Consider the following 55,145-nt stretch of genomic DNA (forward strand, 5'->3'; position numbering starts at 1 on the left):
CCCCGCCCCCGCGCGCCGACGGGCCGGGCGAGACCGGGGCCGCGGACGCGCAGGCCCGCCGCCGGGCGGGGGGCGGGCCGTGAGGGGGACCGCCGTGTGGACCGTGCGGGGGGCGGCCGGGCTGCTCACCGTCGTCGGCCTGGGCCACACCCTGTGGAACGGCATCGTCGAGCCCGGCACCGCCCTGGCCTTCGGCACCTTGATCACCCTCGGCGAATTCGCCCGCCGGGACCAGCGCACGGGCCACCCCGCCGAGGCAGCCGACCGACAGCCCGCCCCGCTCGGCTCCGCCGGAGCCCTCGCCTACGCCCTGCTCGGCCAGAACGCCGGGCAGCCCACCCACCACGGCGTCCTCCAGATCGTCGCGGTCGTCGTCGCGGCCGCCCTCGCCGGGATCGTCCCGCACGTCGCGCGCGGCCGGGGCCCCGCCGTCGACCACGTGGCCCGCCGGGTCCTGACCGTCGCCTTCGCCGCCGTCTGTTTCCAGCCGCTCTACAACTCCGGCCGGCTGGAGGACCTGGTCGGCCAGGGCCCGTACCTCGTCCTCTTCCTGCTCTGCCTCCTCGGCCTCACGGCCCTGTGCGACGCCGTGCTCGCCGCGGCCCTGGCCGGGGCGAGCACGGGCTGGCCGTACGGTCCGCTGCTGCGCGACGAGCTGCGCGCCCAGCTGGGCATCGGCTCGGCGATCTGCGCCACCGGCGTCGTGATGGCCCTGGGCGCGGCCGTCGCCGGGCTGTGGGCCCTGCCCGTCTTCTGCGTGCCCCTGCTGCTGACCCAGATGTCCTTCCACCGGATCACCGCGATCCGCACCACCTACCGCCAGACCATCACCTCGCTGGCCCGCGCCACCGAGATCGCCGGATACACGCCGCCCGGGCACTCCCGCCGGGTCGCCGCCCTGAGCTGCGCCGTCGGCAGGGAGCTGGGCCTGTCGGAGCGGGAGCTCACGGTGCTGGAGTACGCCGCCCTGATGCACGACATCGGGCAGCTCTCCCTCGTCGACCCGGTTCCGGCCGGCGCCACCGCCGAGCTGCCCGCCGCCGAGGCCCGCCGGATCGCCGAGCTGGGCGGGGAGGTGGCCCGCCAGACCGGGGTGGCCGCCGAGGTCGCCGTGGTGGTGGAGCGGCAGGCGGACCCGTACCGGGAGCAGCCCGTCGCCGCGCGCATCGTCCGCGCGGTCAACGCGTACGACGACCTGGCCGGCGTGAGCCGTCACCCGGGCGGCTCACTGGCCGCCCTTGAACGGCTCCGCCTGGGCACCGGGCACGATTACCAGCCGGAGGTCGTCGAGTGCTTGGCGAGGGTTCTGGCCAGGGGCGGACATGACAGAGTGGTGCCCGTCCCACCGGGGTAACCCATGGGTAATGAGCGGCCGTCAGAGTGGGCATGGTTGGATGCCAGTAAGAGGGACCGTAGGAGTGTCCGCAAGGCTGCACCGTTATCCCCCAGCGACCGCTGGGAGGTGCCCCCAGGCAGGCGGGAATCGTGAGGATCTTCGGGAAGGTACGGCATCGGCCCTCCGCCTCGTGGCGGCAGGCCACCGACCGCGCGTTCACGCTGATCGGCGACGGGCGGTACGACGACGCGGGCGCGCTCCTGACCAGAGCCGCGGACCTGGAGCCCTGGCTGTCCGAGTCCTGGTTCAACCTGGCCCTGCTGCACAAGTTCCGGCACGACTGGGAGCAGGCGCGGGCCGCCGGGCTGCGCGCCGTGGCCCTGCTGGACCGTGAGACCGGCGCCCCGGACTGGTGGAACGTCGGCATCGCCGCGACCGCGCTCCAGGACTGGCCGCTGGCCCGGCGGGCCTGGCAGGCGTACGGGCTGAAGGTGCCCGGAGACCCGCACGGCGCGGGCGGCAACGGCGAGCCCGTGGGCATGGAGCTCGGCAGCGCGGCCGTACGGTTGTCGCCCGAGGGCGAGGCCGAGGTGGTCTGGGGGCGCCGGCTGGACCCGGCCCGGCTGGAGGTCCTCTCCATCCCGCTGCCCTCCTCGGGGCGGCGCTGGGGCGAGGTCGTCCTGCACGACGGGGTCCCGCACGGCGAGCGGATCACCGCGGCCGGACCCTCGTACCCCGTCTTCGACGAGATCGAGCTGTGGGCGCCCTCGCCGGTGCCGACCTGGGTGGTGCTGCTGGAGGCGGCCACCGAGGCGGACCGCGACGCGCTGGAGCAGCTGGCCTCGGACGCGGGCTTCGCCGCCGAGGACTGGTCCTCGTCGGTGCGGCTGCTGTGCCGGACCTGCTCGGAGAGCGAGATGCCGAGCGACGAGGGCGACGGCGAGCACCTGGACCCGCACGACCACAGTGAGCCGGGGCATCCCGGACCGCTGGGGCACCGCACGGCCGGCTCGTTGTGGGTGCCGGAGCGGGAGTGCGGCCTCGCGGCGCCGGCCGGCCTGGTGCGCGGGCTGCTCGACGGATGGGTCGCGGACAGCCCGGACAGCCGGGAGTGGCGGGATCTCGAAGAAGTCTGCTGAGCCGGGCCGTAGGCTGTACGGGCACATCGGTGGCCATAGGCGACCACCGGTGACTTGGACTTACGGAAGGCGTACGGCGGACATGTCGCAGCAGGAGAACGAGGTAGTCGACGTTGTCGGGGGCCCGAACGACGGGTACGTCGTGGACACGGAGGACTGTGCGGAGCGCGAGCTCGCCCACCGTGAGCGCGGCACCGCCCGCCCGATCACCGTCGTCGGCAACCCGGTCCTGCACCGCGAGTGCAAGGACGTCACCGAGTTCGGCGACGAGCTGGCGCAGCTGATCGACGACATGTTCGCCAGCCAGAAGGCCGCCGAGGGCGTGGGCCTGGCCGCGAACCAGATCGGCGTGGACGCCAAGGTGTTCGTCTACGACTGCCCGGACGACGACGGCGTGCGGCACACCGGTGTCGTGGTCAACCCGAAGCTGGTGGAGCTGCCGGCGGCCGCGCGGGTGCTGGACGACTCCAACGAGGGCTGCCTGTCGGTCCCGACGGCGTACGCCTCCCTGGCCCGCCCTGACTACGCCGAGGTCGAGGGCCAGGACGCGCAGGGCAACCCGATCAAGGTGCGCGGCACAGGTTACTTCGCGCGCTGCCTCCAGCACGAGACCGACCACCTGTACGGGTACCTGTACATCGACCGGCTCTCGAAGCGGGACCGCAAGGACGCCCTGCGGCAGATGGAAGAGGGCACCCCGCGCTACGAGACGGTCCCGAACGACTGATCTGCGCCGCCGGGATACGCGGCCGGGACACACCACTACACCATGCGGAAGGGCCCCGCTCCGGGATCGGAGCGGGGCCCTTCCGCATGGCGCCGCTTCGGACTACTTGGGCGCCGAGCCCCAGCCGCTGTCGGCGGGAGCCGAGCCCCAGCCGCTGTCGGCGGGAGCGGAGCCCCAGCCGGAGTCGGCGGGCGCCGAGCCCCAGCCGCTGTCGGCCGGAGCGGAGCCCCAGCCGGAGTCCGCCGAGGCGGTGGCGGTCGCGCCACCGAGAAGCAGAACGGCGAACGCGGCGGCGGTGGCGATGCGGGAGATACGGGACATGAAAGGCCCCCCTGGGCTGTCGTGAGGTGTGTCCGACCGGGCGCTGTGCGGGGCGGTCAGGCCAGGCGTCATCACGGTACGACACCACTCGACTACAGAGGGGGGTGGTTTGGGTCAAGTGTTCTACGGTTCTCGGCCAGTGCGTGCCGCTCAGGCCACGGCCTGTGGCCCGCGGAAGGTGCGCCTGAAGGAATTCGGCGTGGTGCCGAGCGTGCGGAGGAAATGGTGGCGCAGCGCCGCCGCGTTCCCGAAGCCGCTGCGGCCCGCGATCGCGTCGACCGTGTCGTCGGTGGACTCCAGCAGCTCCTGGGCGAGCAGCACCCGCTGGCGCAGCACCCACTGGTAGGGGGTGGTGCCGGTCTCCTGGAGGAAGCGCCGGGCGAAGGTCCGCGGGGACATGTGCGCGCGCTCCGCGAGCTGCTCGACGGTGATCTCCTCGTCCAGGTGCCGGGCCATCCACCCGATCACCTCGCCCACCGTGTCGCACGCCGTACGGGGCAGCGGGCGCTGGATGTACTGGGCCTGCCCGCCGTCGCGGTGCGGCGGTACGACCATGCGCCGCGCGATGGTGTTGGCCACCTCGGCGCCGTGCTCCTGGCGGACCACGTGCAGGCAGGCGTCGATACCGGAGGCGGTGCCGGCCGAAGTGGTCACCCGGCCCTCGTTCACGTAGAGCACGTCGGGGTCGACCAGGGCGCGCGGGTAGCGGCGCGCCAGGGCGGGGGCGTGCATCCAGTGGGTGGTGCAGCGCCGCCCGTCCAGCAGCCCGGCCGCGCCGAGCACGAACGCCCCGCTGCACACGCTGAGCACGCGCGCGCCCCGGTCCACGGCCCGGTGCAGGGCCTCCAGCAGGGGTTCGGGGTAGTCCCGGGTCGCCGCGGCCCGGTCGGCCGGGACGCAGATCAGGTCCGCGCTCTCCAGCCGCTCCAGCCCGTGCGGGACGACGATGTCGAAATGCCCGTCCCCCGTCATGGAGCGCCGGTCCTCCGCCGCGCACAGGGCGAAGTCGTAGACCGGCAGCCCCATTTCACTGCGGTCGACCCCGAACACCTCGCAGAAGATGCCCAGCTCGAAGGGGGCGACACCATTGACGAGGGCTACGGCCACGTTCTTCAGCATGACGCCAGTGTGGCAGTAATTCGCTCTTTCGTGACAGTCCTGCCACTGTCTGATTCTCGCCGATCCGACGAGGCTGGAGGCATGAACACGTTCCTGGACTACGCCGTCGTCTTCGTCATCGCCGCCCTCCTGCTGGGCCCTTCGCTCTGGGGAGCCGCCCGCGACCGCCGCGTCGACCGTCAGCTGCGCGCGGCCCAGCAGCGCGAGCAGGTCGTCCGCAAGGGGCATCGGCGTGAAGAGGCCCGCACTCGTACGCCCCGTGTTGCCGTGCGGCACGCGCCCGGTCACTGAGCCGGCCCCCGCCCCCAGCAGCCGGGCGGGGGCGGCGGCCGGACGGCCGGACGGGGCCTAGAAGTCCTCGTCCAGGTCGACGGTGCCCTCGACCGCGACCTGGTAGGCCGACGGGCGGCGCTCGAAGAAGTTCGTCAGCTCCTGGACGCCCTGGAGCTCCATGAAGGAGAACGGGTTCGACGAGCCGTACACCGGCGGGAAGCCGAGGCGGACCAGGCGCTGGTCCGCGACGCACTCCAGGTACTCGCGCATGGACTCGGTGTTCATGCCCGGCAGGCCGTCACCGCACAGGTCGTGGCCGAACTGCAGCTCCGCCTCCACGGCCTCCTTCAGCATGTCGGTGACCTGCTGCTGGAGGGCGTCGTCGAAGAGCTCGGGCTCCTCCTTGCGGACCGTGTCCACGACCTCGAAGGCGAAGTTCATGTGCATGGTCTCGTCGCGGAACACCCAGTTGGTGCCGGTCGCCAGGCCGTGCAGCAGACCGCGCGAGCGGAACCAGTACACGTAGGCGAAGGCGCCGTAGAAGAACAGGCCCTCGATGCACGCCGCGAAGCAGATCAGGTTCAGCAGGAAGCGGCGGCGGTCGGCCTGCGTCTCCAACCGGTCGATCTTCTCTACCGAGTCCATCCACTTGAAGCAGAACTGCGCCTTCTCGCGGATCGACGGGATCTCCTCGACCGCGTCGAAGGCGGCCGCGCGGTCGTCCGGGTCGGGCAGGTAGGTGTCGAGCAGCGTCAGGTAGAACTGGACGTGCACGGCCTCCTCGAACAGCTGGCGCGACAGGTACAGGCGCGCCTCCGGGGAGTTGATGTGCTTGTAGAGCGTGAGCACCAGGTTGTTCGAGACGATCGAGTCGCCCGTCGCGAAGAACGCGACCAGGCGGCCGATCATGTGCTGCTCGGCCGGCGTCAGCTTCGCGAGGTCGGCGACGTCCGAGTGGAGGTCGACCTCCTCCACCGTCCACGTGTTCTTGATCGCGTCCCGGTAGCGCTCGTAGAAGTCCGGGTAGCGCATGGGGCGGAGCGTGAGCTCGAAGCCCGGGTCCAGGAGGTTCTTGGTGTCGTTGGAGCTCATTACTGGCAGGCCTCGCAGGACTCGGGGTTCTCAAGGGAGCAGGCCAGCGCGTCGGCGTCGACGGCCTGCGGGAGCGCCACCGGGGTGGCGGCCTGCGCGGCGCGGGCGATCTTCGTCGCCGGGCGCGAGCGCAGGTAGTACGTGGTCTTCAGGCCCTGCTTCCAGGCGTACGCGTACATCGAGCTGAGCTTGCCGATGGTGGGCGTCTCCAGGAACAGGTTCAGCGACTGGGACTGGTCGAGGAACGGGGTGCGGGCCGCCGCCATGTCGATCAGGCCGCGCTGCGGGATCTCCCACGCCGTGCGGTACAGCTCGCGGACCTCGGCCGGGATCCAGCCGAAGCCCTGGACCGAGCCGCTGGACTCGCGCAGCGCCTCGCGGGTCTGCGCGTCCCACACGCCGAGCTGCTTCAGCTCCTCCACCAGGTAGCCGTTGACCTGGAGGAACTCACCGCTCAGCGTCTCGCGCTTGAAGAGGTTGGAGACCTGCGGCTCGATGCACTCGTACACGCCCGCGATCGAGGCGATCGTCGCCGTCGGGGCGATCGCGAGGAGGAGGGAATTGCGCATGCCGGTCTTCGCGACACGGGCGCGCAGCGCGTCCCAGCGCTCCGGCCAGTTCAGCTCGACGTCGTAGTGGTCCGGGTGCAGGACACCGCGCGCGGTGCGGGTCTGCTCCCAGGCCGGCAGCGGGCCGCTGCGCTCGGCGAGGTCGCAGGAGGCCTCGTAGGCGGCCAGCATGATGCGCTCGGAGAGCTTGGTGGACAGGGCCTTCGCCTCGGGGGAGTCGAAGGGCAGCTTCAGCTTGAAGAAGACGTCCTGGAGGCCCATGGCGCCCAGGCCCACCGGGCGCCAGCGGGCGTTGGAACGGCCCGCCTGCTCGGTCGGGTAGAAGTTGATGTCCACCACGCGGTCGAGGAAGGTGACGGCGGTGCGGACGGTCTCGTCCAGCCGCTCCCAGTCGATCTCGCCGTCGACGACGAAGGCACCCATGTTGACCGAGCCGAGGTTGCAGACGGCCGTCTCGCCGTCGTTGGTGACCTCGATGATCTCGGTGCACAGGTTCGAGGAGTGCACGACCGTGCCCGGCTCGGCGGTCTGGTTCGCCGTGCGGTTGGAGGCGTCCTTGAAGGTCATCCAGCCCTGGCCGGTCTGCGCGAGGGTGCGCATCATCCGGCCGTACAGGTCGCGGGCGGGCATGGTCTTGCGGGCCAGGCCCGACTCCTCGGCCTTGCGGTAGGCGGCGTCGAACGCGTCGCCCCACAGGTCGACCAGCTCGGGCACGTCGGCCGGGGAGAACAGCGACCAGTCGGCGTCGGCGTTCACGCGGCGCATGAACTCGTCCGGCACCCAGTGCGCGAGGTTCAGGTTGTGCGTACGGCGCTGGTCCTCACCGGTGTTGTCGCGCAGTTCCAGGAACTCCTCGATGTCCGCGTGCCAGGTCTCCAGGTAGACGGCGGCGGCGCCCTTGCGGCGGCCGCCCTGGTTCACGGCGGCGACGGAGGCGTCCAGCGTCTTCAGGAACGGCACGATGCCGTTCGAGTGGCCGTTCGTACCGCGGATCAGCGAACCGCGGGCGCGGATGCGGGAGTACGACAGGCCGATGCCGCCCGCGTGCTTGGAGAGCCGGGCCACTTGGTGGTAGCGGTCGTAGATCGAGTCGAGCTCGTCCAGCGGGGAGTCCAGCAGGTAGCAGGAGGACATCTGCGGGTGCCGGGTGCCGGAGTTGAAGAGCGTGGGGGAGGACGGCAGGTAGTCGAGGCGGCTCATCAGCCGGTACAGCGAGGCCACTTCCTCGACGGCCTGGACGGACTCGTCCGCGGCGAGGCCGCAGGCCACGCGCAGCATGAAGTACTGCGGGGTCTCGATGACCTGGCGGGTGATCGGGTGGCGCAGCAGGTAGCGGCTGTGCAGGGTGCGCAGGCCGAAGAAGCCGAAGCGGTCGTCCGCGCCCTCGGCGAGGGAGTGCTGCACCAGCGAGTCCAGACGGCTCGCGTGGGTCCGTACGAACTCTGCGGTGCGGTCGGCGATGAGGCCCTCGCGGTGGCCGACCTCGACCGAGGCGGAGAAGGAGGTGGAGCCCTGGCCGGCGGCCTCGTCACGCACGGCCAGCGTCAGCAGCCGGGCGGCGAGCCTGGAGTACGCCGGGTCCTCGGAGATCAGGCCGGCGGCGGCCTCGGTGGCCAGCCCGCGCAGCTCGGCCGCGTCGGCGGCGGAACTGCGGCCGCGCAGCGCGGCGGCGGCGACCCGACCGGGGTCGGTGTTGGGGAGGTCGGCCGTCAGCTCGGTGAGGGTACGCAGCAGCGTGGCCCCCGGGCCCTCGGTGTGGTCGCCAGAAGTGGACTCGGCGCGCGGTGCGGAAGGCGCGATGGTCACGGCGGGAGCTCTCCCTCGCTCGGCCCGGCATCGGCGGGCAGGGCGCGGGGAGGCGCATGCGGGCGTGGCAGGAACGCGTACACCGCATGGCGTCCACCGGCCCAACCGCGAGGCCCGGACGTATCGGCACCCGGTTCGGTCGAGCCGGGCGCGCTGTCGGCAGGTCTTCGGACTTGCGCTTGCACCAATCGGTGTACTTCATACCGTTGCGGGACAGTTCCGGATTCGCACCGGATTCCCCTGCGGCGACAGCAGCCATGAGCATACATGTGGGGGGAGGTTGATGCGCGACCCCCCACATGTTGTGTCGGCCTGCTACGCCTCCGGCGCTTCCAGCTCCAACGCGTAGGTCAGCAGGGGCACCGTGGGGACGGGGGACCAGTCCCGTTCGGGGGTCCGTACGAAGCCCAGCCGCTCGTAGATCCGGTGCGCGGCGGGGCTCTGCGCCTGGGTGGAGAGCACCAGGCGGGTCACGCCCTCGACGGCCCGCGCCCGTTCTACGCAGGCACGCACCAGGGCCTCGCCTGCACCCCGGCCGCGCCCGGCGCGGGCCACGGTCAGCATCCGGAACTCGGCTTCCCCGGGCCCGGCGATGTCGGCCATGCGGCTGCCGGGCGGGGCGAAGGTCACCCCGCCGAGCAACACCCCGCCGAGCGCGGCCACGAGGACCTCGGCGTCGGCGGCCCGGCCGGCGACGTCGCGCAGCGATCGTTCGTAGGAGTCGTCCTCGTTGTTGTCCAGGAGTCCGTCGTCGAGATAGGCCTGCGCGGTGATGTCGCCCAGCTCCGCGTAGTCGTCCGGTACGGCCGTTCTGATCACGATGTCCATGCGGCCGAGTGTGCAGGACGGGTGTCAGGGTCCGGCGCTATCGTCGGAGGAAGACCGTCGATGAAGGCGAGCGAGGCATGACCGTGATGACCGACCGGCCCCAAATGCTGACCGAAGAGTTTGAGACCGTGGCGCGGATAGCCGCCAGAGAGGTCGAGGGGCTGCGGTTTGAGTTCATCAACGGGAGGCTGGGGGTCAAAGCGGTGCCGGACGGGGACCACGGGACGATCATCGAGTGGTTGACGCGGATCTGCATGCAGTCCCGGCCGGAGCTGTGGCTCTACGCCGAGCAGGGGATCAAGATCCAGCAGTACCGCAGCGGCCGTGCGCGGCCCGACGGCGTCCTGGCGCCGAGCGGCGCTCTCGCCGGCCAAGGGGAGTGGGTCGAGCCCGAGCCTGCCCTCATGGTCGTGGAGGTAACGTCCTACGACACCGACACGGACGCGCGCGACCGACACGAGAAGCCCCGCGGCTACGCCGAGACCGGCATTCCGGTGTACTTGCTGATCGACCGGGACACCTGCGAGGTCACCGTCTACAGCGAGCCGGACGGCAGCCGTTACGAGAGCGTCCGCACCGTCCCCTTCGGCAAGGGCGTCGAACTCCCTGACCCCGTGGGGATCACTCTCCAGACCGAGGCCCTCAAGGACTGGGTGCGCTGAGTACGCAGAAGGCCCCGCCGGACGGCGGGGCCCCTTCATACACCGCTCAGCAGCAGCGGAAGCCCTCGCGGGGGTCCGCCTCGCGGGCGTCCGTGCGGGCCCGTTCGAAGGCCCGGCGGGTCTGGACCTCGGCGTGCGGGTCGTGGGAGCGGGCGTGGGCGACGTAGCGGTCGTACGCCGCCTCCCCCGAGAACTCCCGTACGTAGAACCGGACCCGCGCCAGCAGAGCGCGGACGCTCATCAGGCTGCGCACGCTCATGAAGACAGCGATTCCTTCACCCGTCCGCCGCCCGAGTCCAGGCCCGCCGCGGCGAGCTCCGCCTTCTCCTCGGCGGTCGGGACCAGCCCGGCCGGGGCGATGATCTTCGACTCGGTCCACGGGACCTCGGAGAGCTTCACGGACTCCGGGCTGCTGACGGCCTTGAAGCAGGTCCGGGCCGCGTCCGCCAGCACGATGATGATCAGGATGGCGAACAGCGCCGACAGCGCGCCGTCCACCGTGGCGTTGGTGACCACGGTGTGCATGTCGTCCACGTTCTTCGCGGGCGGCAGCACCTTCCCCGCGTCGATCCCGGTCTGGTACTTGTCGCGCTGGGCGAAGAAGCCGACCTTCACGTCGTCCGAGAAGATCTTCTGGTAGCTCGCGGTGAGCGTGACGGCCACGTCCCACGCCAGCGGAACACCCGTCACCCAGGCCCACTTCAGCCGGCCGGACTTGACCAGCAGGGTGGTGCAGACGGCCAGGGCAACCGCCGCGAGCAGCTGGTTCGCGATGCCGAACAGCGGGAAGAGCTGGTTGATGCCGCCCAGCGGGTCCTTGATGCCGACCCACAGGAAGTAGCCCCAGCCGCCGACGACGAGAGCGCTCGCCAGCCAGACGCCCGGCTTCCAGCTGACGTTCCTGAAGGACTTGTGCACGTTGCCAAGGGTGTCCTGGAGCATGAACCGGCCCACGCGGGTGCCCGCGTCGACCGTTGTCAGGATGAACAGCGCCTCGAACATGATGGCGAAGTGGTACCAGAAGGCCTTCATCCCGGCGCCGCCGATGACGGCGGAGAAGATCTCCGACATTCCGAGTGCGAAGGTCGGCGCGCCGCCCGTACGGGACAGCAGGCTGGCCTCCTCGACGTCCTTCGCGGCCTGCGCGAGGGCCTCGGGGCTGATGGCGAAGCCGAAGTTCGTCACCGCCTGCGAGGCGGTCTCGACGGTGGTGCCGATGACACCGCCGGGGGAGTTCACGGCGAAGAAGAGGCCGGGCTCGATGATGGAGGCCGCGATGATCGCCATGACGGCCACGAAGGACTCGGTCAGCATGGCGCCGTAGCCGATGACCCGGACCTGGGTCTCCTTCTGGATCATCTTCGGGGTGGTGCCCGAGGAGACCAGGGCGTGGAAGCCGGACAGGGCGCCGCACGCGATGGTGATGAAGACGAACGGGAACATTGAGCCGGCGAAGACCGGACCGTCGCCGCGGGCCGCGAAGTCGGTGACCGCCGGCATCTTCAGGGTCGGCATCGCGATGACCACACCCAGGGCGAGCAGGGCGATGGTGCCGACCTTCATGAAGGTGGAGAGGTAGTCGCGGGGCGCGAGCAGCATCCACACCGGCAGCACCGACGCGACGAAGCCGTACGCGATCATCCAGATGACCAGCGTCTCCTTCTCCAGGGTGAAGGTGTCGGCGAGGGAGGACTCGGCGACCCAGCCGCCCGCGACGATGGCGAGCAGCAGCAGCGCGACGCCGATGACGGAGACCTCGGTGACCCGGCCCGGCCGCAGCACGCGGAGGTAGAAGCCCATGAAGAGGGCGATCGGGATGGTCATGCCGATGGAGAAGACACCCCACGGGGAGTGCGCGAGCGCGTTCACGATGACCAGCGCCAGCACCGCCAGCAGGATGATCATGATGGCGAACACGGCGACCAGGGCGGCGGCTCCGCCCACGGGGCCGATCTCGTCCCGCGCCATCTGGCCGAGCGAACGCCCGTCGCGGCGGGTGGAGAAGAACAGCGTGACCATGTCCTGGACGGCGCCCGCGAAGATCACGCCGGCGACGATCCAGATGGTGCCCGGCAGGTAGCCCATCTGCGCGGCGAGCACGGGCCCGACGAGCGGGCCGGCGCCGGCGACGGCGGCGAAGTGGTGGCCGAAGAGCACCCGCCGGTCGGTGGGGTGGAAGTCGACACCGTTGTCGAGGCGTTCGGCGGGAGTGGCCCGGGTCTTGTCCGCCTTCAGGACGCGGTGGGCGATGAAGCGCGCGTAGAAGCGGTAGCCGATGGCGTACGAGCCCAGCGCGGCGGCGAGCAGCCAGGCGGCCGAGATCTCCTCGCCGCGCGAGAGGGCCAGGACGCCCCAGCCGATGGCTCCCACGAGTCCGACCAGCACCCACACGGCGATGGATTTCGGGGAGGTCGGGGACGTCGGAGAAGGCGAGCCCGGCGTGGTGCCCGGACTCGCCGCGTCCCGTTCTGTTCCGGTTGATTCCGGTTTCGGCATGGCACTCGTCCCCTCGTCGATCATCTGCGTAAGCGCAGGGAATCTACGGGGGATTGCCCGGTCAACGTAAGACCCCGTCCGCATTCCGGTATGCGGACGGTGGCGTTCAGACTGCGGGCCGCTTGAGCCTGGCGACGAACTTGTACCGGTCGCCGCGGTACACCGACCGCACCCACTCCACCGGTTCCCCGTCGGCGTCCAGCGAGTGCCGGGAGAGCATCAGCATCGGCAGGCCGACGTCCGTGCCGAGCAGGCCGGCCTCGCGCGGGGTGGCCAGCGAGGTCTCGATCGTCTCCTCGGCCTCGGCGAGGTGGACGTCGTACACCTCGGCGAGGGCCGTGTAGAGGGAGGTGTACTTGGCCAGCGAACGGCGCAGGGCCGGGAAGCGCTTGGCCGAGAGGTGGGTGGTCTCGATGGCCATCGGCTCACCGCTGGCCAGCCGCAGCCGCTCGATGCGCAGGACCCGGCCGCCGGTGGTGATCTTGAGCAGCCCGGCGAGGGTGTCGTCGGCCGTCACGTAGCCGATGTCGAGCAGCTGGGAGGTCGGCTCCAGCCCCTGGGCCCGCATGTCCTCGGTGTACGAGGTGAGTTGGAGCGCCTGGGAGACCTTGGGCTTGGCGACGAAGGTGCCTTTGCCCTGGATCCGCTCCAGCCGGCCCTCGACGACGAGCTCCTGGAGGGCCTGGCGGACGGTGGTCCGCGAGGTGTCGAATTCGGCCGCGAGCGTGCGCTCCGGCGGCACCGGGGTGCCGGGCGGCAGTGTTTCGGTCATGTCGAGCAAGTGCCGCTTGAGTCGGTAGTACTTGGGGACACGTGCCGTGCGAGTGGCCGCCCCGCCTTCCGGCTCCGTGATCGCCCCTTCGGTGGCCATCGCCGCCCGCCTTCCCGACTCCAGTTTCGCTGCCGTCACCGGCTCCTCCGATATGTGCGGTCACATCGTGACACGTGCGGGGAGACAGGCCTTCTCCCTGTCCAGGTGTCGGTCCGATAACGGACCGAGCACCCGCTCATTAGACCCTTGACACCCCTAAAGGTCTAGGCCAAGCTCCAGCTACTGGTCTACACCAATATGGATCGGATCCCGGCCCCACGGGCAGTACTTGGTACGTCACCGCGGCGGGCGAGGGAAGTTGCAGGCAGCATCCCTGAGGAGGGTGGCGTGAAGCGCAAGCTCATTGCGGCGGTCGGTGTCGTGGGCATGATGGTCGGAGTCGCGGCGTGCGGCAACGGCGGCGACGACAAGCCGAAGGCCGACGCGTCGGGTGGCGCCAAGGAGATCACCGTCTGGGTGATGGACGGCTCCGCACCGAAGGCCTGGATCGACGAGGTCAACAAGGAGTTCTCGGCCAAGCACCCCGGTGTCACGGTCAAGGTCGAGGAGCAGAAGTGGACGGGCATCCAGGAGAAGGTCACCACGGCCCTCTCCGAGAACACCCCTCCGGACGTCCTTGAGCTCGGCAACACCCAGACCGCCGGCTACGCGGTCACCGGCGGCCTCGCCGACCTGACGAAGGACAAGGCCAAGCTCGGCGCAGACGCCTGGCAGAAGAGCATGCTCGCCTCGGCCGAGGTCGACGGCAAGCTCTACTCCGCCCCCTGGTACGCCGCCAACCGCGTCGTCATCTACGACAAGAAGGCCTTCGAGAAGGCCGGCGTCACCCCGCCGAAGACCCGGGACGAGTGGGTGGCCGGCCTGGAGAAGCTGAAGGCGGCCGACCCGGCCTCGCAGCCGATCTACCTCCCCGGCCAGAGCTGGTACGTCCTCGCCGGCTTCATCTGGGACGAGGGCGGCGACCTCGCCGTCAAGGACGGCGCCAAGTGGAAGGGCGGTCTGGGCACCCCGCAGGCCGCCTCCGCGATGGAGTTCTACAAGAAGCTGCAGTCCTTCTCCACCGCCCCCAAGGACAAGGACGAGGCCACCCCGCAGCAGTCCACCGACATCGTCCCCAAGGGCGGCGTCTCCTCCTGGATCGGTCTCGGCTGGGAGGCCGGCGGTGCCGAGAAGGCGCTGAAGGACGCGGGCAAGGAGGCCGACTTCGGCTACTTCCCGATCCCCGGCAAGACCGCCGACAAGCCCGGCACCGTCTTCCTCGGCGGCTCCAACCTCGCCGTGGCCGAGCGCTCCAAGAACAAGGAGCTCGCCAAGGAGTGGCTGGCCCTGGCCGCCGGCAAGGACCAGATGGCCAAGTACGCCGCCGAGACCAAGGGCGCGCTGCTCCCGAACCAGGCCGGCGCCAACTTCGCCCCGGCCGCGGGCTCCTTCGCCGAGTCGATGGCCAAGGCCGGCGCCAACGGCAAGATCACCCCGGTCACCGCGGGATGGGCGAACGTCGAGACCGAGCCCAACCCGATCAAGGAGTTCATGACCAAGGTCCTGAAGGGTGACGACGCCGCCAAGGCGGGCGCGGACGCGGACAAGGAAATTGCGAACCGCATCAACAAGTAACAGCCCCGCCCCGCAGCACCCGCACGACCCAGCAGTGTGAATGCACCGGGGGGTGCGGCAGGCGCCCAGCCGCCTGCCGCGCCCCCGGTCGCGCATTTGACTCCACAGTCAACCGCGAGGAAACCAAGCCATGACCGTGCACTCCCAGGGAGCGGCGACCAGCGCTCCACAGGACGCACCACAGAAGTCCGCCGGACGGCCGCCGCAGGCGCCCACCGCCCCCGCCGGCCCCAGCCATACGGCTCCTCGCGGGAGCAGAAAGCCGCTCCCCTCGGGGTGGCTGCCCTACCTGCTGATCCTGCCCGCGGTGCTCAGCCTCGCGACCCTGCTGCTGTACCCGCTGATCAAGAACGTGATCCTGTCCTTCCAGGACATCAACAAGATCGAGTTCATCCAGCGGAAGTACCCCTTCGCGGGGTTCGCCAACTACACCGAGCTGCTGGCCGACTCGACGTTCTGGACCGTCGTCGTCCGCAGCTTCGCCTTCACCGCCGCCAACGTCGCACTGATCATGGTGCTCGGCAGCCTCATCGGCATCCTGCTCAACCGGCTCGGCACCAAGATGCGCCTGGTTCTGTCGATGGCGCTCGTGATGGCCTGGGCCATGCCGATCGTCGCCTCGGTGCAGGTCTTCCGGTGGCTGTTCGACGAGCAGTTCGGCGTCATGAACTGGGTGATGCGCACGGCCGGCTTCGCCGGCTACGAACAGCACAACTGGATGGAGACCGGCCTCTCCACCCTCGTGATCGTCACGATCCTGGTGGTCTGGGGCTCCATCCCCTTCGTCGCGCTCAACATGTACGCCGGTCTGACCACGGTCGGCGCCGAGCTGTACGAGGCCGCCCGGATGGACGGCGCCAACGGCTGGCAGACCTTCTGGAAGATCGTCTTCCCGAACCTCAAGCCCTTCTTCCTCATCACCACCTTCCTCGAGGTGATCTGGGTCTTCAAGGCCTTCACCCAGGTCTACGCGATGAACAAGGGCGGCCCCGACCGCGCCTCCGAGATCCTCCCGGTCTTCGCCTACGTCGAGGGCCAGAGCCAGGCCCACTACGGCCTCGCCGCCGCGATCTCCGTCCTGACGATCGTGATCCTCGTGATCGTCATGTCCTTCTACTTCCGCCTGATCCTGAAGCAGGAGGAGGAGCAGTGAGCACGACCTCCGCCCCCGAGCCCGCACAGCAGCTGCGCACCCGCCGGCCGCTGCGCCCCGGGACCGTCGCCAAGAACCTCGGCGCGCTCCTCCTGGCCGCCGTCTTCGTCTTCCCGGTCTACTGGATGTTCTCCTCGGCCCTGAAGCCGGCCGGCCAGATCCTCACGAAGGACCCCGTCTTCGTCTTCACCCCGACGCTGGACAACTTCACCAAGGCCACCGGGGTCGCCAACTTCTGGACGTACGTCACCAACAGCGTCCTGGTCACGGTCGGCGCCGTCGTCCTGGCCCTGCTCGTCGCCCTCGCCGCGAGCTTCGCCATCGCCCGCATGAAGTTCAAGGGCCGCAAGGGCCTCGTCCTCACCGTGATGATGGCCCAGATGGCCCCCTGGGAGGTCATGGTCATCGCGATGTACATGATCGCCCGCGACAGCGAGATGCTGAACAGTCTCCCGCTGCTCACCGCGATCTACTTCGTGATGATCCTCCCCTTCACCATCTGGACCCTGCGCGGCTTCATCGCGGCCGTCCCGGTGACCCTGGAGGAGGCCGCCCAGATCGACGGCTGCACCCGCGGCCAGGCCTTCCGCAAGGTGATCTTCCCCCTGCTGGCCCCCGGCCTGATGTCCACCTCGCTCTTCGGCTTCATCACCGCCTGGAACGAGTTCGCGATGGTCCTGATCCTCAACAAGGACAAGACCGCGCAGACCCTCCCGCTGTGGCTGACCGAGTTCATGACCGCCTTCGGCAACGACTGGGGCGCCACCATGGCCGCGTCCTCGCTCTTCGCGGTCCCGGTCCTGCTGATCTTCATCTTCCTCCAGCGCAAGGCCGTCGGCGGCATGACCGCCGGCGCCGTGAAGGGATAACGGCACCATGACTGTCCTTGCGCACCGCACCCCAGCGTCTGGTTCGAACGATCAGGTCACCCGCGACGCCCTCGCGGTCCTCCAGCCCGGCTTCGAGGGCACCACCGCCCCCGTCTGGCTGCTGCGCCAGGTCCGCGAAGGCCTCACCGCCGTCGGTCTGTTCGGCCGCAACATCACCTCCGCCGAGCAGCTCGCCGCGCTCACCGCGCAGCTGCGTACCGAGCGCGACGACGTCCTGGTCGCCATCGACGAGGAGGGCGGCGACGTCACCCGCCTGGAGGTCCGGGGCGGCTCGTCCTTCCCCGGCAACCTGGCACTCGGCGCCGTCGACGACACCGACCTCACCCGGGAGGTCGCCCGCGAGCTGGGCCGGCGCCTCGCCGAATGCGGGGTCAACCTCAACTGGGCCCCCTCCGCGGACGTCAACTCCAACCCGGCCAACCCGGTCATCGGCGTCCGGTCCTTCGGCGCCGACACCCACCTCACCGCCCGGCACACCGCCGCGTACGTGGAGGGCCTCCAGGCCGCCGGCGTCGCCGCGTGCACCAAGCACTTCCCCGGCCACGGCGACACCAACGTCGACTCGCACCACGCGCTGCCGCGCATCGACGTGGACCTGGACACCCTCCAGGCCCGCGAGCTCGTCCCCTTCAAGGCGGCCATCGCGGCCGGCACCAAGGCCGTGATGAGCGCGCACATCCTCGTGCCCTCCCTCGACCCGACCCGCCCGGCCACCCTCAGCCCGCAGATCCTGACCGGCCTGCTGCGCAAGGAGCTCGGCTACGAGGGCCTGATCGTCACCGACGGCATGGAGATGAACGCCATCGCCGGGACGTACGGCATCGAGCGCGGCTCGGTCCTCGCCATCGCGGCCGGGGCCGACGCCATCTGCGTCGGCGGCGGTCTCGCCGACGAGGAGACCGTGCTGCGGCTGCGCGACGCGCTGGTCGCGGCCGTACGGGAGGGCACGCTCCCGCAGGAGCGCCTCGCGGACGCGGCCGCCCGGGTCCGCGGGCTCGCCGAGTGGACCCGCCGGGCCCGTCCGGACGCGCGGCTGGAGGGGAGCCGCGCGTCCGGCATCGGCCTGACCGCCGCCCGCCGCGCCGTCGCCGTCACCGGTACGGCGCGGCCGCTCGCCGTCCCGCCGTACGTGGCCACCCTCGCGCCCGTGGCGAACATCGCGGTGGGCGACGAGACCCCGTGGGGCGTGGCCGCGGAACTGGCCTCCCTGCTCCCGGGCACGGAGTCGGGCGTCTACCCGGCGGGCGCCTCGGCCGCGGACATCCTGGCGGCGGCGGGCTCGCGCACGGTGGTCGCGGTGGTCCGCGACGAGCACCGGTATCCGTGGATGACGGAGGTCGTCGACGCGCTGGTCGCCGCGCGGCCGGACACGGTTGTCGTGGAGATGGGCGTCCCGCAGGCCGCGCCGCGGGGGGCCCTGTACGTCGCCACGCACGGCGCCTCCCGAGCCTGCGGCCGCGCCGCGGCCGAGGCCATCGCGGGCACCTAGACGCCCCTCCGCTGCGGGGGCTCCGCCCCCGAGCCCCCGCGCCTCAAACGCCGGCGGGGCTGGGTTTGTGCCCAGCGGCACCCGTGAGGCGCAGATCCGCAAAAACCAGCCCCGCCGGCGTTTGAGGCGCGGGGTGCGGGGCGGAGCCCCGCAAAGCCCGGGCGGAGCCCGGGGCCGCTTGCGCGGTGGTGCCGCACGGTACGGCTAAGGACGGTACGGCGAAGGGCGGGGCTCCCCCGAGGGGAGCCCCGCCCTTCCGGTCGGGCGGCTACAGACCCTGCCAGGCCGGCTTGTCGGCGTACGTGTGCCGGAAGTAGTCCGCCAGCTTCAGCTTCGAGGCGGCCGCCTCGTCCACCACGACCGTGGCGTGCCGGTGCATCTGCAGCGCGGAGGCCGGGACCAGCGCGGACAGGGGGCCCTCCACCGTCTGCGCGACGGCCTCGGCCTTGCCCTCGCCCGTGGCCAGGAGCACCAGGTGGCGGGCGTCGAGGATGGTGCCGATGCCCTGCGTGATGACGTGGTGCGGCACCTGGTCTATGTCGTTGTCGAAGAAGCGCGCGTTGTCGACCCGGGTCTGCTCGGTCAGCGTCTTGATGCGGGTGCGGGAGGCCAGAGAGGAGCACGGCTCGTTGAAGCCGATGTGCCCGTCCGTGCCGATGCCCAGCAGCTGGAGGTCGACGCCGCCGGCCTCGGCGAGCGCGCGGTCGTAGGCCGCGCACGCGCCGACGATGTCCTCGGCCGAGCCGTCGGGACCCATGAAGGAGGCCTCGGACAGGCCGAGCGGCTCGACGACCTCGCGGAGCACCACGGCCCGGTAGGACTCGGGGTGTCCGGCCGGCAGGCCGACGTACTCGTCGAGCTGGCAGATGCGGGCCTTGGACGCGTCGACCTCGCCCGCCTTCACCTTGGCGGCCAGGGCCTCGTAGATGGGCAGCGGGGTAGAGCCGGTCGCCACGCCGAGCAGGGCGTCGGGCTTGCGGCGGACCAGTGCGGCCATGGCCTCCGCGATGAGCTCGCCGCCTGCCTTGGCGTCCGGGACGATGACAACTTCCACGCGGGGCCTGCCGATCTGAGAGGAGGGTCTGGGCAAGTTGTGGTATAGACCAATCTAGCAGAGCCGGGCCCGCCGGCGCTTGGCTCCGCGATTTCCATGCTGACCCCGATCCCGCCCTGAGGCCTTTCGGGGGAGGGGGCGGCCTACACCAGCGCGAGCTGGAGGCCGCCCGTCGCGTCGAGGTGCCGGCCCGTCACCCAGCGGGAGTCCGGCGAGGCCAGGAAGGCCACCACGTCCGAGACCTCCTCCGTCGTACCGATCCGCCCGAAGACCGAGCGGGAGGCGGCGTGGGCGCGGGCCGCCGGGTCCGACGGCCAGGCCGCATTCAGGTCCGTCCCGATGATTCCGGGGCCCACCGCGTTCACGGTGAGCGCGTGGACCCGGTCGTAGGTCTCCTCGCCGGTGTCCTCGATCCCGGCGAAGGCGGCCGCCCCCGCATTGCGCGGGCGCTGGCCCGGTATGCCGGCGCGGTGCTCCAGGGGAGGTCCCAGCAGGCGCGCGACGGGGCGACGCGGGAGGAGCTGGAGGCGGTCGCGGTACGGGCGCTGGTGGCCTGGCCTGTGTAGTTTCGCGGAGGCGTTCCGCGCTGCGTTCCGCGGTGCATTCCGCGTGAGATCCGCGGTGCATTCCGCGTGACATTCCGCGTGACATTCCTCTGGGCCACGGTGCCCGACGGGACCCTCAGCCCGCCCGGCACCGTAGCCCGGAGTACTTACGGCCGGCGGGTGTGCGGTTCCCGCGGCCGGTGGGAGGTGCCGACGCAGTCAGGGCAGAGTGCGCGGCTTACCTCGATCCGTCCTCCTGTGCGGGGAGGGCGGAAGCTTAGTCAATTGTGGACTAGACCATTCTGTTCTGTCCATCCAATGACGGCCCGTGGAATCCCGTCGGTTCCTCCAACAGTACGCGGCCTCGGGGCCTCCTGGGTACTCCTGCGTAATCCCGTGGGGAAAGTCATGAGGCGTACCCGGGGTACGCTCGCCACGTGCCCTCCATGAACGACCTCGTACGCCAGCACACCGCTCTCAGTGAAACCGAACTGGAGTGGCTCCACCTGCTGGTCTCGGAGTGGCAGCTGCTCTCCGACCTGTCCTTCGCCGACCTCGTGCTGTGGGTGCCCACCCTCGACGGCACCCGGTACGTCTCGGTCGCACAGATGCGCCCGAACACCGGCCCCACCTCGTACCAGGACGACATGGTCGGCCACCTGGTGCCCCGCGGCCGGCGCCCGCTGCTCGACGCCGCGCTCGACGAGGGCCGGATCGTGCGCGAAGGCGACCCCGAGTGGCGCGAGGAGGTGCCCGTCCGCGTCGAGTCGATCCCCGTCCGCCGCGAGGGCCGGGTCCTGGGCGTGATCGCCCGCAACACCAACCTGCTCACTGTGCGTACACCGAGCCGGCTGGAGCTGACCTACCTCCAGTCCGCCTCCGACCTGGCGCAGATGATCGCGGCGGGTTCCTTCCCGTTCCCCGGCCAGCAGGTCGACATGGACGCCTCCCCGCGCGTCGGCGACGGCCTGATCCGGCTCGACGCCGACGGCGTGGTCACCTACGCCTCCCCGAACGCGCTCTCCGCCTACCACCGGCTCGGCCTCGCCTCCGACCTGGTCGGCCAGCACCTGGGCGACACCACCACCGAACTCGCGCCCTCGCGCGGACCGGTGGACGAGGCGCTCGTCAAGCTCGCCAGCGGCTGGGCCCCGAGGGAGACCGAGGTCGAGGGGAACGGCGGGGTCATCCAGCTGCGCGCCATCCCGCTGAAGCCCAAGGGGACCCGGATCGGCTCCCTGGTGCTCTGCCGCGACGTCACCGAACTGCGCCGTCGCGAACGCGAACTGATCACCAAGGACGCGACCATCCGGGAGATCCACCACCGGGTGAAGAACAACCTCCAGACGGTGGCCGCCCTGTTGCGGCTCCAGGCCCGCCGGATGGATTCGCCACAGGGCCGCGAGGCGCTCAACGAGGCCGTGCGCCGCGTCGGTTCGATCGCGATCGTGCACGAGACGCTGTCTCAGAACCTGGATGAGCGTGTCGAGTTCGACGAGATCGCCGACCGCGTGATCGCGATGGTCTCCGAGATCTCCCCGGGCAAGGTCGACTGCCGGCGCACCGGCCGCTTCGGCATCCTGGACGCCGAGGTCGCCACCCCGCTCGCCATGGTGCTGACCGAGATCCTGCAGAACGCCCTGGAGCACGCCTTCACCCAGGGGGAGGGCGGCACCGTGGAGGTCTCCGCGACCCGCTCCGGCACCGGCCGCGCGGACGGGCGGCTGCTGATCACCGTGCTCGACGACGGCAAGGGACTGCCCGAGGGGTTCGACCCCCAGCGGGCCGGCAATCTCGGACTGCAGATCGTCCGGACCCTCGTGGAGGGCGAGCTCGGCGGCACCTTCGACATGGTCCCGGTGGAGCCGCGCGGCACCAAGGTCGTCCTTGACATCCCGTCGAGCTCGCAGAAGTAGCGCAGAGTACCGGGCGAGGGCTTCACTCAGCGTGACGGCCCCGTGGCGCGGATCCGCCCCGGACAGCACTGAGCCCCGGACCGAAAACTTCTCGGTCCGGGGCTCAAGAGCACGTTGCTGAGCGCCTATCTGGTACTACGCGCTGCGCGTCGAGGCTCGAAAGTCGTTGTCAGGCGCTGGCGTTGCGCGCCCGGTTGCGAGCGGCGCGGCGCTTCATCGCGCGGCGCTCGTCCTCGCTGAGACCGCCCCAGACGCCGGAGTCCTGACCGGACTCGAGCGCCCACTGCAGGCACTGCTCCATGACGGGGCAGCGACGGCAGACGGCCTTGGCTTCCTCGATCTGCAGCAGCGCAGGACCGGTGTTGCCGATGGGGAAGAACAGCTCGGGGTCTTCCTCACGACAAACGGCGTTGTGACGCCAGTCCATGGCTGCTACCTCTCTTGTGTGACATGCACGTTGCTTGTGAATGTGAACGCTTTCACGAATCCCTCCGCGAGGGAAGGGCCGACGCCCAGTCGCCTGGTGCGGTCCAGAGATTCGTTGGGGGGTTCTGGCGGTCTGTGTGGGTGCCGGTTCTGCGGGCTGTCCCGATCGCCATGTAGAGATTCGCAAACCTCGGACGGGGATACAACCCCTTCCGGAAAGTTTTTTTTGATTCGTCGGTGTCTAGTAGGTCACAGCCCTACATCGTGAGGGTGGACCGGCGTGTAAACGTTCGAGTGAAAGGGCTTTGGGCTCTTCCACTCACACAATCACACGCAGTGCACGGCGAACGCCTGTGAACCGAACGCTGGTGCGCAGTCCGAGGTGGTCGCCGTCCATCTGGAAGGGAAGCGGCACCTTCGAATGCAAGGTGAAGTCGGTCAGATCGTGCAGAGACACCGCGTGCTTGCCGTGCGGACCCCGCTCAGGAGTCGAGGTCAGGAGCTGTGTCGCGTACCGGGCGACCGCCGGAGTTGACAAACGGTCCAGTGCCAATACGTCAAGCGCAGTATCGAACGACGCCTCCGGGGAGGCGTACAGCGGGCGATTGCCCAGATATGTCCACGGCGAGGTGTTGCAGACTATCGACAGCACCAGATCCGTCACGGGATCCGCGCCGGGGCGCTCCAGCGTCACCGTGCCGTGCCGGCGGTTCGGCTCCTCCCAGAACTGGCGCATGAGCTGCCGTACGTACAGGGCGTGCGTCGAACGCTTGCCGCGCTCGCGCTGCTGTTCGACCCGCCCCACCACGCCCGCGTCGAAACCGAAGCCCGCGCAGAAGGTGAACCAGCGCGCCGGAACCGACTCGTCCTCCGTGCCCGGGGTGCCGGCCGCCAGCCCCAGGCCCACCGTCCGCTCGCGCCGCTCCCGCAGCGCGTCCAGCAGGGCGCCGGTCGCCTCGACCGAGTCGTTGGGCAGCCCGAGCGCGCGGGCGAAGACATTGGTGGAGCCGCCGGGAACCACGGCCAGCCGGGGCAGCCGCTCCGGATCGGGCCCGTCGTGGAGCAGCCCGTTGACCACCTCGTTGACCGTGCCGTCCCCGCCCAGGGCGACGACCAGGTCCAGCCCCTCGTGCGCGGCCTTGCGGCCCAGGTCCCGGGCGTGCCCCCGGTACTCGGTGGTCACCGCCTCCAGCTTCATCTCGCTGGCCAGGGCGTGGGTCAGGACGTCGCGCGTGCGCGCACTGGTCGTCGTCGCTGCTGGGTTGGCCACGAGAAGTGCACGCATGAGCGCCAGACTACCCACCCCCTCGGCTGCCGACCCTACTGCCCGTCCCCTCCCGGCCCGGGGCACGCGGCTACCCTGCTGGGGTGAGTAAGAAGCAGCCCCCGAATGCCGCCGCCCCTGCCGTCCCCGTCCCCGCCGCCGAGACGGCCGCGCTGCCCGGCCGGCTGACCGCCGCCGCGGCGCTCACCGCCCTGGAGGGCCTGGCGCTGGCCGGCCTCGGCGTCTACATGCTGTTCGTGGGCATCGCCGGCGACCCCGATTCCCCGCAGCAGGCCGAGACCGGCGGGGTCACCCTGCTCGCGCTCGCCGCGCTGCCCCTGATCGCGGCCCGCGGACTGCGCCTGGGCCGCCGCTGGAGCCGCGGCCCGGCGCTGATCACCCAGCTGATGGCGCTGCCGGTGGCCTGGACGCTCTACACCACCGGCGGCGCGATGATCGCTGCCGCCGTGGGACTCGCTGTGGCCGCGGTGGCCGTCGTGGCACTCCTGGTGAACCCGACGGCGACCGAGGCGCTGGGAATCGGGCCCCGCGAAGAGGCCCGATAGCCCGTTCCCCGTTCCCCGTTCTACTCCTCGACCAGGAGCTTCTCGCGGAGCTGGGTCAGGGTGCGGGCCAGCAGCCGGGAGACGTGCATCTGGGAGATGCCGACCTCCTGCGCGATCTGCGACTGGGTCATGTTGCCGAAGAACCGCAGCAGCAGGATCCGCTTCTCCCGCGGCGGCAGCCCCTCCAGCAGAGGCTTGAGGGACTCGCGGTACTCGACGCCCTCCAGGGCCTCGTCCTCCGCGCCCAGCGTGTCCGCGACCGCCGGCGACTCGTCGTCGGTGTCCGGGACGTCCAGCGAGAGCGTGCTGTAGGCGTTGGCCGATTCCAGCCCCTCCAGCACCTCCTCCTCGGAGATCCCCAGCCGCTCGGCCAGTTCGTGCACGGTGGGGGAGCGGCCGTGCTGCTGGGACAGCTCCGCCGTGGCCGTCGTCAACGACAGCCGCAGTTCCTGAAGGCGCCGGGGCACCCGGACCGCCCAGCCCTTGTCGCGGAAGTGGCGTTTGATCTCGCCGACCACCGTGGGCGTGGCGTACGTGGAGAACTCCACCCCGCGGTCCGGGTCGAACCGGTCCACCGACTTGATCAGGCCGATCGTCGCGACCTGGGTCAGATCGTCGAGGGGCTCACCGCGGTTGCGGAAGCGCCGTGCCAGGTGCTCGACCAGCGGCAGGTGCATCCGTACGAGGCGATTGCGCAGCTCCGCCCGCTCCACCGAGCCCTCGGGCAGCGCCCGCAGCTCGATGAACAGGGCCCGCGCGCCACTTCGGTCGCGCGGATCCGGCAATGCCACCGACACCGGGAACAGCGGCACGGAGATCGCTTGCACATCGGAGACATCGGGCACCACCGGGGCCGTGGCAGCGGCCTCCGGGGGCGGTGATGGCTGAGATGGCTGTGCGTGTTCGTGCTGGTTCTCGCTCATAGGGCCCGCCCGTCGCTCCGCCGAGTCCAAAAAGCCGTCTTCCGCATCCGCGTCAGCCGGATGCGGCCGGGCGTGCTGCTGCTCCGGGATGCCGCCGTCGACCTCGTGACGCACCCTGGGGCGATCCCCGCCCCACACCGGGACCTCCCCGCCGCTCACGCCGGTCCTGGTCCCGCGCCGCGCTGTTTGTAGAGGCTGATGCTCACCGTCCGGTTCTCCTCGACCGTGGCCTCGACCTTGCCGGCCAGCGCCGACAGCACCGTCCACGCGAACGTGTCGCGCTCCGGCGCACGCCCGTCCGTGGTCGGCGCGGAAACCGTGACCTCCAGCGAATCCTCGATCAGACGGAAGACGCAGCTGAGGACGGAGCCGGGCACGGCCTGCTGGAGCAGGATCGCGCAGGCTTCGTCCACCGCGATGCGGAGGTCCTCGATCTCGTCGAGGGTGAAGTCCAAACGTGCGGCGAGGCCGGCCGTGGCCGTCCGCAGCACCGACAGGTAGGCACCCGCAGCGGGCAGCCGGACTTCCACGAAGTCCTGGGTCCCGGGCTCGCCTGCGATCTGGGACAACCCCTCACCTCCAAGGTGGTACGAGCTCTGTTCGCCCGGTGACGCTATCGCGATCCGGGCGATCGTGTCGCGGCACCCCTGATGGGCGCCCGCTTGCGGGCAGCCCCTTTCCCCCGGCCAGTGACCGATGGTAAGCCCATGGGTACGCACAGTGGCTAGGGGTCTGCGGGATCAAATCAGGGGAACCGGCGGAGGGTTGACCTACCCCGCCTCAGACGATCGAACCGTCGACAAAACACCAGCGCCAGATCTCGCCCGGCTCGAAGCTCCGCATGACCGGATGGCCGGTCGCCTGGTGGTGCGCCGTGGCGTGCCGGTGGGGCGAGGAGTCGCAGCAGGCGACGTACCCGCACCCCAGGCACATCCGCAGTTGTACGGGATGGCTGCCGATCACCAGACATTCGGGGCAGGTCTGGGCAGACGGGATGGGCTCGGGGCGCGGTAGTTCGGCAACGTGGGTGCACTCGCTCATGATGGCCAGCGTACGACCAGGGTGCGGGCGCACGACGGATGAGGATGGATCATCGATGGAGGTACTGCCGCTGGTGGCGCTGGTCGCTGCGAGTGCGGCCGTCGCGGGGCTGGCCCGCCGGACCCCGGTGCCCGCGCCGCTGCTGCTGGTCGCCGCAGGTCTGCTCGCCGCGTACGTCCCGGGCGTGCCCCCGTACGCCCTCGACCCGCACATCGTGCTGCCGCTGCTGCTCCCGCCGCTGCTGCACACGGCCGCCGTGGACAGCTCGTACCTGGACCTGCGCGCGAACATCCGGCCCGTCGCGCTGCTGTCCGTCGGGTACGTGCTCTTCGCGACGCTGGCCGTGGGGTACGCGGCGTACCTGGTGGTGCCGGGCCTGTCGCTGCCGGTGGCGCTGGTGCTGGGCGCGGTGATCGCGCCGCCCGACGCGGTGGCCGCGACCGCCATCGCCCGCAGGCTCGGGCTGCCGAACCGGATGACGACCATCCTCCAGGGCGAGTCCCTGGTGAACGACGCCACCGCGATCACCGCATACAAGGTGGCGCTGGCGGCGGCGGTCGGGGTGAGCGCCGGCTGGGCGGGCGGGATCGCGGAGTTCCTGGTGGCCTCGGTGGGCGGGGTCGGCGTGGGCCTGCTGCTGATGGTGCCGATCCACCAGCTGCGCAAGCGGCTGAAGGAGCCGCTGCTCCAGAACACCCTCTCGCTGCTGATCCCCTTCGTGGCGTACGCGGCGGCCGAGCGGGTGCACGCGTCGGGTGTGCTGGCGGTGGTCGTCGTCGCCCTGTACCTCGGGCACCGGAACTGGCAGGTCGACTTCGCCACCCGGCTCCAGGAGGAGGCCGTGTGGAAGGTGGTCGCCTTCGCCCTGGAGTCGGTGGTCTTCGCGCTGATCGGACTCCAGCTGCCGGTGGTCCTGAAGGGGCTGGGGGAGTACGAGGGCGTGGCCGCGGCCTGGTACGCGGTCGTGGTGTTCCTCGCGGTGGTGGTGGCCCGGTACCTGTGGGTGTTCCCGGCGACCTTCGTGCCGCGCTGGGTCTCGCAGCGGATCCGCACGCGGGAGCCGGACACCGACTGGAAGGCGCCGGTGATCGTGGGATGGGCCGGGATGCGCGGGGTGGTCTCGCTGGCCATCGCCTTCTCCGTGCCGATGACCGTGCCGCACCGGAACCTGATCCTCTACCTGACCTTCACGACGGTCATCGGGACGCTGGTGGTGCAGGGGCTGACGCTGCCGCCGCTGATCCGGATGCTGAAGCTGCCGCCGCGGGACCTGCAGGCCGAGACCCTCGCCGAGGCGCAGGCGCAGAGCGAGGCCTCGCGGGCGGCGGAGGAGCGGCTGGCGGAGCTGCTGGAGGAGCCGGAGAACAGCACGCTGCCGCCGCCGCTGGCGGACCGGCTGCGGACGGTGCTGGAGCGGCGGCGCAACGCGGTGTGGGAGCGGTTGGGGGAGGTCAACCCGGTGACGGGGGAGTCGGCGGACGACGTCTACCGGCGGCTGGCGCGGGAGATGATCGAGGCGGAGCGGGAGGTCTTCGTGGCGCTGCGGGACCAGCGGCGGATCGACGACGAGATGCTGCGGGGGCTGCTGCGCAGGCTGGACCTGGAGGAGGCGGCGGCCTACCGCGAAGAGTCGGCCTGATCCCCCGCGATCTCCCGCGTGGCGGAGCGGGTACGGCCCCTGGGGGCGGGCCGCCGCTCCTCACGTGAACCCGGGCGCGGTCGTCCGGTCTCCGTCCGGCGGTACTTCTCGCGCCGCCCGCGGTGGGCCGGCGTACCGGTTGCGCCCGCGGCGGGTTACGGCCGGCCCGTGACCACGGCGGCCAGGGTGGTGCCGGGCGCGAAGGCCCCGGAGGCGGTGAGTTCGGTCAGCGCCCACAGGAGCTTGGCCACGTAGACGCGTTCCACCGGGAGGCCGTGGCGGGACGCGAAGTCGGCGGCGAAAGCATCCAGTTCGGCCGGGACGCGGGCGTAGCCGCCGTGGTGGAAGTCCTCGGCCAGGGCCCAGTCGCCCGCCGGGCCGCCGAAGGCCTGCTCCTGGAGGGAACGTATCTCCGCCGCCAGGAAGCCGCCCGCCAGCACCGGGACGCCCAGCGCCCGCTGGCCCGGGGCGAGCCCCGCCGCCAGGCCCGCCAGGGTGCCGCCGGTCCCGCAGGCCACCGCCGCCACAGCGGCGCACCCGCGCAGCTCGCGGCCCAGTTCCGCGCAGCCCCCCAGGGCCGGGGCGTTGCTGCCGCCCTCCGGGACGACGTACGCGCCCCGCGCACCGGCCTCGGCGAGCAGCCGGGCCTGCGTCCCGGGCTCCGCCTTGCGGCGGTAGTCGCCGCGGGAGGCGAAGTGCAGGCGCATGCCGTCCGCGGCGCACCGGGCCAGGGAGTCGTTGAGCGCACGCCCGGCCAGCTCGTCGCCGCGCACGATGCCGACCGTCCGCAGCCCCAGCAGCCGCCCGGCCGTGGCGGTGGCCCGCAGGTGGTTCGAGTACGCGCCGCCGAAGGTCACCAGCGTGCCGTGTCCCTGCGCGAGCGCCGCCCGGAGGTTCGGCGCGAGCTTGCGCCACTTGTTCCCCGGAATCACCGGATGCACGAGGTCGTCCCGCTTCAGCAGCAGCTGTACGCCGTGCCGGTCGAACCGCTCGTCACGGATCTCTTGCAGGGGAGAGGGCGGCCGGGGCCGCAAGAGCACGTCAGGGTCGGCTGGGCGGTTCACGCACCCATTGTGGGCCGCGCCGGTCCGTGCCGTCGCACGTCAGTGGCGTGAGGGCGGTGGCGGGGGACCAGTCCGGCGTCGAGGTCCGTGGCTGGTTCATCCGCCGGTGGTGGCTGACCGGTGCGGCATGGCGGTGTTACGGTCCCGCCATGTCCAAGGGCGAGATAGACCTGCTGACCGCCGAGTTCTTCGGTGCCTTCGACAACCGGGGCGGCAAGACCGCCGATGTGGCGCGGATCCGCCGGCTGGTGCTTCCCGGTGGCGTGATCGTCATGACTGGCCCGGAGCTCACGGTCTATACCGTGGAGGAGTTCATCGAGCCCCGGGAGCGGCTGCTGGGCGGCGGGCGGCTGGTCGAGTTCGCCGAGTGGGAGACCTCCGAGCGGACCGAGATCGCGGGGGACATCGCCTCGCGGTTCGGCGAGTACGCGAAGTCCGGGATTCTGGACGGCGAGCCGTTCGAGGGGGCCGGGACCAAGACCATCCAGTTCGTCCGGACCCCGGACGGCTGGCGGATCGCCGCCTTCTCCTGGTATGACCACCCCTGACCGGCGGTCAGGGGTGAGATGGGGTGCGGGTTACTTCAGGCGTTCCGCCACGCGCTCGCGCAGCCAGTCCATCGTGAAGCCCTTGGGGTCGACCTTGCCCGGCTGCCATTCCAGGTGGCCGATCACCGAGCGGGAGGTCCAGCCGTGGACCCGGCACACCGCGGCCGCCGCGCGGGCCATGGCGTTCAGCTGGACCGCAGGCCAGGGGTCCTTGCCGTCGCCGAGGTTCTCGCACTCGAAGCCGTAGAAGTGGCGGTTCCCGTCGGTGTCCGCCTCGTTGTCCGGCGGCAGTCGCTTCTCCGCGATCACCGCCGCCAGCACGTCGGAGTCGCCCGCCCCCGCGTGGTTGGCGCGGCCGAAGCCGACCAGGTGGGTGCGGCCGTCCTTGGTGATCACCCCGTGGCAGAGCGGTCCGGGCAGAGCGGCGTCGCCCTTGCGGCAGAGGTCGACGGTGAAGGACGTACCGCGGCTGACGGTGTGGTGGATCATCACCCCGTGCACCGGTCCCCAGGGGCCCTTGTTGTTGCGGTTGTGGGTGCGCCAGGCGCCGACCTCGACGACGGTCAGGCCCTCGGCGCGCAGGGCGTTGCAGAAGCGGTCTGCGGACATGGGTGCGGCCATGACCGCCTCCTTTACGGTGCGTACGCGGTTCGTTACGTTCCGGTGTAGTGGAGGCGGGCCTTCCGCCGCTAGGGCATGTTCCGGACACGCATTAGGCGGAAACCAGCCACAGGTCCGGGCCGAACACCTCGTAGTGGATGTCCGCGGCCGATACGCCCTTGGTCAGCAGCTGTTCGCGCACCGCGCGCATGAAGGGGAGCGGCCCGCACAGGTACGCCCGGGTGCCGGGCGCGACCGGGACGGCCGTCAGGTCGATCAGGCCTTCGCCGTCGCCCGGCTCCGCTCCGGACTCGTACCAGAAGCGGGCCGAGGCGTCGGTCAGCTTGAGCGTCAGGGCCCGGTGGTCGCCGCGCAGCGGGGTGGTCCGCGGGTGAGCGGTCGGCGTGGAGCACGGTGACCGGGGCGGTGTGCCCGGCGTCCGCGAGGTGCTCCAGCATCGACGAATTCAAATTAACGGCCCGTGGGCGGTGCGATGGCCGGAAAGTGGTGGGTCCGGAGGGGTCCCTGAGAGGGGAGTTGAACCCCAGACAGTGCCCCGCACCCGGACGGAGTAGTCCCACCCTTTTGTGTAATGGTCCCATCACGTTCCGTACTGAAAGGCTGCATCCCGCAGATCCATGGAGTGATCGAAAGGAAAGACATGTCGGTCCAGGCAGGTTCCGAATCCGAGACCCAGACACCGCAACGCAGTCTGGCGACATCGGCCGCGCGGAACTTGGCAACCACGACCAAGTCCGCGCCACAGATGCAGGAAATCACCTCGCGGTGGCTCCTGAAGATGCTCCCGTGGGTCTCGGTGCAGGGCGGCACCTACCGCGTCAACCGCCGGCTGAGCTACTCGGTCGGCAACGGCATCGTGGAATTCATCAAGACCGGGACCCAGGTCCAGGTGATCCCCGCCGAACTCGGTGAGCTCCCGCTGCTGCGCGACTACAAGGACCTCGACGTCCTCGCCGAACTCGCCCGGCGGTGCCGTCAGATCGACTTCGAGCCCGGCCAGGAGCTCACCTCCTTCGGCAACGCCTCCGACCAGGTGTTCCTCCTCGCCCACGGCCGCATCGACCAGATCGGCCCCGGCCCCTACGGCGAGGACGCCGTCCTGCGGACCGTCGCCGACGGCGCCTTCTTCGGCGAGGACTCCCTCGTCGACGAGGAGGCGATCTGGGAGTACACCGCCCGCGCCGCCACCGCGGGCACCGCGCTCGTCCTGACCCGCCAGGACTTCCAGCTGCTCGCCGACCGGGTCGACTCGCTGCGCGCGCACATCGACGCCGTACGGTCCCTGCCCCCGCAGCGGACCAACAAGTACGGGGAGGCCGCCATCGAGCTCTCCGCCGGCCACCAGGGCGAGGCCGTGCTCCCCGGCACCTTCGTGGACTACGAGGCCCGCCCCCGCGAGTACGAACTCTCCATTGCACAAACGGTCCTGCGCGTGCACACCCGCGTCGCCGACCTGTACAACCAGCCGATGAACCAGACCGAGCAGCAGTTGCGGCTCACGGTCGAGGCGCTGCGCGAGCGCCAGGAGCACGAGATGCTCAACAACCACGACTTCGGCCTCCTCCACAACGCCGACTACGACCAGCGCATCCAGCCCCACGGCGGCGCGCCCAGCCCCGACGACATGGACCAGCTGCTCAGCATGCGGCGCGGATCCAAGCTCTTCCTCGCCCACCCCAAAGCGATCGCCGCCTTCGGCCGCGAGTGCAACAAGCGCGGGCTGTACCCGGAGTCGATCGACGTCGACGGCCACCGGGTGCCGTCCTGGCGGGGGGTGCCGATCTTCCCGTCCAACAAGATCCCGATCAGCGACGCCCGTACGACGTCGATCCTGTGCATGCGCACCGGCGAGGACGACCAGGGCGTGATCGGCCTGCACCAGCCGGGCATCCCCGACGAGATCGAGCCGAGCCTGTCGGTCCGCTTCATGGGGATCAGCGAGCAGGCGATCATCTCCTACCTGGTCACCGCCTACTTCTCCGCCGCCGTGCTGGTGCCGGACGCGCTCGGCGTGCTGGAGAACGTGGAGATCGGCCGTTGGCGCTGAACGCCGTCGCGACGGGCGAGGGCCAGGAGGCCGCCGCCCTCCTGGAACGGACAAGAGAAACGGTCAACCCGGAACTGCGCCGGACGGTCGAGAGCCTGCCCGGCTCCATGCGGCGCGTCGCGATGTACCACTTCGGCTGGGAGCAGGCCGACGGCACCCCGGCCGCCGGCAACGCCGGGAAGGCCATCCGGCCGGCCCTGGTGCTCGCGGCGGCCCAGGCCCTGCACGGGCCGGGCTGGCAGCCGGACGAGGCGGTGCGCGCGGCAGTGGCCGTCGAGCTGGCGCACAACTTCACGCTGCTGCACGACGACGTCATCGACAGGGACGTCCGCCGTCGCGGCCGGGCCACCGCCTGGACGGTCTTCGGGATGGCGGACGCGATCATCACGGGCGACGCCATGATGTCGCTGGCGCTGGGACTGCTCGCCGAGGACCCGCACCCGGCCTCGGCGCCGGCTTCGGCCCGGCTCTCGGCCTGCGTCATCGAGCTGTGCGCGGGCCAGCAGGCGGACTGCGCCTTCGAAGAGCGCCCGGACGTCTCGCTGGACGAGTGCCTGACCATGGCGACGGCCAAGACCGGGGCCCTCCTGGGGTGCGCGTGCGCCCTGGGCGCGCTGTACGCGGGGGCCGGACCGGACGAGGTCGACGCCATGGACGCCTTCGGGCGGGAGGCGGGGCTGGCGTTCCAGCTCATCGACGACCTGATCGGCATCTGGGGGGTTCCCGGGCACACCGGCAAACCCGCCGGAGCCGATCTGATCGCCCGCAAGAAGTCCCTTCCGGTCGTGGCCGCCCTCACCTCGGGCACCACGGCGGGCGATGAGCTGGCCGCCCTGTACGCCGGCCCCATGACCGGGGACGACGTGCAGCGGGCGGCCGAGGCGGTGGACCGGGCCGGCGGGCGCGACTGGGCGCAGGCCCACGCCGCGGACCGGATGGGCCGGGCGGTGCAGCAGCTGTCCCGGGCGGTTCCGGACCTCGGGGCGGCGGGCGGGCTGCTGGCGCTGGCGGAGTTCGTGACGCGCCGTACGAGGTGACCTCGCGGCGGCGGGGGTGTGCACGGCCTGTTCCGCCATCCACAGGGTGTCGGAACAGGCCTTTCCGCTGCCGCACGCCCTTCGGCCCTGTCCGCAACCCTAGGATCGCTCACGGTTGTTGACGATGGAGCGAGAGGTGTGACCGGTGGCGCTGGAGATACGTCAGGCGGAACAGTCGGACCGGGACGCGGTGGCACGCCTCCTCGACGAGGCCTTCCGCACCGACCCCGTGAGCAGCTGGGTCTTCCCGGACCCTGACCACCGGGCCGCCGTGCACGGCACGTTCCTCGGGGTCTTCGTGGACGTGGCGCTCACCGAGGGCCGGATCGACTACGCCGTGGACGGCTCGGCGGCCGCGCTGTGGCTGCGGATCCCGGCGGGCGAGCCGGAGGGGGAGGACGAGATCCCGGCGAAGATGCGGGCCGTCGCCGACCCGGACAACGAGCGGTGCGAGCTGGTCGGCCGGCTGACGGGCGCGGTCCACCCGACGTCGGAGGAGCACGAGTACCTGCTGATGATCGCGGTCGCCCCGGGCCGCCAGGGCGAGGGGCTGGGCAGTGGGCTGATGCGCCCGGTGCTGGAGCGCTGCGACCGCGAGGGCGTGCCGGCGTACCTGGAGGCGAGCAGCGAGCGCAGCAGGCGGCTGTACGAGCGGCTGGGCTGGGAGGTCACGGGCGAGGCGGTGCGGCTGCCGGACGGGCCGCTGATGTGGCCGATGTGGCGCAAGCCGCGGGGGTAGGTGCGCAACCGGCCAGACTCCTTCAACGGGCAGTACTTCCTCGCACGGGAGCGCCGGCGGGCCTACCGTGGAGGTATGGCCGGTGAACAGCACGAGCAGCACCCGCACGAGACGGTCGCCCCCCAGGCCGGGCACGAGCAGCAGACGTGCCCGGCCTGCGGGAGCCCCGTCAAGACGGTGGTGAGACGGCACAAGTCCCTCGGGATCTTCGTACCGCAATGGGCTCCGGGCCCCTGCCGGAACCCGGAGTGCGAGCGGTACGCCGCGCCGGAGGGCTAGGGGCGGCTAGCCCTTCGAGCCGAGGCCCGAGGCGGCGAGGTCCGAGGCGGCGAGGCCGTTGGCCCAGAGCTGGTCCACGCGCGCCCGCTCGGTGCTGTTCGGGGTGGCGTTCTGGCACGAGGTGCCCGGGCCGCCGCCCGACATCAGCTCGCTGCACGGGCCCGAGTAGTGGTCCGGCAGCCCGAGGACGTGGCCCGTCTCGTGCGCCGTCACCCGGGTGGAGTTGTACTGCTGGTTCTGCCGGTAGTCGAGGAAGATGTAGCCACGGCCGTGCCCGTCTGTGCTCGCGTACGAACCGCGCGAGTCGTTGCCCTCGCGGTACGAGAAGTTCCCGCCGGAGGAGACCTCCTGCAGCTTCACGTTGCCGACCGAGCTGTTCCAGATCTGCGTGGAGCGGGATATCTGGGTGCGGAAGCTCGGCGCGTTGCGGGTGTTGTAGGTGACGGTCACGGCCAGGACGCCCGGGTTAGCGGTGCGCTGCTCGGCGACCGCGCGCTGCACGGCCTCGAAGAAGGCCTTGTTGGCGGCCTGGTTCTCCTGCGAGTTCTCGTACGCCGCGTAGCTCGCGGGACTGCCGGCCGGGGCGGTGGCGGCGCTGGCGGTGGGGACGACGCCGCCGAGGGCGGCGGCCAGGCCGAGGCCGAGCGTGGTGGCCAGAACGGCCTTACGGGAGTGGCGCATGTGGGGGAGCTCCTACTCGTCCGGTGCGGTGGGGGGTGGTGGTTCGTGACCGGATTCTGAGGGAGCGGAAGCGCCCGGCGGATGATGTCACTGGCCGATAGCGCGGGCCTATCGGGAAGATTTCGACAGCTCAACTGCCGTGAGAATGGCGGGATTCGAGGGGCTGTCGGCGGCTGGTGCGGTCAGCGGGGCCCGGCCTACCCTCAGGGCATGGAGCTTGAGGTCAGGCACCTGCGCGCCCTGTGCGCCATCGCCGACGCCGGGAGCCTGCACAAGGCGGCCCGGCAACTCGGCGTGAGCCAGCCCTCCTTGACGACCCAGCTGCGCCGGATCGAACGAGCCCTGGACGGCGAGCTGTTCCTGCGCGAACGCACTGGCTGCCGGCCCACCCCCTTCGGCCGTACCGTACTGGGTCGGGCCCGGCCGCTGCTCGCCGAGATGGCCGCGCTGGTGGCGGAGGCACGGGCACTGGCCAACGGGCCGCGGCTGAGAATCGGCTCCACGGCCAGCCGGGCCCTGCCGGGCTGGCTGCGGCGGCTGCACCGGCGGCTGCCGGACACGGAGACCTCTCTGGTGGTGGACGTGTCCGCCAACGCGCTGCTGCGGATGGTGGGTTCGGGACAGCTCGACGTGGCGTTCGTACACGAGGTGGAGGGCAGCCCGCTGCGGGTCCCCGCGGGGCTCCAGCTGCACGTGCTGATGGAGCGGGAGCCGCAGTTCGTGTCGATGTCCCGGGACCATCCGGTCGCGGGCCAGGCCGTCGTCTCCTTACGGGACCTGGCCGCCGACCGGTGGACGGTGGACCCCTCGGTCGATGGCGAATGGGACGGCCTGCGGCGGGTCTTCGCCGGGGCCGGGCTGGACCCGCCGGTCCTGCACGCCGACTACCACACGGCGACCTCGCTGATCGTCTCCGGCGAGGCGGTCGCCCCCTGCCAGCCGACCTCCGGGCCGCGGGACGACATGGCGATCCGCCCGCTGTCGGGCGACCCCCTGGCGGTACGCCTGTTGCTGGCCACCCGCCCGGGCGCCCACGCGGAGGTCTACGCGGACCTGCGCGCCGCCTACCGCGAGGCGGCCCTGCGCACACCGCCGTACCGGGCGTGGCTCCACCGGCACGCGAGCCCGCTGCTGGCGGCCTGACCCGCCCCCGGCCGGGGGCCACGGGGCTCCGCCCCGCGCCCCGCGCCTCAAACGCAGGCGGGGCTGGGGTGGTGTCTCCGGGCGGGGCTGCAAATCGACTCCCCCGTGCCCGGGACCGGGTTGGCCTGCGGGGGAGCGGGGGCACTCCGGGGCGTCCCCGCAGGACGAGCGCGCAACCACGCTCAAAGGCTGGTCCGTGCCTTGGTGCGCGAGCCGAGGAGACGTCCCGGAGGGACCCCGCGGACGGCACCGGCGGTCAAGACCCCACCCGGGGGCACCACCCCAGCCTCGCCGGCGTTTGAGGCGCGGGGGCGCGGGGGCGGAGCCCCCGGAGCGGCGGCGAGCCAACGCACGACGGCCTCGGCATCGTGCTTGACTTCGCCCGACCGCGATATATCGTGTTACCTAGAAGACGCGATATGTTGCGTGCGTCGTCGAGCCCCGTCCGTGAACGCACGAGGAGGATCAGCCCCATGGCAGAGCAGTCGTCACCGTCGACGTGGCACATCGCCGAACCGCAGAAGCTCGCCTTCGAGGAGCCGGTTGCCGAGCTCCGCGTCCGCCTCGTCGGCGGCACGGTGAACGTCGTAGCCGCCGAGGACGGCCCGGCCCGCCTGGAGGTGACCGAGGTCGACGGACCGCCCCTGTACGTGGTGCAGGAGGGCGGCACCCTCACCGTCTCCTACGAGGACCTGCCCTGGAACGGTTCCCAGGGCTTCAAGAAGTGGTTCGAGGCCAAGCCGTGGAAGGCCTGGTCCGGTTCCGCCTCCGGCCGCAAGGCCTGGGAGCGCAGCGCGGCCGTCACCCTCACCGTCCCCGCCGCCACCCGGGTGCAGGTGGCCGCGGTCGACGCCGTCTCCTTCGTCTCCGGCATCTCCGGCGGCACCGACGTCAACGGGGTCTCCGGCGACGCCACGCTGGTCGGCCTGTCCGGTCGGGTCAAGGCGCACACCGTCTCCGGCAGCGTCGAGGCCCAGTCCGTCACCGGCGACCTCGGCTTCCACTCGGTGTCCGGCGGCCTGACCGTGGTCGACGGCGCGGGCGTGAGCGTACGGGCCGACTCGGTCAGCGGCGACATGCTCATCGACCTGGACCTCGACCCGGCCGCCCCGCGGCCCGTGGACATCGCGCTGAACTCCGTCTCCGGCCAGGTCGCCATCCGGCTCCCGCACCCCGCCGACGCCCGCGTGGAGGCCAACACCGCCACCGGCGGCGTCTCCAACGCCTTCGAGGACCTGAGGGTCTCCGGCCAGCTGGGCGCCAAGCGGATCACCGGAACCCTCGGCTCCGGTACGGGCACCCTGCGGGCCACCACGGTCTCCGGCTCGATCGCGCTGCTGCGCCGCCCGCAGGCCGACGCCGACACCCCCGCCGCCCCTCTCGCGTTCGACAAGAAGGTGCTCTGACATGCCGCCCGTCTTCGCCCACGGCCGCCTCCGCCTCTACCTCCTGAAGCTGCTGGACGAGGCCCCGCGCCACGGGTACGAGGTGATCCGCCTGCTGGAGGAGCGCTTCCAGGGCCTGTACGCGCCCTCCGCGGGCACCGTGTACCCGCGTCTGGCCAAGCTGGAGGCCGAGGGCCTGGTCACACACGCCACCGAGGGCGGGCGCAAGGTGTACTCGATCACCGAGGCGGGCCGCGCCGAACTGGCCGACCGCAGCGGCGAACTCGCCGACCTGGAGCTGGAGATCCGCGACTCGGTCACCGAGCTCGCCGCCGAGATCCGCGACGACGTCCGGGGCGCGGCCGGCGACCTGCGCCGCGAGATGCGGGCGGCGGCCTCCGCGTCGGCGACCCGGGTCGAGGACGAGTCCTGGAAGGCGGCCAAGGAGGAGCTGCGCAAGGCGAGGCAGGAGTGGAAGGAGCAGGCGCGCCGGGCGAAGGACGAGAGCCGCCGGGCCCGCGAGGAGGCCCAGCAGGCCCGCCGCCAGGCCAAGGAGGCCCAGGAGCGGGCGCGCGAGGAGGTCCAGCGGATCGCGGGCCAGCTCCAGGAGCAGTTCGCCAAGTCGGGCGGCGTCCTGGGCAGCCTGGCGGGAGCCTGGCTCGGCGGCGCCCCGTCCGCCACCACCGCCACCATGTCCCCGCCGGCGGACACCGACTGGGCCGATGACCTGAAGCCCAGTGGGGACCCGGCGCGCGACCTGGACCGGCTGCTGGACCGGTTCCGCGACGACATCCGCGACGCGGCCCGCGACCACGGCGTCTCCGCGGCCCAACTGGCCGAGGCCCGCGCCCACCTGGCCGCGGCGGCGGCCCGCCTCACGAGCGCGCTGCACCCGGCCGGCTAGTGCTGCTGGCCGGAAGGGTGTGCCGGGNNGGGGGAGCGTCGCGACCCGGTCAACCTTTCCGGTCACGCACTAGGCACGGCCTACGCGGCCAGGCGCGCCTCGGCCGCGGCGTAGGTGACTCCGTGGTCCGCCAGGACCTCGGAGAGCGTGCCGACATCAGAGCCTCCCGTGCTTCTTGTGTACGGCCTGCCGGCTGACGCCCAGCTCGGCCGCGATGTCCTGCCAGGACCACCCCTGCGCGCGGGCGCTGCGTACCTGTACCGCCTCCAGCTGCTCCAGCAGCCTCCGGAGGGCGGCCACGGCACGCAGGCCCACACGCGGGTCTCGGTCACCGGCCCGCTCGGCGAGATCGGTGGCTTCCGTCATGCATGTCAATGTAGGTTGACGCGGGAGGTGGTGTCAACCCTGATTGACATCGACTGTCAGACCGTCAGGACGACCTTTCCGAAGAGGTCGCCCGACTGGAGCTTCTCGAAGCCCTCCCGGGCCCGGTCCAGCGGCAGCACCTCGTCGATGACCGGGCGCACCCCGGTCGCCGCGCAGAAGGACAGCAGGTCCTCCAGCTCGTCCTTCGAGCCCATGGTCGAGCCGACCACCTTCAGCTCCAGGAAGAAGATCCGGGTCAGCTCGGCATGCGCCGGACGGTCCCCGCTGGTGGCGCCGGAGATGACCAGGGTGCCGCCGGGGCGAAGGGACTTCACCGAGTGGGACCAGGTGGCCGCGCCGACCGTCTCGATCACCGCGTCCACGCGCTGCGGCAGCCGCGCGCCCGGCTCGTACGCCTCCACCGCGCCCAGCTCCACGGCCCGCTTGCGCTTGGCCTCGTCCCGGCTGGTCGCGAAGACGCGCAGGCCCGCCGCCTTGCCGAGGACGATGGCGGCGGTCGCGACCCCGCCGCCGGCGCCCTGCACCAGGACGGAGTCCCCGGGGCGCACCCCGGCGTTGGTGAACAGCATCCGGTAGGCCGTCAGCCAGGCCGTGGGCAGACAGGCGGCCTCCTCGAAGGAGAGCTCGGCGGGCTTGCGCAGGACGTTCCAGGCGGGGACGGACACCTGCTCGGCGAAGGTCCCCTGGTAGCGCTCGGTCAGGATCGAGCGGGGCTCGTCGGGTCCGACTCCGTGGCCGCTCTGGCCGATGACGGAGTGCAGGACGACCTCGTTGCCGTCCTGGTCGATCCCGGCGGCGTCGCAGCCGAGGATCATCGGGAGTTTCTCCTCGCCGAGACCGACCCCGCGCAGCGACCACAGGTCGTGGTGGTTGAGGGAGGCGGCCTTGACGTTCACGGTCACCCAGCCGGGGCGGGCCTCGGGCGCTGGGCGCTCGCCCAGCTCAAGGCCGGTCAGCGGCTGGTCACGGTCGATTCGGGCGGCATAGGCAGCGAACATGCCGCGACGCTACCGCTGGGTAGCCTACGGATTCCAGCCCTTCCGGCACCTGGATGGTGAGGCGTTCACCGCACGGGCGCCCCGCCGGGAAACGCGGAGGCCCGGCCGGAGGGTTCCGGCCGGGCCTCTACCCGTACAGCGCGGCGGTCAGGCCAGGCGGGCCACGCCGTCGGCCTTGGCGGCGGCGGCGACGGCCGCGGCGACGGCCTCGGCGACGCGCTCGTCGAACGGCGACGGGATCACGTAGTCGGCGGCGAGCTCGTCACCCACGACACCGGCGATGGCGTCGGCGGCGGCGATCTTCATGCCCTCGGTGATCCGGGTGGCGCGCACCTTGAGGGCACCCGCGAAGATGCCCGGGAACGCCAGCACGTTGTTGATCTGGTTCGGGAAGTCCGAACGGCCCGTGGCCACGACCGCCGCGTACTTGTGCGCGACGTCCGGGTGGACCTCCGGGTTCGGGTTGGCCATGGCGAAGACGAACGCGTCCTTCGCCATCGTGGCCACCGCCTCCTCGGCGACGGTGCCGCCGGAGACGCCGATGAAGACGTCCGCTCCCGCCAGGGCCCGCTCCAGCGAGCCGGTCTGGTTGGTCTTGTTGGTCAGGCCCGCGATCTCCGCCTTGACGTCCGTGAGGTCGTCGCGGTCGGCGGACACGACGCCCTTGCGGTCGGTGACGCACACGTCGCCGATGCCCGCGTCCACGAGGATCTTGGCGATGGCGATGCCCGCCGCGCCCGCGCCCGAGATCACGGCGCGCAGGTCGCCGAGGGTGCGACCGGTGAGCTTCGCGGCGTTGCGCAGGGCGGCCAGCGTCACGATGGCGGTGCCGTGCTGGTCGTCGTGGAAGATCGGGATGTCCAGCGCCTCCTGGAGGCGCCGCTCGATCTCGAAGCAGCGCGGGGCGGAGATGTCCTCCAGGTTCACCCCGCCGAAGGACGGGGCGAGGCGGATGACCGTCTCGATGATCTCGTCCGTGTCCTTGGTGGCGAGCGCGATCGGGACCGCGTCGACACCGCCGAACTGCTTGAAGAGGATGGCCTTGCCCTCCATCACGGGGAGGGAGGCCTCGGGACCGATGTCACCGAGCCCGAGCACGGCCGTGCCGTCGGTGACGACGGCGACCACGTTCGACTTCCAGGTGTACTCGTTCACCAGGTCGGGCTGCTCGGCGATGGCGGTGCACACCTTCGCCACGCCGGGCGTGTACGCCAGGGACAGGTCGTCCTTGTCGTTGACCGGCACCGTGGCCTGGATGGCCATCTTGCCGCCCCGGTGCAGTGCGAACACCGCGTCGGGGTTGTTGTCCGTCGCACTGTCACTGCGAGGGTTGACGATCTCCGCTGCCACTTCGTGTGACCCCTTAGGTCCTTTTGTTCATTGAGGGTGGCCACTCCTGGTTAAGGGGTGGGCGGGCACCGCGTCCGTACTCCGCATCGACGGTTGGCCCGTCTCCGCGAAGGGGAGGTTCGTACGCGCGGGCGCGCCGCACGCGCGCCCTGAGCCCCGGATGAGGGGTGTAAGGATCTGTTCTACCCGAAGAACACTCACCCAGACGAGTCGATTCCTGCTCGACCATAGGCCGCTTGTCCCGGTTTTGGCTGAAAGTCCAAACCTCTGTGTCCAATGGGCGAGACATCCCGCAAAAACTGAGCAGGAAAGGCCTGATCGCGGCGGTTCCTGCGGTCTTGAGGGCTCTTGCCCGCAGTCCTGTGGGGTGATCCAGGGTGTCCGTTATCTGATTTTGACCTGACGGGCAGCCTGAATGCGCCAGTCCGAATGGCAAGATGCCGTAATCACACAAGGTCGCGACACTCGAAGGTGCGTGTCCGACCGTTTTTCGATGCTTTTCCACCAGCCGGAGGAACCAGCTCATGACCGCAAGCATCACCCGTCGTTCGACCGCCGCCCGGTCCCGGATCGCCGCGGTCGGCGCGATCGCGGTCGCCGGCGCCCTGATCCTGACCGGCTGTGGCGACCAGACCGACGGCGGTTCGGCGACCAAGGAGAAGACCAGCGACGCCCCGCTGTTCTCCAAGCTGCCGAAGAAGATCCAGGACGCCGGTGTCATCAAGGTCGGCACGGACGCCGCCTACGCCCCGATGGAGTTCACCGAGGGCTCCAAGATCGTCGGTGTCGACCCCGACATCGCCGAGGCGCTCGGCCAGCAGCTCGGTGTGAAGTTCCAGTTCACCTCCGGCACCTTCGACGGCCTGATCACCTCGCTGGAGACCGGCCGCCAGGACCTCGCCATGTCGTCGATCACCGACAACAAGAAGCGCCAGGAGGGCCTGGACGACAAGGGTGCCAAGATCGGCAAGGGCGTCGACTTCGTCGACTACTTCTCCTCCGGCGTCTCGCTCCTGGTCAAGAAGGGCAACCCGGAGAACATCAAGTCCCTCGACGACCTGTGCGGCAAGACGGTCGCCGTCCAGCGCGGCACCACGTACGAGGACACCTTCAAGGCCCAGGCCGAGAAGTGCGGTGACAAGAAGCTCACCATCGAGGCCTTCGACACCGACGCCGAGGCCCAGACCCGCGTCAAGGCCGGCGGCGCCGTGGCCGACCTGAACGACTTCCCGGTCACCGCGTACACCGCGAAGACCTCCGGCGGCGGCAACGACTTCGAGGTCGGCGGCCAGCAGGCCGACGTCGGCTTCTTCGGCATGGCGGTCTCCAAGGAGAACACCCAGCTGCGCGACGCCCTCAAGGAAGCACTCGACGCCATCATCAAGGACGGTTCCTACGCCAAGGTCCTGGAGAAGTGGAACGTGAAGGACAGCGCCGTGCCGTCCGCCACGGTCAACGCCGGCAAGTGATCCGAGAGCTCCACTGAAGGGCAGTCGTTGTGACTGACAAGATCGACAAGGGTCCGGCCGCAACTCCTCCGGCCGGACCCGGCGCCTCGGGAACTCCCTACGAGGCCATCAAGGCCATCCCCGTACGGCACTACGGCCGCTGGATCAGCGCTGTGGTCGTCGCCATACTCCTCGCGTGGCTCGTCTACGCCTTCTCCGAGGGCAAGATCATCTGGGGGACGGTCGGCGACAAGCTGTTCGACCCCTCGGTCATCACCGGCCTCGGCAACACGGTGCTCATCAGCATCACCGCCATGGCGCTGGGCCTCGTGCTCGGCATCCTCTTCGCCGTGATGCGGCTCTCGAAGAACCCGGTCACCAGCTTCGTGGCCTGGCTGTACATCTGGTTCTTCCGCGGCACCCCGGTCTACGTGCAGCTGCTGGTCTGGTTCAGCCTCCCGCTGATCTTCCAGTACATCAACCTCGGTCCGATCTACAAGAACGAGACCGTCGACGTCATGACGCCGTTCATGGTCGCCCTCCTGGGCCTCGGCCTGAACGAGGGCGCCTACATGGCGGAGATCGTCCGGGCCGGCATCCAGTCCGTCGACGAGGGGCAGAGCGAGGCCTCGCACGCGCTCGGCATGACGCAGACGCAGACCATGCGCCGGGTCGTGCTCCCGCAGGCGATGCGCGTGATCATCCCGCCGACCGGCAACGAGTTCATCAACATGCTGAAGACCTCGTCCCTGGTCTCGGCCGTGCAGTACACCGAACTCCTGCGGGCCAGCTCCAACATCGGCACCACGGCCGGCGCGGTCATCGAGATGTACTTCGTCGCGTCCATCTGGTACCTGGCCCTGACCAGCGTCTTCAGCGTCGGCCAGTACTACCTGGAGCGCCGCTACGCCCGCGGTTCGCTGCGCAGCCTGCCGCCCACGCCGTTCCAGCGGCTGAAGGCCAACCTGAACATGTTCCGCCGTACGGAGGTGGCGAAGTGACCGCCCAGCCGATGGTCAAGGCAGAAGGCGTCCACAAGTCGTACGGCGCCGCCCACATCCTGCGCGGGATCGACCTGGAGGTCGCGCCCCGCGAGGTCTTCTGCCTGGTCGGTCCGTCCGGTTCCGGCAAGTCGACCTTCCTGCGCTGCATCAACCACCTGGAGCGGGTCAACTCCGGCCGGCTCTCGGTCGACGGCCAGCTGGTGGGTTACAAGCAGAAGGGCGACAAGCTCTACGAGCTGAAGGACAGCGAGGTCGCGGCCCAGCGCCGGGACATCGGCATGGTCTTCCAGCGCTTCAACCTCTTCCCGCACATGACGGCCATTGAGAACGTCATGGAAGCCCCGGTCATGGTCAAGGGCGAGTCCAAGGCGGTGGCGCGCGAGCGCGCCGTGCGCCTCCTGGACCGGGTCGGCCTCGGCGAGAAGGGCGGGAACTACCCCTCCCAGCTCTCCGGCGGCCAGCAGCAGCGCGTGGCCATCGCCCGCGCGCTCGCCATGGAGCCGAAGCTGATGCTCTTCGACGAGCCCACCTCGGCCCTCGACCCGGAGCTGGTCGGCGACGTCCTCGACGTCATGCGCGACCTCGCCGAGTCGGGCATGACCATGATCGTGGTCACCCACGAGATGGGCTTCGCCCGCGAGGTCGGCGACAACCTCGTCTTCATGGACGGCGGCGTGGTCGTCGAGTCCGGCAATCCGCGTGACGTGCTGGGCAACCCGCAGCACGACCGGACGAAGGCATTCCTCTCCAAGGTGCTGTAGCGCCGGGGAGGGCGCAAGGGCGGTACGGGTCTCTCCCGTACCGCCCTTCTTCGTCTGCCGGCGTAAGTCCCTGCTCGCCGTGCAAGTCCCTGCTCGCCGTGCAAGTCCCTACTTGAGGCCTAGGACCAGCGCGTCCGAGGGCGAGCGCCAGACCGTACGGGCCTCCGCGAAGCCCGCGTCGAGGAGGGTGCGGGCGTGCCAGGCCTCGGAGGGGGTGTCGCCGTGGGCATGCTCCCCGTAGATCTCGAAGCGCTGCTTCACCGGCTCGGCCAGCACCGGGTCCGCGGCGGCCAGGGCCCACCACTCGCGCCAGTCCGGCACCCCGGCGGCCTTGGCCCGGTCCATCCCGGCGTGCCGGTGCGCGTGCTCGGCGGCGTCGATGCGCGGGGTGGCCGGATCGGGCATGTGATCGGCGTTCATGAACACCCCGCCCGGGCGGACCAGCGGCGCGAGCTGCCCGTACAGGACGGCGAGGTCCTTGCTGGGCAGCCAGTGCAGGGCCGTGGCCGTCAGCACCGCGTCGTACGTGTCGTGGGGGAGGGCCGCGCGCCAGTCGGGGTCCTTGAGGTCGGCGGTCACGAAGGAGACCCGCTCGTCACCCGCGAAGCGGCCCCGGGCGATGGCCGGCAGCGCCGGGTCGAGATCGACGCCCGTGCTGGTGGCTTCCGGGAACCGTTTGAGGACGCGGTCCGTGATACTTCCCGTACCGCACGCGAGATCCAGTACCCGGGGAGCGGGGCCCACCAGCGCCCCGGTCATGTCCAGCATCACGCGGAACCGCTCCTCGCGGTCGGGCATGTACCACTCCTGCCGGCGGTCCCAGCTGTCCTGCCAGGCCTGCCAGTAGGCACTGGTTTGTGTCGGTCCCGTCATTCCTGTCGTACGAGCCATCCCCGACCCCTCCATACGTAATACCCTCGTAGACATCTCAGCCGTTACCCGGAGACGATGATCCGCAGCCGTAAGGACTACAAGTGGAACTGGCCCATTACTCGGACTTCGCCGTGCGCCTGGTCAACACCGAGGAGCCGGCCCGCAACAAGGACTCGCTCACCTCGGTGGACGCCGTCCGCGCCCTGTTCGGCGCCAGCGTGCAGATGGCACGCCGCGTCACCGACACCGACGTCACCCGCTTCCGCAACGTGCGAGGGCGGCTGCGCACCGTCTTCGAGGCAGCCGACAGCGGCGACCACGTCCTCGCCGTCGACCTGCTGAACTCGCTGCTCATGGAGTTCCCCGTCAGCCCCCAGGTCTCCGGGCACGAGACCATCGGCGACGACGGCCGCCCCGACTGGCACATCCACCTGGCCGAGCACCCCTCGAACGCCTCCGCGGGCTACGCCGCGATGGCCTCGATGGGCCTGGCCTTCGCCCTCACCGAGCACGGCCCCGACCGCCTCGGCGTGTGCCAGGCCGCGCCCTGCCGCAACGCCTACCTCGACACCTCCACCAACCGCTCCCGGCGCTACTGCTCCGACCGCTGCGCCACCCGGGCCAACGTGGCGGCCTACCGCGCCCGCAAGCGGCTGGAGGCCGAGGCGTCCGCCCACAGCGGGCGCAGCGCCGAGACCGCCCAGGAGAGCCGGGCCCTCAGCGAGCGCTGATGCTCCTCGCGCGGCCGGAAGCGCAGGACGGCGGTCGCCAGCACCAGCTCGTCGGGCACCGGCCCGTAGACGGTGCTGTCGCCGGTCTCGTTGTACGGGTTGTCGCCGAGCACCCACCAACAGCCGCCTGGCCGCCGTTCCACCGCCCGCTTGATCACCAGCAGGTCCTGTTGGAAGGGGTGGCGCAGCACCACCACGTCACCCGGCCGGATGCCGGCCCCGTACCGGACCAGCACCTGGTCCCCGTGGTTGAGGGTGGGCGTCATCGACGGCCCCGTCACCTCCACCACCCCGAACTGCTTCCGCGGGCGCCTGTTCTCCACCATGCGCGTCCTCCTCGTCACCCCCGCATGCTGCCGTACGGGTCCGTACATTCGCTCACCGGTCCGCGCGCGACCCTGGACTTTTGTCCTAAGCCCACGGGGGCGCCCGCGAAATCCGGTTTCCGAGCGAGTAATCTCCCCCTTGAGAAGACGATCACGAGGAGGACACACTCCATGCTTTCCCGCCTCTTCGCCCCCAAGGCGAAGGTCTCCGCCCACTGCGATCTGCCGTGCGGCGTGTACGACCCTGCCCAGGCCCGCATCGAGGCCGAGTCCGTCAAGGCCGTGCAGGAGAAGTACCAGGCCAACGACGACGCCGACTTCCGCGCGCGCGCCATCACCATCAAGGAGCAGCGCGCCGAGCTCGCCAAGCACCACGTTTCGGTGCTGTGGAGCGACTACTTCAAGCCCCCGCACTTCGAGAAGTACCCGCAGCTGCACACCCTGGTCAACGACACCCTCAAGGCCCTCTCGGCCGCCAAGGCGTCGAACGACCCGGCGACCGGCCAGAAGGCCCTTGAGCTGATCGCCGAGATCGACCGCATCTTCTGGGAGACCAAGGCTGCCTGATCCGGCGCCCCGGTTCACCCCGCCGCGCTGGTCAGAGCGCAATGGCAATGGCAACGGCCCGACCGCTTCGCGCGGCCGGGCCGTTGGGCTCTCACGAGATCATCTGGGAGACGTTTGGGAGATGAAAGTGGATCACGCCGCCGTCGCCGCCCACTCCTTCCGCGACGTCTCGCTCGCCTCGCCGCTGACGGCGTCTCCCACGCCCACTGGAGGCCCCGGGAGATCCCGCGCTCCATGGCCGGGGAGGTGTGCAAGTAGGTCCCCTCGACGCCCTGGAGCTTGTGGCCCAGCCGCTCCTCGACGGGAGGTGGGCATCTCTGCGTTTCTGGCCCGCAAGCGCTGGACGAGATCGCCATGCCCAACACGCCAACTGGCCGGTACCGTTCTGAATAGCTGAGGTTCAGAACGGAGCCCATTATGCCCTCGTGGTCCTCGTACAGCACTGGCGAACGCATCAAGATCCTTCGGGGAAAGTCGATCTCCCAGGAGCAGCTCGCCGCCATGACCGGCCTGTCGGTCGCCACCATCCAGGCTGCGGAACAGGACCGCCGCCGTACCTTTCCAACGCTCATGGCGATCTCCGCAGCGCTCGGCGCGGACATCTCCGTCATCGAAGGCCAGCAGCCACCCCGCCGCGCGATGGACCAGGACGACCGGATGATGGTCCGCGCCCTGTCCGCCGCCGTGCACGACACAGCCGCCGGTCTCCTCCCCGAAGCCGCCGAGCCGGCAACGCACGACGACCTCCGGCGTGCAACGGCCCTTTGCTGGGAGATGTATTGGCGCGGCCACTACACCGAGGCCGGCGCCACCGTCACGCCCCTCCTCGTCGCAGCCGCAGCCACGTTGCGGGACCGGCCCACCGGGCAGCAGAGCATCATGTGGGGCGCCCTCTCGGATGTGTACCGGATCGCCGCCTACGTGGCCAACCTCGTCGGCGTCAGAGACCTCGCTTACGCGGCGATCGGTCACGCCCGCAACGCGGCCGAGAAGGGCGACGACGCACTTCGGCCCGCCCTCGTGGACTCCGGACGCGCCTGGGTCTACATGAGGGACGCACGCCTCGACGACGCCCTGCGCCTGGCGGAGAAGGCCGCGACCGACATCGAGCCGCGGTTCTCCCGGGCCACACCGGACGAGCTGGCCGTGTACGGCAGCCACGTGAACTTCGCCGCGGTCGTGGCCTCTCGGAAGGGAGACAAGGAGCGCGCGGCCGACTTCCTGTCCCAGTCCAACGCGACGGGGGCCCGCATGGGTACCGAGCACCGCGCCCACGGCACCCTGTTCGGCCCGGTCACCGCGACCACCCAGGCGGTCGGTATCAACGTGGCGATGGGCCAGACGGGGAAGGCCCTTACCCTCATCCAGTCCATCCACGACGGCGAAACCGCCCAGCTCACCGAAGCGGCCCGGAACCGCTACGCCATGGACAAGGCGATGGCGCAGGCCGACGCCAAGATGTGGGATGCCTCCTTGGAGACCCTCGAGGTGGCACTCCGAGGCGCCCCCGAGTGGGCCCGGCACCAGACCCTCCCGAGCGTGATCGCCGAGAAGGTCGGCCGACAGTCCAACGTGCGGCTGGCCCGCGTTTCGAAGCTGATCGGTATGCGTACGCCGGTCGACTCCGGATTCGCGGCAGCCGACCGGAGGACCGCACTCTAACTCCCACGGCGCGTGCGACTCTCATCTGTTGCACCGTCAACAGTCCTATGCCCCGTACGAGTTCGGCATCTATGGATGCTCGAAGTCGCACGGGGCATTTCTGTTCCTGGCCGGACGCGCGCGGGATTCTTTGGGACATGAACCGAAGCCTCCAGACTCTCGAACGGCGGAGGAACATCGCGGACGCCGCCGCTGGCATCCCCCGCGTCAACGTGGCGCTCTACGCCTGCCTCGAAGAAGAGGCGGCCGTGCGTCCCCAGCAGGTGTTCGCCGCTCTCAAGGAGTACGCGGAGGCGAGGGACTGGACCGTGCTGCCCGGAGCGACCGCGTATGACATGGGATCCCTTGAGACGCCCCGCGCCGCACGGCACACCTGGCCGAGCCTCGAAGCGCTCTTCCGCGAAAGGCAGGTGTCCGGGCTGCTGGTACCGGACGAGTCGCACCTGGCCTACACCTCCGGCGACCGCACCGGCTGGAGGGACTGGGTCGGCCAGCTCGGCGTCTTCGTCGTCTGCCTGCCCGAGGCGCTGCAAGGGAGGCCGGCAGCATGACCGAGACCCCCCGGGCACGGGGCCAAGTCGCCTCCCGGCCGAATGAGAGGGCGGACAACTCCGCTGCCAACGCATCCGAGGCCGCGCACGTTCTGGCCACGGCCGTCGAGGACCGAGGGAGTGACCTCCTCGCCGCCTTCACCGTCTTGCGCGGCCCGATGCATCTCGTACCGGACCCGACCAAGCTCGCCCAGCACACGGTCACCCTGCTGAAGCACGGGCACCGCTTGGTCGAGGAGGTCGCCGCGCTGCCCGAGGAGCTGCTGACTGTTCGAGCGCGCGGAGGACTGCGGGACTGGCAGGACGTACTCGCGACCGGGCCCGCGATGGACAGCGCGTTTCCGAACTGGTCCTACGCCCGCGCTCTTGCGCGCGTGGTCGAGACCTTCGTGAAGGCGCTCCAGCGGGAGCCGGAGCACGGCGGCCGAGAGTGGTGAGCGGTCAGAGGCGCCCCCGTCTGCCCATCCGGGTTCCCGGGGCCACCCTTCGCCGAATCTTCGTTGCCGAGCCGGCCAGCACCCCGGAGACGATCCGTGTCCCGGCCTGGGCCGTGCACGCGAGGTGCCAGGAGCGGCAGCCCCCGGTGCCTCCCGAGCCGGAGGTCGTGTGTCGATGAGCTGGACTGGCGACCTGCCCCGGATGGAGAGGCAAGCCTTCGACCTTTCGCGGCTGACCCTGGAGGTCGAGCCCTCCCCCGCGCATCCGGCGGTGCCTGCACCAGCGACCACATGAGGTGCGCTGGCTGCCAGTTGCTGGCCGATATTGCGATCCGGTATGGCGGCCCCATGGCCGACTGCCGACTTTGCGGTTACGCCTGGGCCGTCTGGCACGACCCCGTCCATTGCTGGCAGCGCGCAGACATCCTTGGCCGGGGCCCGAAGAGGACGAGCACATGAACTCCCTTCCGAGCAGCCCCCCGGGCGGACCGCCTGACGGGCACCTCCGGGAGGGGCCCCGGTGAAGCCCTGGCAGGAGCAAGCTCTCTACCTCCTGGCCGTTGTCGCCGTCGGTGGCGCGCTCACATACGGGGTCTTCGGCCGATAGGCCCCCACGTACTCCCGCTCCACCCGGGGCGGGTCATGCACGATCCGACCATGAGAGAAGGGACCACCCAATGCCTCGCATGAAGCACTCAGGGAAGCCGGACACGGCCTCGTCGGACGGACACCGGGACCGGCCGCCGAACGTCACCCCGCCGCCGAGGAACACCCCGCCGTCGAACCCCCAGACGCCGCCCAAGTCGAAGTAGAGGGGAACGGCGTGCACACCCAGCGACACCTCGTCCAGGCCCTGGAGGAGGCCGGCACCCTGCCGCCCGACTGGGCGGCAACGGTCCGGGCGGTCGATCGGGGAATGTTCATCCCCGACCGGATGCAGGAACTGGACCGCTTCACCGATCCCGTCGGCTGGGCCGCGGCCGTCTACTCGGACACCCCTCTCGTCACCCAGTACGACGACGGGGCGCCCGAGGGCCCAGGAACACCGACGTCGTCCTCGTCGAAGCCGTCGGCCATGCTCGAGATCCTCGCCCTGGCGGATATCCAGCCCGGAGACAACGTCTTCGAGATCGGCACGGCCACGGGCTACATGGCCGCGTGGCTGTGCCGGCAGCTCGGCGACGGCCAGGTGACGACCGTCGAGTACGACGAGGGACTCTTCCTCGAGGGCCGCCAGAACCTGCGTCTCGCGGGGTACCAACCGACGGTCCTCCACGGTGACGGCCTCCAGGGCTGTCCGGACCGAGCACCCTTCCACAAGGTGATCGCGACCTGCTGCCTGGAGGCCATCCCGGGCGAACTGCTCGGGCAGGTGAAGGACGGAGGGCGGATCGTCGCCCCGTTCGGGAACGCCTTCCACTCGTACTCGTACGTGACCCTCGACGTCGCGGGCTGCCGCGGCATCGGCCGTTTCGGCGGGAACCCCGACTTCATGTGGGCCCGCCAGCAGCGCAACCGGCACGCCGTCATCTCGGACATCTACCACGAGGAGAAGGGAGAGGAGGGCACCACCCGCACCAACCCGTACGACATCCACCACCAGGGCGACGTCGAGTTCTGGATCGGGCTGCACGTCCCTGAGGTCTGGGGGCAGCTGCACCGTGGCGGCGACGAGGCGCCGGGCGAGGCGACGTACTGGCTTCTGGCCAACGACCGGAAGTCCTGGGCGACCGTCGAGTTCACCGAGGGCGCGGAGGAGTTCGTCACCGAGCAGTACGGCCCGCGGAAGCTGTGGACCGAGGTGGAGAACGCCTACAAGTCCTGGCAGAGGCTCGGCCGGCCTGGCCGGGATCAGTTCGGCATGACCGCGTCCGAGGCCGGGGGACTGGTCTGGCGCGGCGAACCGAGCAACGTGGTCGCCAAGGTCTGGTAGGTGCTCTCTGCGGCCCCAGGCGGTGCGTACGAGCCCCGCCTGGGGTCGCAGGCTCACCAGTCGGATTAGCAATCCGTAGTGATGCTGTGACAGAGTGTTTCCATCACGCCGGCGCCCAGGCGACGTCGGGCGCCCTCCCCGGGTAGACCGCGCAAGTCTGACCGGCCAGTGTCCGGAGGGATGTGCCACGCGGGCCGATGGCTTTACCAGTCGGCACCAGGGCACGAACACGATTGGCTTGTGCAGGGCATATTGCTGCACCTGATCCTGCGCAACGCACAGGATCGCTAAGCCAATCAGAGACGCTGCATGTTCCCGCCCAGCGGGAACGCTGTGTGATCACGGATGCCTGCGCCCAGGGGAACGATCGCATCTTTTGGGAGACCAAGGCCGCCTGATCCGGCGCCTTGTGCACCCGCCGCGCTGGTCAGAGCGCGCATGAGAACGGCCCGACTGCTCCGCGCAGCCGGGCCGTTCTCGGTGTCGGCGTGCCGACTCGCATCGGCCGAAAGGGCGAGGCGGGTCCGGGACCGGACGGGACGGACGTCCTGCAGCGCGCTTGCTGCTTGCCCCGGACGGGCTCGTCTACAGGGTGTCGCTGTTGGGTTCGAACTCGTGGGCGTCGGCGGGAAGGGCGCTGAGGACGCCGGACCGGATCTCTCCGGTGAGGGCAGACAGGACGAACCGGGCGCATGGGACGGGGTGATGTTCCCCCTCCGGGCCGCGGCCGGCATCGGCCATCACGGTCCATTCCTCGGGCTTCCATTCAGTGCGACCGTCCACTGCTCCGGTTTCTGGCCCGGCTGGATGAACCAGTAGAGGTAGTGGCCGCTTCCTTCGACGTTGGCCCAGGGGCAGCGCGCGAGCGTGCCGAGGGGCCCGGCCGCGGGGGCCGGGCCCGGGCGGGCTACTCGTCGGCGTCCTCGTCGTCGTCCAGGCGGGCCAGCCAGGTGGCCAGGCGTTCCACCGGGACCTCGAAGTCCGGGTTCAGGTCGACGAAGGTGCGCAGCTGCTCGGCGAGCCACTCGAAGGTGACCTCCTCAGCGCCGCGCCGCTTCTCCAGCTCCTCGATGCCGCGATCGGTGAAGTACAAGTCGGGCTCCGTGCCGTGATGAGGGTGTTCAGGGGGCGTTTCCCGCCAGGATAATCCGCGGACGCGAAGACACCTCCCGCCCGAGGTGACCCGGCGGTAGCCTGGATGCCTCACGAGCGGGGGGCGCGGATGACGGAGGGGCGCACGGTCGGCTCAGCGCGCGCCTTCGAACTCCTCGAGCCCCTCGTCCAGGCGGCGACCGTACGCGTCCACGCCCCCTCGGCCGGGTATGAGACTCCCGGGACCGGACCCACCTGGGGCAGCGGCTTCTTCATCGCTCCCGGCTGGATCCTGACGTGCGCGCACGTGGTCGGCGAAGGGGGTGCTGCGGTGCGTCTGACGGGGCGCGAGGTCGGCATCACCTTCTCCTCCGGGGGCAACGGCGGCACGGGGACCGTCACCGGGCGCGTGGAATGCGTACTGCCCGAGCGGCTGGAGGAGCGGCGGCCCGGCCGACGGGCCCTGTGGGACCTGCCCGACCTGGCGCTCATCCGGGTGCTCGCCCCCGTCTCGCACGCCTGCGTATGGCTGACCGACCGCTCCAAGCCCCGCTTCGACGAGGTCGCCTACTTCGGCTGCACCGAGGACCTCGGCACCCCCGAGATCACCGGCCGCACCACCCGGCTGCGCGGCACCGCCGGCAATGGCGCCGCCATCCGGCTCGGCGACGACGACGAGATCGAGCCCGGGATGTCCGGCGGCCCCGTGGTGGACCTGGCCCGCGGCGAGGTCGTCGGAGTGGTGAAGGCCCGGCGGCACACCGGCGGCGGAGGGCTCGCCGTCTCCGTCGTACAGCTGCGCACCCTGCCCATGGCCGCGCGCGGCCAGATCGGGCTCTACCGCCGGGTCATGCAGGCCCACGACCGGCACCACTACGACCAGCACCTGAGCGACCTCGACAGCCGGCGGACCTGGACGGACGTGCACGGCGAACTCCCCACCGAGGCCGACCCGCACGAGGGGCGCGGCCGGCTCACCCCCGGCGAGCGCACCACCCTGTACGGGCTGCTCGCCGAACTGCCCCCGCCGGGCTCCTCGGAGGTCGTACGGGCCCTGGTCGAGGCGGCGCGCGGCGAGGAGCCGGACCCCCATCCGCTCGCCCCGCTGAGCTGGCGCGACGGGATCGGGCTGCTGCGCGACCCGCCGGGCGGCACGGGGGAGGCCGCGGCGATGCTCCGCTACGCGACGGACGTGAGCGTGGCCGACTACCGCGAGCCGCCCGCCCCCGGCGCCGACGAGGACCTGTGGGACTGGGTACGGGCCACGGCCGAGCGGCTGTGGCGGCCCCTGCGCCGGGAGCTCGGCGAGCGCCACGAGCGGGGCCTGGCCGACCGGGAGCGCCGTCGGCGGGCCTCGGCCGTGCGGGCGGTACGCGGCCCGGCCCGGCCGGCGGGCGGGCTGCCGACCGGGGCGTCGGTCCTGCTGGAGTTATGGCCCCACGGCTGGGAGGACGTCTACGACTGGGCGGTCTCCGTGCTGGCCGGCCCGGCGCACCCCGGGCGGCTCACGCCGGTGGAGTCCGGCGTACGGGTCCCACCGCGCGGGCTGCGCGAGGCCTTGCGGGCCCCGCTCGCCGAGGGCTTCAGGCGCTGCGACACCCACGAGGCGGCAGCCCTGCTCGAAGTGGCCGTCGACCCCGAGCTGTTCGGGATCGCGGTGGACGAATGGGTGCTGTCGGGCGGGGTGCCGCTGGGGGTGCAGCGGCCGGTGGTGCTGCGCCACGCCCGCGGGACCGCGAGCCCCGCCGCGGCCGCCCGGTGGGCGCGCGTCCAGGCCGGACCCTTGCTGGACCAACGGGCCGACTGCCTGCGGGGACGCCCGCGCAGCCCGTCGGCGCCGTGGCTCGCCGCGCTGCCGGACAACACCGTGCCGGTGCACTGCCGGGCGCCCGGGCCGGAACCGACGCGCGGGGCGCTGCACGCGGTGCGGGACGCCGGATACGGGGTGGTGGTGTGCAGGCGGCCCCCCGCGGACCCGGGGATGTCGTGCGCTCCGTTCCACCGGGGGCTGCGGGCGGAGCTGGTCGAGGCCGGCCGGGGGGAGGTGCTGCCCCTGCGGTTCCAGGCCCTGCGGGGGCGGGCGTTCGGGGCGGACCCGGACGCGTACTGGGCGGCGGGGATCGCGCTCGTCTGGGACGACCCCGCACGCGCCCTGCCCGAGGACGAGCCGCTCCAGGGGGACCTGTGACCGGCAGGAGGGAACAGCACCCATGAACGACGAATGGCTCATCTACCGCGGTGTCGGCGAACCCCACGACGGGATCGACGCCCTGCCCGATCCGCCGCCGTGGCGGGACTTCGACGGCGGCCCGGTGGGGGAGGAGGGCGGCCCGGCCGCGGGCGCGTCGGTGGCCGACGGCAACATCGCCCGGCGGCTCGGCGCGCACCGGCAGGCCGCGGAGCTGCACCGGCCCGAGCCGGAGGAGCTGGAGGCCATCAACGCCGCGCTGTACCTGCGGCGGCCGCTGCTGGTGACCGGCTTTCCCGGGACGGGCAAGTCCACGCTCGCGCACGCCGTCGCCCACGAGCTGAAGCTGGGGCGGGTGCTGCGCTGGCCGGTGGTGTCGCGGACGGTGCTCCAGGACGGGCTGTACCGCTACGACGCGCTGGCCCGGCTCCAGGACGTGCAGCTGGCGGCGAGCGGCGGCTCCCCGGGCGGGACGCGGGCGGGGGCTCCGGGCGGGACACCGGCGGGGGCTCCCGGCGGGGTGCCCGGCATCGGGAAGTACATCCGGCTCGGGCCGCTCGGCACGGCGCTGCTGCCCACGGGACGGCCGCGCGTCCTGCTCATCGACGAGCTCGACAAGAGCGACATCGACCTGCCCAACGACCTGCTGAACGTGCTGGAGGAAGGGGA

56 protein-coding genes, 2 pseudogenes and 1 riboswitch (1 of these 59 running past the window's edge) are annotated in these 55,145 nt (G+C 71.0%); of the genes and pseudogenes, 32 read left to right on the top strand and 26 right to left on the bottom strand.

Annotated elements, in window-relative coordinates:
- Positions 1-79: 79 nt before the first annotated feature.
- The 3 genes from J7E94_RS13010 (at position 80) to def (ending at position 3,202) form a co-directional block, all read left to right on the top strand.
- Positions 80-1,354 (top strand): HD domain-containing protein, encoded by a 1,275-nt coding sequence (locus J7E94_RS13010; protein WP_215015154.1) that lies wholly within the window; start codon positions 80-82, stop codon positions 1,352-1,354.
- Positions 1,355-1,485: 131 nt separating this feature from the next.
- Positions 1,486-2,475, top strand: coding sequence for a hypothetical protein (locus tag J7E94_RS13015; RefSeq protein WP_215015156.1), 990 nt, complete (start codon positions 1,486-1,488; stop codon positions 2,473-2,475).
- A gap of 82 nt (positions 2,476-2,557) precedes the next feature.
- Positions 2,558-3,202, top strand: a complete 645-nt coding sequence (gene def / locus J7E94_RS13020; RefSeq protein WP_215015158.1) for a peptide deformylase — start codon at positions 2,558-2,560, stop codon at positions 3,200-3,202.
- A 102-nt stretch (positions 3,203-3,304) separates the two neighbouring features.
- Here def and J7E94_RS13025 read toward each other — a convergent pair whose 3' ends face one another.
- The 5 genes from J7E94_RS13025 to J7E94_RS13045 all read right to left on the bottom strand — a co-directional run bounded on the left by J7E94_RS13025 (position 3,305) and on the right by J7E94_RS13045 (position 9,210).
- Positions 3,305-3,523 carry a 5'-nucleotidase gene (locus J7E94_RS13025; RefSeq protein WP_215015160.1) on the bottom strand — a complete coding sequence of 73 codons (219 nt, stop codon included), beginning with the start codon at positions 3,521-3,523 and terminating at the stop codon, positions 3,305-3,307.
- Positions 3,524-3,673: 150 nt separating this feature from the next.
- Positions 3,674-4,642: a helix-turn-helix domain-containing protein gene (locus tag J7E94_RS13030; protein WP_251056602.1), complete on the bottom strand. Its 969-nt coding sequence runs from the start codon at positions 4,640-4,642 to the stop codon at positions 3,674-3,676.
- A 348-nt stretch (positions 4,643-4,990) separates the two neighbouring features.
- Complete coding sequence (locus tag J7E94_RS13035) at positions 4,991-6,007, bottom strand: ribonucleotide-diphosphate reductase subunit beta (RefSeq protein ID WP_215015163.1); 1,017 nt, start codon at positions 6,005-6,007, stop codon at positions 4,991-4,993.
- Complete coding sequence (locus J7E94_RS13040) at positions 6,007-8,382, bottom strand: ribonucleoside-diphosphate reductase subunit alpha (protein WP_215015165.1); 2,376 nt, start codon at positions 8,380-8,382, stop codon at positions 6,007-6,009. Before J7E94_RS13040 ends, J7E94_RS13035 begins: the two co-directional genes overlap by 1 nt.
- Positions 8,383-8,522: 140 nt before the next feature.
- Positions 8,523-8,657: riboswitch (cobalamin riboswitch) on the bottom strand.
- 40 nt (positions 8,658-8,697) lie between these two features.
- The gene (locus J7E94_RS13045; RefSeq protein ID WP_215015167.1) at positions 8,698-9,210 is read right to left on the bottom strand and encodes a GNAT family N-acetyltransferase; all 513 of its coding nucleotides are present in this window, start codon (positions 9,208-9,210) and stop codon (positions 8,698-8,700) included.
- Between the two features lie 77 nt (positions 9,211-9,287).
- On the opposite strand from J7E94_RS13045, the gene J7E94_RS13050 reads away from it, so the two are divergent.
- Entirely contained in the window at positions 9,288-9,872 is a 585-nt protein-coding gene (locus tag J7E94_RS13050; protein ID WP_215015169.1) for a Uma2 family endonuclease, read from the top strand.
- A 46-nt stretch (positions 9,873-9,918) separates the two neighbouring features.
- On the opposite strand, the gene J7E94_RS13055 is transcribed toward J7E94_RS13050, so the two are convergent.
- The 3 genes from J7E94_RS13055 to J7E94_RS13065 all read right to left on the bottom strand — a co-directional run bounded on the left by J7E94_RS13055 (position 9,919) and on the right by J7E94_RS13065 (position 13,239).
- Positions 9,919-10,131: a YbdD/YjiX family protein gene (locus J7E94_RS13055; protein ID WP_215015171.1), complete on the bottom strand. Its 213-nt coding sequence runs from the start codon at positions 10,129-10,131 to the stop codon at positions 9,919-9,921.
- Positions 10,128-12,368 carry a carbon starvation CstA family protein gene (locus tag J7E94_RS13060; protein WP_251056610.1) on the bottom strand — a complete coding sequence of 747 codons (2,241 nt, stop codon included), beginning with the start codon at positions 12,366-12,368 and terminating at the stop codon, positions 10,128-10,130. The genes J7E94_RS13055 and J7E94_RS13060 overlap by 4 nt, the downstream gene beginning before the upstream one ends.
- Positions 12,369-12,474: 106 nt before the next feature.
- Positions 12,475-13,239: a GntR family transcriptional regulator gene (locus J7E94_RS13065; protein ID WP_215015257.1), complete on the bottom strand. Its 765-nt coding sequence runs from the start codon at positions 13,237-13,239 to the stop codon at positions 12,475-12,477.
- Positions 13,240-13,527: 288 nt separating this feature from the next.
- Here J7E94_RS13065 and J7E94_RS13070 point away from each other — a divergent pair, with 288 nt between their 5' ends.
- The 4 genes from J7E94_RS13070 (at position 13,528) to J7E94_RS13085 (ending at position 18,346) form a co-directional block, all read left to right on the top strand.
- Positions 13,528-14,814 carry an extracellular solute-binding protein gene (locus tag J7E94_RS13070; RefSeq protein ID WP_215015173.1) on the top strand — a complete coding sequence of 429 codons (1,287 nt, stop codon included), beginning with the start codon at positions 13,528-13,530 and terminating at the stop codon, positions 14,812-14,814.
- Between the two features lie 130 nt (positions 14,815-14,944).
- A complete protein-coding gene (locus J7E94_RS13075) occupies positions 14,945-15,967 on the top strand; it encodes a carbohydrate ABC transporter permease (protein ID WP_215015175.1) in 1,023 nt (340 codons plus the stop codon).
- The gene (locus tag J7E94_RS13080) at positions 15,964-16,836 is read left to right on the top strand and encodes a carbohydrate ABC transporter permease (RefSeq protein ID WP_374224433.1); all 873 of its coding nucleotides are present in this window, start codon (positions 15,964-15,966) and stop codon (positions 16,834-16,836) included. Before J7E94_RS13075 ends, J7E94_RS13080 begins: the two co-directional genes overlap by 4 nt.
- A gap of 7 nt (positions 16,837-16,843) precedes the next feature.
- Positions 16,844-18,346 (top strand): glycoside hydrolase family 3 protein, encoded by a 1,503-nt coding sequence (locus tag J7E94_RS13085; RefSeq protein ID WP_215015176.1) that lies wholly within the window; start codon positions 16,844-16,846, stop codon positions 18,344-18,346.
- 268 nt (positions 18,347-18,614) lie between these two features.
- On the opposite strand, the gene nagB is transcribed toward J7E94_RS13085, so the two are convergent.
- Together nagB and J7E94_RS34500 are read right to left on the bottom strand one after the other, a co-directional pair.
- On the bottom strand, positions 18,615-19,400 hold the full coding sequence (nagB, locus tag J7E94_RS13090) for a glucosamine-6-phosphate deaminase (RefSeq protein ID WP_215015178.1): 786 nt from the start codon (positions 19,398-19,400) through the stop codon (positions 18,615-18,617).
- A gap of 143 nt (positions 19,401-19,543) precedes the next feature.
- Positions 19,544-19,765, bottom strand: coding sequence for an SDR family oxidoreductase (locus J7E94_RS34500; protein WP_308344975.1), 222 nt, complete (start codon positions 19,763-19,765; stop codon positions 19,544-19,546).
- Positions 19,766-19,840: 75 nt separating this feature from the next.
- Between J7E94_RS34500 and J7E94_RS13100 the strand changes: the two are divergent.
- Together J7E94_RS13100 and J7E94_RS13105 are read left to right on the top strand one after the other, a co-directional pair.
- A pseudogene (locus J7E94_RS13100) lies at positions 19,841-19,966 on the top strand (TetR/AcrR family transcriptional regulator); the annotation flags it as partial.
- Between the two features lie 425 nt (positions 19,967-20,391).
- Positions 20,392-21,861, top strand: a complete 1,470-nt coding sequence (locus tag J7E94_RS13105) for a sensor histidine kinase (RefSeq protein WP_215015263.1) — start codon at positions 20,392-20,394, stop codon at positions 21,859-21,861.
- A 169-nt stretch (positions 21,862-22,030) separates the two neighbouring features.
- Here J7E94_RS13105 and J7E94_RS13110 read toward each other — a convergent pair whose 3' ends face one another.
- Entirely contained in the window at positions 22,031-22,288 is a 258-nt protein-coding gene (locus tag J7E94_RS13110) for a WhiB family transcriptional regulator (protein WP_003953983.1), read from the bottom strand.
- A 318-nt stretch (positions 22,289-22,606) separates the two neighbouring features.
- A complete protein-coding gene (locus tag J7E94_RS13115; protein WP_215015180.1) occupies positions 22,607-23,572 on the bottom strand; it encodes a diacylglycerol kinase family protein in 966 nt (321 codons plus the stop codon).
- Between the two features lie 83 nt (positions 23,573-23,655).
- Here J7E94_RS13115 and J7E94_RS13120 point away from each other — a divergent pair, with 83 nt between their 5' ends.
- Entirely contained in the window at positions 23,656-24,117 is a 462-nt protein-coding gene (locus J7E94_RS13120) for a hypothetical protein (protein WP_374224434.1), read from the top strand.
- 20 nt (positions 24,118-24,137) lie between these two features.
- Here J7E94_RS13120 and J7E94_RS13125 read toward each other — a convergent pair whose 3' ends face one another.
- The 3 genes from J7E94_RS13125 to J7E94_RS13135 all read right to left on the bottom strand — a co-directional run bounded on the left by J7E94_RS13125 (position 24,138) and on the right by J7E94_RS13135 (position 26,081).
- Positions 24,138-25,199, bottom strand: coding sequence for an RNA polymerase sigma factor SigF (locus J7E94_RS13125; protein WP_215015183.1), 1,062 nt, complete (start codon positions 25,197-25,199; stop codon positions 24,138-24,140).
- Positions 25,196-25,609 carry an anti-sigma regulatory factor gene (locus tag J7E94_RS13130; RefSeq protein ID WP_215015185.1) on the bottom strand — a complete coding sequence of 138 codons (414 nt, stop codon included), beginning with the start codon at positions 25,607-25,609 and terminating at the stop codon, positions 25,196-25,198. Before J7E94_RS13130 ends, J7E94_RS13125 begins: the two co-directional genes overlap by 4 nt.
- Positions 25,610-25,820: 211 nt before the next feature.
- Positions 25,821-26,081: a UBP-type zinc finger domain-containing protein gene (locus J7E94_RS13135; protein WP_215015187.1), complete on the bottom strand. Its 261-nt coding sequence runs from the start codon at positions 26,079-26,081 to the stop codon at positions 25,821-25,823.
- Positions 26,082-26,136: 55 nt separating this feature from the next.
- On the opposite strand from J7E94_RS13135, the gene J7E94_RS13140 reads away from it, so the two are divergent.
- Positions 26,137-27,720 carry a Na+/H+ antiporter gene (locus J7E94_RS13140; RefSeq protein WP_215015188.1) on the top strand — a complete coding sequence of 528 codons (1,584 nt, stop codon included), beginning with the start codon at positions 26,137-26,139 and terminating at the stop codon, positions 27,718-27,720.
- A 155-nt stretch (positions 27,721-27,875) separates the two neighbouring features.
- Here J7E94_RS13140 and J7E94_RS13145 read toward each other — a convergent pair whose 3' ends face one another.
- Entirely contained in the window at positions 27,876-28,784 is a 909-nt protein-coding gene (locus J7E94_RS13145; RefSeq protein ID WP_215015190.1) for a 1-aminocyclopropane-1-carboxylate deaminase/D-cysteine desulfhydrase, read from the bottom strand.
- Between the two features lie 149 nt (positions 28,785-28,933).
- Here J7E94_RS13145 and J7E94_RS13150 point away from each other — a divergent pair, with 149 nt between their 5' ends.
- Positions 28,934-29,332, top strand: a complete 399-nt coding sequence (locus J7E94_RS13150; RefSeq protein WP_215015192.1) for a DUF4440 domain-containing protein — start codon at positions 28,934-28,936, stop codon at positions 29,330-29,332.
- A 30-nt stretch (positions 29,333-29,362) separates the two neighbouring features.
- On the opposite strand, the gene J7E94_RS13155 is transcribed toward J7E94_RS13150, so the two are convergent.
- Together J7E94_RS13155 and J7E94_RS13160 are read right to left on the bottom strand one after the other, a co-directional pair.
- On the bottom strand, positions 29,363-29,953 hold the full coding sequence (locus tag J7E94_RS13155) for an N-acetylmuramoyl-L-alanine amidase (RefSeq protein ID WP_215015194.1): 591 nt from the start codon (positions 29,951-29,953) through the stop codon (positions 29,363-29,365).
- Between the two features lie 91 nt (positions 29,954-30,044).
- Positions 30,045-30,393: pseudogene (locus tag J7E94_RS13160) on the bottom strand (hemin transporter); the annotation flags it as partial.
- Positions 30,394-30,593: 200 nt separating this feature from the next.
- Between J7E94_RS13160 and J7E94_RS13165 the strand changes: the two are divergent.
- From J7E94_RS13165 to J7E94_RS13180, 4 genes are all read left to right on the top strand, one after another.
- Entirely contained in the window at positions 30,594-32,000 is a 1,407-nt protein-coding gene (locus J7E94_RS13165) for a family 2B encapsulin nanocompartment shell protein (protein WP_215015196.1), read from the top strand.
- Positions 31,991-33,037: a family 2 encapsulin nanocompartment cargo protein polyprenyl transferase gene (locus J7E94_RS13170; RefSeq protein ID WP_251056605.1), complete on the top strand. Its 1,047-nt coding sequence runs from the start codon at positions 31,991-31,993 to the stop codon at positions 33,035-33,037. Before J7E94_RS13165 ends, J7E94_RS13170 begins: the two co-directional genes overlap by 10 nt.
- Positions 33,038-33,182: 145 nt before the next feature.
- On the top strand, positions 33,183-33,776 hold the full coding sequence (locus tag J7E94_RS13175; protein WP_215015198.1) for a GNAT family N-acetyltransferase: 594 nt from the start codon (positions 33,183-33,185) through the stop codon (positions 33,774-33,776).
- A gap of 75 nt (positions 33,777-33,851) precedes the next feature.
- The gene (locus J7E94_RS13180) at positions 33,852-34,055 is read left to right on the top strand and encodes a formate dehydrogenase accessory protein FdhE (RefSeq protein WP_215015200.1); all 204 of its coding nucleotides are present in this window, start codon (positions 33,852-33,854) and stop codon (positions 34,053-34,055) included.
- Between the two features lie 6 nt (positions 34,056-34,061).
- Here the strand turns inward: J7E94_RS13180 and snpA are convergent, their stop codons facing one another.
- Positions 34,062-34,736, bottom strand: coding sequence for a snapalysin (gene snpA / locus J7E94_RS13185; protein ID WP_215015202.1), 675 nt, complete (start codon positions 34,734-34,736; stop codon positions 34,062-34,064).
- A gap of 210 nt (positions 34,737-34,946) precedes the next feature.
- Between snpA and J7E94_RS13190 the strand changes: the two genes are divergently transcribed.
- The 3 genes from J7E94_RS13190 (at position 34,947) to J7E94_RS13200 (ending at position 38,168) form a co-directional block, all read left to right on the top strand.
- Positions 34,947-35,879, top strand: coding sequence for a LysR family transcriptional regulator (locus tag J7E94_RS13190; RefSeq protein WP_215015204.1), 933 nt, complete (start codon positions 34,947-34,949; stop codon positions 35,877-35,879).
- 473 nt (positions 35,880-36,352) lie between these two features.
- Positions 36,353-37,285: a DUF4097 family beta strand repeat-containing protein gene (locus tag J7E94_RS13195; protein WP_251056606.1), complete on the top strand. Its 933-nt coding sequence runs from the start codon at positions 36,353-36,355 to the stop codon at positions 37,283-37,285.
- 1 nt (position 37,286) lies between these two features.
- Positions 37,287-38,168: a PadR family transcriptional regulator gene (locus J7E94_RS13200; RefSeq protein WP_215015208.1), complete on the top strand. Its 882-nt coding sequence runs from the start codon at positions 37,287-37,289 to the stop codon at positions 38,166-38,168.
- A 156-nt stretch (positions 38,169-38,324) separates the two neighbouring features.
- Here the strand turns inward: J7E94_RS13200 and J7E94_RS13205 are convergent, their stop codons facing one another.
- The 3 genes from J7E94_RS13205 to J7E94_RS13215 form a co-directional block, all read right to left on the bottom strand.
- Positions 38,325-38,534 carry a helix-turn-helix domain-containing protein gene (locus J7E94_RS13205; RefSeq protein ID WP_215015209.1) on the bottom strand — a complete coding sequence of 70 codons (210 nt, stop codon included), beginning with the start codon at positions 38,532-38,534 and terminating at the stop codon, positions 38,325-38,327.
- A gap of 56 nt (positions 38,535-38,590) precedes the next feature.
- On the bottom strand, positions 38,591-39,553 hold the full coding sequence (locus J7E94_RS13210) for a zinc-binding dehydrogenase (RefSeq protein ID WP_215015212.1): 963 nt from the start codon (positions 39,551-39,553) through the stop codon (positions 38,591-38,593).
- 147 nt (positions 39,554-39,700) lie between these two features.
- On the bottom strand, positions 39,701-40,903 hold the full coding sequence (locus J7E94_RS13215; protein WP_215015214.1) for an NADP-dependent malic enzyme: 1,203 nt from the start codon (positions 40,901-40,903) through the stop codon (positions 39,701-39,703).
- A 524-nt stretch (positions 40,904-41,427) separates the two neighbouring features.
- On the opposite strand from J7E94_RS13215, the gene J7E94_RS13220 reads away from it, so the two are divergent.
- Genes J7E94_RS13220 through J7E94_RS13230 form a run of 3 tightly spaced genes read left to right on the top strand, consistent with a single transcriptional unit; the run spans position 41,428 to position 44,116 of the window.
- Entirely contained in the window at positions 41,428-42,372 is a 945-nt protein-coding gene (locus tag J7E94_RS13220; RefSeq protein WP_215015216.1) for an ABC transporter substrate-binding protein, read from the top strand.
- A gap of 29 nt (positions 42,373-42,401) precedes the next feature.
- The gene (locus tag J7E94_RS13225; RefSeq protein WP_215015218.1) at positions 42,402-43,352 is read left to right on the top strand and encodes an amino acid ABC transporter permease; all 951 of its coding nucleotides are present in this window, start codon (positions 42,402-42,404) and stop codon (positions 43,350-43,352) included.
- 11 nt (positions 43,353-43,363) lie between these two features.
- Entirely contained in the window at positions 43,364-44,116 is a 753-nt protein-coding gene (locus tag J7E94_RS13230; protein ID WP_215015266.1) for an amino acid ABC transporter ATP-binding protein, read from the top strand.
- A gap of 108 nt (positions 44,117-44,224) precedes the next feature.
- Here the strand turns inward: J7E94_RS13230 and J7E94_RS13235 are convergent, their stop codons facing one another.
- Positions 44,225-45,007, bottom strand: a complete 783-nt coding sequence (locus tag J7E94_RS13235) for a trans-aconitate 2-methyltransferase (RefSeq protein WP_374224435.1) — start codon at positions 45,005-45,007, stop codon at positions 44,225-44,227.
- 83 nt (positions 45,008-45,090) lie between these two features.
- On the opposite strand from J7E94_RS13235, the gene J7E94_RS13240 reads away from it, so the two are divergent.
- Positions 45,091-45,720 (top strand): CGNR zinc finger domain-containing protein, encoded by a 630-nt coding sequence (locus J7E94_RS13240; RefSeq protein ID WP_215015220.1) that lies wholly within the window; start codon positions 45,091-45,093, stop codon positions 45,718-45,720.
- On the opposite strand, the gene sodX is transcribed toward J7E94_RS13240, so the two are convergent.
- Positions 45,624-46,046: a nickel-type superoxide dismutase maturation protease gene (gene sodX / locus J7E94_RS13245; protein WP_215015222.1), complete on the bottom strand. Its 423-nt coding sequence runs from the start codon at positions 46,044-46,046 to the stop codon at positions 45,624-45,626. The genes J7E94_RS13240 and sodX overlap by 97 nt on opposite strands.
- Before the next feature lie 171 nt (positions 46,047-46,217).
- On the opposite strand from sodX, the gene sodN reads away from it, so the two are divergent.
- From sodN to J7E94_RS13270, 6 genes are all read left to right on the top strand, one after another.
- Positions 46,218-46,613 carry a superoxide dismutase, Ni gene (gene sodN, locus J7E94_RS13250; protein ID WP_136215065.1) on the top strand — a complete coding sequence of 132 codons (396 nt, stop codon included), beginning with the start codon at positions 46,218-46,220 and terminating at the stop codon, positions 46,611-46,613.
- Positions 46,614-47,030: 417 nt separating this feature from the next.
- Positions 47,031-48,275, top strand: a complete 1,245-nt coding sequence (locus tag J7E94_RS13255) for a helix-turn-helix domain-containing protein (protein ID WP_215015224.1) — start codon at positions 47,031-47,033, stop codon at positions 48,273-48,275.
- Positions 48,276-48,412: 137 nt separating this feature from the next.
- The gene (locus J7E94_RS13260; RefSeq protein WP_215015226.1) at positions 48,413-48,826 is read left to right on the top strand and encodes a hypothetical protein; all 414 of its coding nucleotides are present in this window, start codon (positions 48,413-48,415) and stop codon (positions 48,824-48,826) included.
- A complete protein-coding gene (locus tag J7E94_RS13265) occupies positions 48,823-49,263 on the top strand; it encodes a DUF6415 family natural product biosynthesis protein (protein ID WP_215015228.1) in 441 nt (146 codons plus the stop codon). Before J7E94_RS13260 ends, J7E94_RS13265 begins: the two co-directional genes overlap by 4 nt.
- Positions 49,264-49,949: 686 nt before the next feature.
- Entirely contained in the window at positions 49,950-50,075 is a 126-nt protein-coding gene (locus J7E94_RS35380) for a hypothetical protein (protein WP_285440753.1), read from the top strand.
- An 11-nt stretch (positions 50,076-50,086) separates the two neighbouring features.
- A complete protein-coding gene (locus tag J7E94_RS13270) occupies positions 50,087-51,196 on the top strand; it encodes a protein-L-isoaspartate(D-aspartate) O-methyltransferase (protein ID WP_215015230.1) in 1,110 nt (369 codons plus the stop codon).
- A 585-nt stretch (positions 51,197-51,781) separates the two neighbouring features.
- Here the strand turns inward: J7E94_RS13270 and J7E94_RS13275 are convergent.
- On the bottom strand, positions 51,782-51,979 hold the full coding sequence (locus J7E94_RS13275) for a hypothetical protein (RefSeq protein WP_215015233.1): 198 nt from the start codon (positions 51,977-51,979) through the stop codon (positions 51,782-51,784).
- A gap of 124 nt (positions 51,980-52,103) precedes the next feature.
- Entirely contained in the window at positions 52,104-52,289 is a 186-nt protein-coding gene (locus J7E94_RS13280) for a DUF6104 family protein (protein WP_215015235.1), read from the bottom strand.
- A 129-nt stretch (positions 52,290-52,418) separates the two neighbouring features.
- On the opposite strand from J7E94_RS13280, the gene J7E94_RS13285 reads away from it, so the two are divergent.
- Positions 52,419-54,476, top strand: a complete 2,058-nt coding sequence (locus J7E94_RS13285; RefSeq protein WP_215015237.1) for a trypsin-like peptidase domain-containing protein — start codon at positions 52,419-52,421, stop codon at positions 54,474-54,476.
- A 22-nt stretch (positions 54,477-54,498) separates the two neighbouring features.
- Positions 54,499-55,145: the 5' portion of a MoxR family ATPase gene (locus tag J7E94_RS13290; protein WP_215015239.1), read on the top strand. Its footprint extends 421 nt past the window's final position; the window shows 647 of its 1,068 coding nt (coding positions 1-647); the start codon lies at positions 54,499-54,501; its stop codon lies off the right edge, out of view.

Source organism: Streptomyces sp. ISL-94 (assembly GCF_018614075.1).
GTDB lineage: Bacteria > Actinomycetota > Actinomycetes > Streptomycetales > Streptomycetaceae > Streptomyces.

Coding starts and splice junctions, on each gene's coding strand:
- J7E94_RS13085 (WP_215015176.1), top strand. CDS start 16,844: ATGACTGTCCTTGCGCACCGCACCCCAGCGTCTGGTTCGAACGATCAG.
- J7E94_RS13205 (WP_215015209.1), bottom strand. CDS start 38,534: ATGACGGAAGCCACCGATCTCGCCGAGCGGGCCGGTGACCGAGACCCG.
- J7E94_RS13050 (WP_215015169.1), top strand. CDS start 9,288: ATGACCGTGATGACCGACCGGCCCCAAATGCTGACCGAAGAGTTTGAG.
- J7E94_RS13140 (WP_215015188.1), top strand. CDS start 26,137: ATGGAGGTACTGCCGCTGGTGGCGCTGGTCGCTGCGAGTGCGGCCGTC.
- J7E94_RS13065 (WP_215015257.1), bottom strand. CDS start 13,239: ATGGCCACCGAAGGGGCGATCACGGAGCCGGAAGGCGGGGCGGCCACT.
- J7E94_RS13260 (WP_215015226.1), top strand. CDS start 48,413: ATGAACCGAAGCCTCCAGACTCTCGAACGGCGGAGGAACATCGCGGAC.
- snpA (WP_215015202.1), bottom strand. CDS start 34,736: ATGCGCCACTCCCGTAAGGCCGTTCTGGCCACCACGCTCGGCCTCGGC.
- J7E94_RS13230 (WP_215015266.1), top strand. CDS start 43,364: ATGGTCAAGGCAGAAGGCGTCCACAAGTCGTACGGCGCCGCCCACATC.
- J7E94_RS13045 (WP_215015167.1), bottom strand. CDS start 9,210: ATGGACATCGTGATCAGAACGGCCGTACCGGACGACTACGCGGAGCTG.
- J7E94_RS13115 (WP_215015180.1), bottom strand. CDS start 23,572: ATGCGTGCACTTCTCGTGGCCAACCCAGCAGCGACGACGACCAGTGCG.
- J7E94_RS13105 (WP_215015263.1), top strand. CDS start 20,392: ATGAACGACCTCGTACGCCAGCACACCGCTCTCAGTGAAACCGAACTG.
- J7E94_RS13155 (WP_215015194.1), bottom strand. CDS start 29,953: ATGGCCGCACCCATGTCCGCAGACCGCTTCTGCAACGCCCTGCGCGCC.
- def (WP_215015158.1), top strand. CDS start 2,558: ATGTCGCAGCAGGAGAACGAGGTAGTCGACGTTGTCGGGGGCCCGAAC.
- J7E94_RS13200 (WP_215015208.1), top strand. CDS start 37,287: ATGCCGCCCGTCTTCGCCCACGGCCGCCTCCGCCTCTACCTCCTGAAG.
- J7E94_RS13195 (WP_251056606.1), top strand. CDS start 36,353: ATGGCAGAGCAGTCGTCACCGTCGACGTGGCACATCGCCGAACCGCAG.
- J7E94_RS13210 (WP_215015212.1), bottom strand. CDS start 39,553: ATGTTCGCTGCCTATGCCGCCCGAATCGACCGTGACCAGCCGCTGACC.
- J7E94_RS13220 (WP_215015216.1), top strand. CDS start 41,428: ATGACCGCAAGCATCACCCGTCGTTCGACCGCCGCCCGGTCCCGGATC.
- sodX (WP_215015222.1), bottom strand. CDS start 46,046: ATGGTGGAGAACAGGCGCCCGCGGAAGCAGTTCGGGGTGGTGGAGGTG.
- J7E94_RS13025 (WP_215015160.1), bottom strand. CDS start 3,523: ATGTCCCGTATCTCCCGCATCGCCACCGCCGCCGCGTTCGCCGTTCTG.
- J7E94_RS13265 (WP_215015228.1), top strand. CDS start 48,823: ATGACCGAGACCCCCCGGGCACGGGGCCAAGTCGCCTCCCGGCCGAAT.
- J7E94_RS13055 (WP_215015171.1), bottom strand. CDS start 10,131: ATGAGCGTGCGCAGCCTGATGAGCGTCCGCGCTCTGCTGGCGCGGGTC.
- J7E94_RS13165 (WP_215015196.1), top strand. CDS start 30,594: ATGTCGGTCCAGGCAGGTTCCGAATCCGAGACCCAGACACCGCAACGC.
- J7E94_RS35380 (WP_285440753.1), top strand. CDS start 49,950: ATGAAGCACTCAGGGAAGCCGGACACGGCCTCGTCGGACGGACACCGG.
- J7E94_RS13235 (WP_374224435.1), bottom strand. CDS start 45,007: ATGGCTCGTACGACAGGAATGACGGGACCGACACAAACCAGTGCCTAC.
- J7E94_RS13255 (WP_215015224.1), top strand. CDS start 47,031: ATGCCCTCGTGGTCCTCGTACAGCACTGGCGAACGCATCAAGATCCTT.
- J7E94_RS13150 (WP_215015192.1), top strand. CDS start 28,934: ATGTCCAAGGGCGAGATAGACCTGCTGACCGCCGAGTTCTTCGGTGCC.
- sodN (WP_136215065.1), top strand. CDS start 46,218: ATGCTTTCCCGCCTCTTCGCCCCCAAGGCGAAGGTCTCCGCCCACTGC.
- J7E94_RS13135 (WP_215015187.1), bottom strand. CDS start 26,081: ATGAGCGAGTGCACCCACGTTGCCGAACTACCGCGCCCCGAGCCCATC.
- J7E94_RS13110 (WP_003953983.1), bottom strand. CDS start 22,288: ATGGACTGGCGTCACAACGCCGTTTGTCGTGAGGAAGACCCCGAGCTG.
- J7E94_RS13190 (WP_215015204.1), top strand. CDS start 34,947: ATGGAGCTTGAGGTCAGGCACCTGCGCGCCCTGTGCGCCATCGCCGAC.
- J7E94_RS13285 (WP_215015237.1), top strand. CDS start 52,419: ATGACGGAGGGGCGCACGGTCGGCTCAGCGCGCGCCTTCGAACTCCTC.
- J7E94_RS13035 (WP_215015163.1), bottom strand. CDS start 6,007: ATGAGCTCCAACGACACCAAGAACCTCCTGGACCCGGGCTTCGAGCTC.
- J7E94_RS13075 (WP_215015175.1), top strand. CDS start 14,945: ATGACCGTGCACTCCCAGGGAGCGGCGACCAGCGCTCCACAGGACGCA.
- J7E94_RS13030 (WP_251056602.1), bottom strand. CDS start 4,642: ATGCTGAAGAACGTGGCCGTAGCCCTCGTCAATGGTGTCGCCCCCTTC.
- J7E94_RS13180 (WP_215015200.1), top strand. CDS start 33,852: ATGGCCGGTGAACAGCACGAGCAGCACCCGCACGAGACGGTCGCCCCC.
- J7E94_RS13060 (WP_251056610.1), bottom strand. CDS start 12,368: ATGCCGAAACCGGAATCAACCGGAACAGAACGGGACGCGGCGAGTCCG.